The 57,671-nt window shown below is 52.1% G+C and carries 50 protein-coding genes, 1 other RNA gene and 1 pseudogene (2 of these 52 running past the window's edge); 28 read left to right on the top strand and 24 right to left on the bottom strand.

Going from position 1 to position 57,671, the window contains the following annotated elements; translation table 11 throughout:
* The 3 genes in view from SK33_RS06035 to SK33_RS06025 are tightly spaced (at most 12 nt apart) and all read left to right on the top strand, a layout consistent with a single transcriptional unit that may run on beyond the window.
* A protein-coding gene (locus SK33_RS06035; protein ID WP_003839843.1) for a YfiR family protein crosses the window boundary here: on the top strand, positions 1 to 197 show its 3' portion. Its footprint begins 322 nt before the window's first position; 197 of the gene's 519 nt are visible here — the last part of the coding sequence; its start codon lies off the left edge, out of view; its stop codon occupies positions 195 to 197.
* On the top strand, positions 190 to 1,416 hold the full coding sequence (dgcN, locus tag SK33_RS06030) for a diguanylate cyclase DgcN (RefSeq protein ID WP_048218424.1): 1,227 nt from the start codon (positions 190 to 192) through the stop codon (positions 1,414 to 1,416). Before SK33_RS06035 ends, dgcN begins: the two co-directional genes overlap by 8 nt.
* Before the next feature lie 12 nt (positions 1,417 to 1,428).
* Positions 1,429 to 1,911, top strand: a complete 483-nt coding sequence (locus tag SK33_RS06025) for an OmpA family protein (protein WP_044713232.1) — start codon at positions 1,429 to 1,431, stop codon at positions 1,909 to 1,911.
* Positions 1,912 to 2,042: 131 nt separating this feature from the next.
* Here the strand turns inward: SK33_RS06025 and rplS are convergent, their stop codons facing one another.
* The 5 genes from rplS to ffh all read right to left on the bottom strand — a co-directional run bounded on the left by rplS (position 2,043) and on the right by ffh (position 5,672).
* Positions 2,043 to 2,390, bottom strand: coding sequence for a 50S ribosomal protein L19 (gene rplS / locus SK33_RS06020; protein WP_002914145.1), 348 nt, complete (start codon positions 2,388 to 2,390; stop codon positions 2,043 to 2,045).
* Between the two features lie 39 nt (positions 2,391 to 2,429).
* On the bottom strand, positions 2,430 to 3,197 hold the full coding sequence (gene trmD, locus SK33_RS06015; protein WP_003031232.1) for a tRNA (guanosine(37)-N1)-methyltransferase TrmD: 768 nt from the start codon (positions 3,195 to 3,197) through the stop codon (positions 2,430 to 2,432).
* Between the two features lie 44 nt (positions 3,198 to 3,241).
* Positions 3,242 to 3,790 carry a ribosome maturation factor RimM gene (gene rimM, locus SK33_RS06010; RefSeq protein WP_003031230.1) on the bottom strand — a complete coding sequence of 183 codons (549 nt, stop codon included), beginning with the start codon at positions 3,788 to 3,790 and terminating at the stop codon, positions 3,242 to 3,244.
* A gap of 18 nt (positions 3,791 to 3,808) precedes the next feature.
* Complete coding sequence (rpsP, locus tag SK33_RS06005) at positions 3,809 to 4,057, bottom strand: 30S ribosomal protein S16 (RefSeq protein ID WP_003031228.1); 249 nt, start codon at positions 4,055 to 4,057, stop codon at positions 3,809 to 3,811.
* A gap of 253 nt (positions 4,058 to 4,310) precedes the next feature.
* A complete protein-coding gene (ffh, locus tag SK33_RS06000) occupies positions 4,311 to 5,672 on the bottom strand; it encodes a signal recognition particle protein (protein ID WP_003031226.1) in 1,362 nt (453 codons plus the stop codon).
* A 165-nt stretch (positions 5,673 to 5,837) separates the two neighbouring features.
* Here ffh and SK33_RS05995 point away from each other — a divergent pair, with 165 nt between their 5' ends.
* Positions 5,838 to 6,629, top strand: a complete 792-nt coding sequence (locus SK33_RS05995) for a cytochrome C assembly family protein (protein WP_003031224.1) — start codon at positions 5,838 to 5,840, stop codon at positions 6,627 to 6,629.
* 18 nt (positions 6,630 to 6,647) lie between these two features.
* Positions 6,648 to 7,937, top strand: a complete 1,290-nt coding sequence (locus SK33_RS05990; RefSeq protein ID WP_048218425.1) for an HlyC/CorC family transporter — start codon at positions 6,648 to 6,650, stop codon at positions 7,935 to 7,937.
* Between the two features lie 49 nt (positions 7,938 to 7,986).
* Here SK33_RS05990 and grpE read toward each other — a convergent pair whose 3' ends face one another.
* On the bottom strand, positions 7,987 to 8,580 hold the full coding sequence (grpE, locus tag SK33_RS05985) for a nucleotide exchange factor GrpE (protein WP_003031221.1): 594 nt from the start codon (positions 8,578 to 8,580) through the stop codon (positions 7,987 to 7,989).
* A gap of 122 nt (positions 8,581 to 8,702) precedes the next feature.
* On the opposite strand from grpE, the gene nadK reads away from it, so the two are divergent.
* The 3 genes from nadK (at position 8,703) to bamE (ending at position 11,822) form a co-directional block, all read left to right on the top strand.
* A complete protein-coding gene (gene nadK / locus SK33_RS05980; RefSeq protein WP_003031220.1) occupies positions 8,703 to 9,581 on the top strand; it encodes an NAD(+) kinase in 879 nt (292 codons plus the stop codon).
* 85 nt (positions 9,582 to 9,666) lie between these two features.
* Complete coding sequence (gene recN / locus SK33_RS05975) at positions 9,667 to 11,328, top strand: DNA repair protein RecN (RefSeq protein ID WP_003845854.1); 1,662 nt, start codon at positions 9,667 to 9,669, stop codon at positions 11,326 to 11,328.
* A gap of 149 nt (positions 11,329 to 11,477) precedes the next feature.
* On the top strand, positions 11,478 to 11,822 hold the full coding sequence (gene bamE, locus SK33_RS05970; RefSeq protein ID WP_003031218.1) for an outer membrane protein assembly factor BamE: 345 nt from the start codon (positions 11,478 to 11,480) through the stop codon (positions 11,820 to 11,822).
* Positions 11,823 to 11,872: 50 nt separating this feature from the next.
* Here bamE and SK33_RS05965 read toward each other — a convergent pair whose 3' ends face one another.
* Positions 11,873 to 12,169 (bottom strand): RnfH family protein, encoded by a 297-nt coding sequence (locus SK33_RS05965; RefSeq protein ID WP_008785525.1) that lies wholly within the window; start codon positions 12,167 to 12,169, stop codon positions 11,873 to 11,875.
* Positions 12,153 to 12,596 carry a type II toxin-antitoxin system toxin RatA gene (gene ratA, locus SK33_RS05960; protein ID WP_003031213.1) on the bottom strand — a complete coding sequence of 148 codons (444 nt, stop codon included), beginning with the start codon at positions 12,594 to 12,596 and terminating at the stop codon, positions 12,153 to 12,155. The genes SK33_RS05965 and ratA overlap by 17 nt, the downstream gene beginning before the upstream one ends.
* 154 nt (positions 12,597 to 12,750) lie before the next feature.
* Here ratA and smpB point away from each other — a divergent pair, with 154 nt between their 5' ends.
* The 8 genes and pseudogenes from smpB to SK33_RS05920 all read left to right on the top strand — a co-directional run bounded on the left by smpB (position 12,751) and on the right by SK33_RS05920 (position 32,385).
* Positions 12,751 to 13,233 carry an SsrA-binding protein SmpB gene (gene smpB / locus SK33_RS05955; RefSeq protein ID WP_003031211.1) on the top strand — a complete coding sequence of 161 codons (483 nt, stop codon included), beginning with the start codon at positions 12,751 to 12,753 and terminating at the stop codon, positions 13,231 to 13,233.
* A gap of 582 nt (positions 13,234 to 13,815) precedes the next feature.
* Positions 13,816 to 25,023, top strand: a complete 11,208-nt coding sequence (locus tag SK33_RS05950; RefSeq protein ID WP_048218426.1) for a BapA/Bap/LapF family large adhesin — start codon at positions 13,816 to 13,818, stop codon at positions 25,021 to 25,023.
* A 100-nt stretch (positions 25,024 to 25,123) separates the two neighbouring features.
* The gene (locus tag SK33_RS05945; protein WP_048218427.1) at positions 25,124 to 26,533 is read left to right on the top strand and encodes a TolC family outer membrane protein; all 1,410 of its coding nucleotides are present in this window, start codon (positions 25,124 to 25,126) and stop codon (positions 26,531 to 26,533) included.
* The gene (locus SK33_RS05940) at positions 26,530 to 28,716 is read left to right on the top strand and encodes a type I secretion system permease/ATPase (protein WP_048218428.1); all 2,187 of its coding nucleotides are present in this window, start codon (positions 26,530 to 26,532) and stop codon (positions 28,714 to 28,716) included. The genes SK33_RS05945 and SK33_RS05940 overlap by 4 nt, the downstream gene beginning before the upstream one ends.
* A gap of 7 nt (positions 28,717 to 28,723) precedes the next feature.
* A pseudogene (locus SK33_RS05935) lies at positions 28,724 to 29,886 on the top strand (HlyD family efflux transporter periplasmic adaptor subunit).
* Between the two features lie 72 nt (positions 29,887 to 29,958).
* Positions 29,959 to 30,322, top strand: a transfer-messenger RNA (tmRNA) gene (gene ssrA, locus SK33_RS05930).
* A 166-nt stretch (positions 30,323 to 30,488) separates the two neighbouring features.
* Positions 30,489 to 31,736 (top strand): integrase domain-containing protein, encoded by a 1,248-nt coding sequence (locus SK33_RS05925; RefSeq protein ID WP_048218429.1) that lies wholly within the window; start codon positions 30,489 to 30,491, stop codon positions 31,734 to 31,736.
* Between the two features lies 1 nt (position 31,737).
* Positions 31,738 to 32,385: a hypothetical protein gene (locus SK33_RS05920; protein ID WP_048218430.1), complete on the top strand. Its 648-nt coding sequence runs from the start codon at positions 31,738 to 31,740 to the stop codon at positions 32,383 to 32,385.
* Positions 32,386 to 32,443: 58 nt separating this feature from the next.
* Here SK33_RS05920 and SK33_RS05915 read toward each other — a convergent pair whose 3' ends face one another.
* Positions 32,444 to 33,877, bottom strand: coding sequence for a hypothetical protein (locus SK33_RS05915; protein ID WP_162771965.1), 1,434 nt, complete (start codon positions 33,875 to 33,877; stop codon positions 32,444 to 32,446).
* A 95-nt stretch (positions 33,878 to 33,972) separates the two neighbouring features.
* Here SK33_RS05915 and SK33_RS05910 point away from each other — a divergent pair, with 95 nt between their 5' ends.
* The gene (locus SK33_RS05910; RefSeq protein ID WP_000019445.1) at positions 33,973 to 34,953 is read left to right on the top strand and encodes an IS5-like element ISKpn26 family transposase; all 981 of its coding nucleotides are present in this window, start codon (positions 33,973 to 33,975) and stop codon (positions 34,951 to 34,953) included.
* Positions 34,935 to 35,162, top strand: coding sequence for a hypothetical protein (locus tag SK33_RS26630; RefSeq protein ID WP_326928974.1), 228 nt, complete (start codon positions 34,935 to 34,937; stop codon positions 35,160 to 35,162). Before SK33_RS05910 ends, SK33_RS26630 begins: the two co-directional genes overlap by 19 nt.
* On the opposite strand, the gene SK33_RS05905 is transcribed toward SK33_RS26630, so the two are convergent.
* Genes SK33_RS05905 through SK33_RS05890 form a run of 4 tightly spaced genes read right to left on the bottom strand, consistent with a single transcriptional unit; the run spans position 35,054 to position 36,936 of the window.
* Positions 35,054 to 35,536: an ATP-binding protein gene (locus SK33_RS05905; RefSeq protein WP_162771966.1), complete on the bottom strand. Its 483-nt coding sequence runs from the start codon at positions 35,534 to 35,536 to the stop codon at positions 35,054 to 35,056. The two genes, SK33_RS26630 and SK33_RS05905, sit on opposite strands and share 109 nt — an antisense overlap.
* Entirely contained in the window at positions 35,529 to 36,050 is a 522-nt protein-coding gene (locus SK33_RS05900) for an ABC-three component system middle component 5 (RefSeq protein WP_048218912.1), read from the bottom strand. Before SK33_RS05900 ends, SK33_RS05905 begins: the two co-directional genes overlap by 8 nt.
* The gene (locus tag SK33_RS05895) at positions 36,044 to 36,586 is read right to left on the bottom strand and encodes an ABC-three component system protein (RefSeq protein WP_048218432.1); all 543 of its coding nucleotides are present in this window, start codon (positions 36,584 to 36,586) and stop codon (positions 36,044 to 36,046) included. The genes SK33_RS05900 and SK33_RS05895 overlap by 7 nt, the downstream gene beginning before the upstream one ends.
* Positions 36,583 to 36,936 carry a hypothetical protein gene (locus SK33_RS05890; RefSeq protein WP_048218433.1) on the bottom strand — a complete coding sequence of 118 codons (354 nt, stop codon included), beginning with the start codon at positions 36,934 to 36,936 and terminating at the stop codon, positions 36,583 to 36,585. Before SK33_RS05890 ends, SK33_RS05895 begins: the two co-directional genes overlap by 4 nt.
* A gap of 506 nt (positions 36,937 to 37,442) precedes the next feature.
* Between SK33_RS05890 and SK33_RS05885 the strand changes: the two genes are divergently transcribed.
* A complete protein-coding gene (locus tag SK33_RS05885) occupies positions 37,443 to 37,658 on the top strand; it encodes an AlpA family transcriptional regulator (protein ID WP_032723754.1) in 216 nt (71 codons plus the stop codon).
* 35 nt (positions 37,659 to 37,693) lie between these two features.
* Entirely contained in the window at positions 37,694 to 39,763 is a 2,070-nt protein-coding gene (locus SK33_RS05880) for a DUF927 domain-containing protein (RefSeq protein ID WP_048218434.1), read from the top strand.
* Positions 39,764 to 40,129: 366 nt separating this feature from the next.
* On the opposite strand, the gene SK33_RS05875 is transcribed toward SK33_RS05880, so the two are convergent.
* On the bottom strand, positions 40,130 to 40,546 hold the full coding sequence (locus tag SK33_RS05875; protein WP_048218436.1) for a helix-turn-helix domain-containing protein: 417 nt from the start codon (positions 40,544 to 40,546) through the stop codon (positions 40,130 to 40,132).
* 371 nt (positions 40,547 to 40,917) lie between these two features.
* Here SK33_RS05875 and srlA point away from each other — a divergent pair, with 371 nt between their 5' ends.
* From srlA to SK33_RS05855, 4 genes are read left to right on the top strand one after another with little or no spacing between them, the layout of a single operon-like run.
* Complete coding sequence (srlA, locus tag SK33_RS05870; RefSeq protein ID WP_048218438.1) at positions 40,918 to 41,439, top strand: PTS glucitol/sorbitol transporter subunit IIC; 522 nt, start codon at positions 40,918 to 40,920, stop codon at positions 41,437 to 41,439.
* The gene (locus tag SK33_RS05865) at positions 41,436 to 41,810 is read left to right on the top strand and encodes a PTS glucitol/sorbitol transporter subunit IIA (protein ID WP_048218439.1); all 375 of its coding nucleotides are present in this window, start codon (positions 41,436 to 41,438) and stop codon (positions 41,808 to 41,810) included. Before srlA ends, SK33_RS05865 begins: the two co-directional genes overlap by 4 nt.
* Positions 41,807 to 42,781: a PTS glucitol/sorbitol transporter subunit IIB gene (gene srlE / locus SK33_RS05860; protein WP_048218441.1), complete on the top strand. Its 975-nt coding sequence runs from the start codon at positions 41,807 to 41,809 to the stop codon at positions 42,779 to 42,781. Before SK33_RS05865 ends, srlE begins: the two co-directional genes overlap by 4 nt.
* Positions 42,782 to 42,791: 10 nt before the next feature.
* Positions 42,792 to 43,814, top strand: a complete 1,023-nt coding sequence (locus tag SK33_RS05855) for a Gfo/Idh/MocA family protein (RefSeq protein WP_048218442.1) — start codon at positions 42,792 to 42,794, stop codon at positions 43,812 to 43,814.
* Positions 43,815 to 43,948: 134 nt separating this feature from the next.
* Here the strand turns inward: SK33_RS05855 and SK33_RS05850 are convergent, their stop codons facing one another.
* From SK33_RS05850 to ptsG, 8 genes are all read right to left on the bottom strand, one after another.
* Entirely contained in the window at positions 43,949 to 44,461 is a 513-nt protein-coding gene (locus SK33_RS05850) for a hypothetical protein (RefSeq protein ID WP_326928980.1), read from the bottom strand.
* Positions 44,379 to 44,579 carry a hypothetical protein gene (locus SK33_RS26625; RefSeq protein ID WP_326928973.1) on the bottom strand — a complete coding sequence of 67 codons (201 nt, stop codon included), beginning with the start codon at positions 44,577 to 44,579 and terminating at the stop codon, positions 44,379 to 44,381. The genes SK33_RS05850 and SK33_RS26625 overlap by 83 nt, the downstream gene beginning before the upstream one ends.
* The gene (locus SK33_RS05845; RefSeq protein ID WP_000019445.1) at positions 44,561 to 45,541 is read right to left on the bottom strand and encodes an IS5-like element ISKpn26 family transposase; all 981 of its coding nucleotides are present in this window, start codon (positions 45,539 to 45,541) and stop codon (positions 44,561 to 44,563) included. Before SK33_RS05845 ends, SK33_RS26625 begins: the two co-directional genes overlap by 19 nt.
* Positions 45,542 to 45,586: 45 nt before the next feature.
* Positions 45,587 to 45,898 (bottom strand): HipA family kinase, encoded by a 312-nt coding sequence (locus tag SK33_RS05840; protein WP_162771967.1) that lies wholly within the window; start codon positions 45,896 to 45,898, stop codon positions 45,587 to 45,589.
* 263 nt (positions 45,899 to 46,161) lie between these two features.
* Positions 46,162 to 46,797: a 3-hexulose-6-phosphate synthase gene (gene hxlA / locus SK33_RS05835; RefSeq protein ID WP_048218444.1), complete on the bottom strand. Its 636-nt coding sequence runs from the start codon at positions 46,795 to 46,797 to the stop codon at positions 46,162 to 46,164.
* A 23-nt stretch (positions 46,798 to 46,820) separates the two neighbouring features.
* Positions 46,821 to 47,384: a 6-phospho-3-hexuloisomerase gene (hxlB, locus tag SK33_RS05830; protein ID WP_048218913.1), complete on the bottom strand. Its 564-nt coding sequence runs from the start codon at positions 47,382 to 47,384 to the stop codon at positions 46,821 to 46,823.
* A complete protein-coding gene (locus SK33_RS05825; RefSeq protein ID WP_048218445.1) occupies positions 47,384 to 48,226 on the bottom strand; it encodes a glucose-6-phosphate isomerase family protein in 843 nt (280 codons plus the stop codon). Before SK33_RS05825 ends, hxlB begins: the two co-directional genes overlap by 1 nt.
* Positions 48,223 to 49,749 carry a glucose-specific PTS transporter subunit IIBC gene (gene ptsG, locus SK33_RS05820; RefSeq protein ID WP_048218446.1) on the bottom strand — a complete coding sequence of 509 codons (1,527 nt, stop codon included), beginning with the start codon at positions 49,747 to 49,749 and terminating at the stop codon, positions 48,223 to 48,225. The genes SK33_RS05825 and ptsG overlap by 4 nt, the downstream gene beginning before the upstream one ends.
* A gap of 222 nt (positions 49,750 to 49,971) precedes the next feature.
* Here ptsG and SK33_RS05815 point away from each other — a divergent pair, with 222 nt between their 5' ends.
* From SK33_RS05815 to SK33_RS05805, 3 genes are all read left to right on the top strand, one after another.
* A complete protein-coding gene (locus tag SK33_RS05815) occupies positions 49,972 to 51,651 on the top strand; it encodes an SgrR family transcriptional regulator (RefSeq protein WP_048218447.1) in 1,680 nt (559 codons plus the stop codon).
* 579 nt (positions 51,652 to 52,230) lie between these two features.
* Complete coding sequence (locus SK33_RS05810) at positions 52,231 to 54,387, top strand: AAA family ATPase (RefSeq protein ID WP_048218448.1); 2,157 nt, start codon at positions 52,231 to 52,233, stop codon at positions 54,385 to 54,387.
* Positions 54,384 to 55,691 (top strand): McrC family protein, encoded by a 1,308-nt coding sequence (locus SK33_RS05805; protein WP_048218449.1) that lies wholly within the window; start codon positions 54,384 to 54,386, stop codon positions 55,689 to 55,691. The genes SK33_RS05810 and SK33_RS05805 overlap by 4 nt, the downstream gene beginning before the upstream one ends.
* A gap of 277 nt (positions 55,692 to 55,968) precedes the next feature.
* Here the strand turns inward: SK33_RS05805 and SK33_RS05800 are convergent, their stop codons facing one another.
* Positions 55,969 to 56,919, bottom strand: coding sequence for an Abi family protein (locus SK33_RS05800; protein ID WP_048218450.1), 951 nt, complete (start codon positions 56,917 to 56,919; stop codon positions 55,969 to 55,971).
* A gap of 169 nt (positions 56,920 to 57,088) precedes the next feature.
* Complete coding sequence (locus SK33_RS05795) at positions 57,089 to 57,466, bottom strand: hypothetical protein (protein WP_048218451.1); 378 nt, start codon at positions 57,464 to 57,466, stop codon at positions 57,089 to 57,091.
* 151 nt (positions 57,467 to 57,617) lie between these two features.
* Between SK33_RS05795 and SK33_RS05790 the strand changes: the two genes are divergently transcribed.
* Positions 57,618 to 57,671: the beginning of a hypothetical protein gene (locus SK33_RS05790; RefSeq protein WP_048218452.1), read on the top strand. 360 nt of this gene lie beyond the right edge of the window; 54 of the gene's 414 nt are visible here — the first part of the coding sequence; it begins with the start codon at positions 57,618 to 57,620; its stop codon lies off the right edge, out of view.

Here is a 57,671-nt window from a genome sequence, read left to right as displayed (position 1 = left end):
TAAAGAATAAATATCCGACTAAGGCATTGCTATTAATTGCAGAACAAAATCCCGAATGCGTTATTGGCAGCGCCTTTTGCCTCATAATTAAAGATGAAGATGTGAGATTTTCCGTAAATATGGATTCCCTTTCACGCAGCGGCGTAAGGGTCAGTCCTGACGTATTGATGCTTGCACGGAATAATAAGCATGGATAAGGGCCATTTTCCTGTAACACGCCCAACGTTTAAACGGACATTACGGCGTATCAGCATAATCAGTGTCCTGGTGACGATGACGTTGATCTGGCTGCTGCTCAGCATTTCTTCCGTGCTGGCATTAAGACAGTATGCGCAAAAGAATCTGGATCTGACTGCCGCTACCATGACCCGTACGCTTGAAGCTGCACTCGTCTTTTCTGATGCCGTCGCGGCAACGGAAACTCTGGCGGCATTGGGTCAGCAAGGGCAATTTTCCGTTGCGGAAGTTCGTAATAAACACCAGAAGGTGATCGCCACCTGGCGCTATAACGCGCAAGACACCACGGAGAAGATCAGCGGACTGATCAGCCACTGGCTGTTCCCACAACCGGTCACTCAGCCTATTTTGCATAATGGCAACGTCATCGGCGAAGTACGATTGACTGCACGCGATAGCGTTATCAGCCGTTTCATCTATTTGTCGCTGGCCGTTCTTACCGGGTGCATTTTGTTGGCATCAGGCATAGCATTAATGCTCACCCGCTATTTACACAATGGCGTCGTGGAAGCCCTGCAAAATATAACCGAGGTGGTACATGATGTACGTACCAACCGTAACTTTTCGCGACGCGTTTCCGAGGAACGCATTGAGGAGTTTCATCTTTTTGCCCAGGACTTTAATAGTCTGCTGGACGAGATGGAGGAGTGGCAACTTCGGCTGCAGGCAAAGAACGCTCAACTTTTGCGTACCGCGCTACATGATCCTCTGACGGGCCTGGCAAATCGCGCCGCTTTTCGTAGCAGTATTAACACGCTGATGAATGACGATGCCGCCCACAGCAGCTCCGCTTTGTTATTCCTTGATGGTGATAATTTTAAATTTATCAATGATACCTGGGGCCACGCTGCGGGGGATCGGGTTCTGATTGAAGTCGCTAAAAGGCTGTCCGAATTTGGCGGTAATCGACATTCGCCATACAGACTTGGCGGCGACGAGTTCGCGATGGTGCTGTATAGCGTTCATTCTGAATATGAGGTTCAGCGGATCTGCGCGGCACTGTCACAAGAGTTTAACCGACCTTTTGACCTGCATAATGGTCATCTGGCAAGCATGACACTCAGCATTGGGTTTGCGCTGACGTGGGAACATGCCTCTGCCGAAAAATTACAAGAACTTGCCGATCAAAATATGTATCAGGCTAAACATTTGCGTTCTGAACGCATTATTAATAAATAAGGAATTACACACATGCTAAAACGTTTATTATCCCCGTTTCTTCTGCTTTTACTGATTCTGGCAGGCTGTCAGGCACCTCAGGGGAAATTTACCCCAGAGCAAATTGCAGCCATGAAATCATACGGATTTACTGAAGCATCAGGAGACTGGTCTCTGGGCCTGTCTGATAACATCCTGTTTGATAAAAACGACTACAAGCTCCGCCCCGAAAGCGAAAAGCAGATCCAGGAGATGGCTTCTAAACTGGCTGCTACCGGGCTTAACCATGCGCGCCTGGACGGTCATACTGATAACTACGGTGAAGACAGCTATAACGAAGCTCTGTCGCTCAAACGCGCGAATGTGGTTGCCGATGCCTGGGCGCAGGGCGCTAATATTCCCCGCACCAACCTGACGACTCAGGGACTCGGGAAGAAATATCCCATTGCCAGCAACCAGACATCAAAAGGTCGTGCTGAAAATCGTCGCGTGGCGGTAGTGATCACGACGCCATAATTATCCCCCAACTGGCTGCGCGCCGCGCAGTCATTCCATTGCCATAAAGAACAACAGAGCAAACGTCGGGATAAAAAAAGGGCCAGCCTTTCGGCCAGCCCTTTTCTAACAGGATGTCGCTTGCGCGAATCTTAGTTAAGACGCTCTTTGATACGAGCAGACTTACCAGTGCGCTCACGCAGGTAGTACAGTTTAGCTTTACGAACAGCACCACGACGTTTAACAGCAATGCTGTCAACTACCGGAGAGTGAGTCTGGAAGACACGCTCAACGCCTTCGCCGTTGGAAATTTTACGAACAGTGAATGCAGAGTGCAGACCGCGGTTACGAATAGCGATAACCACGCCCTCGAATGCCTGCAGACGTTTTTTGGAACCTTCAACAACCCATACTTTCACTTCCACGGTATCACCCGGACGGAAGGAAGGTACGTCCTGCTTCATCTGTTCTTGTTCAAGTTGCTTAATAATGTTGCTCATAATTTAATCTCTTATCCTGGGTAAACTGATATTGGGGGCTTACGCCTGCCCATCATGTTTATGTTGCTGTTGTGCGTGTTCCTTTTTGAACTCCGCCAGCAACCTTGCTTGCTCTTCAGTCAGAGCCAGGTTTTCCAGAAGTTCAGGTCTTCTAAGCCAGGTCCGGCCCAGCGACTGTTTCAAACGCCAGCGACGTATCTCAGCGTGGTTTCCTGACAGTAACACTGCCGGTACTTCCATCTGCTCTAACACTTCAGGTCGGGTATAGTGCGGGCAATCCAGCAATCCATCAGCAAACGAATCTTCGATTGCTGAAGCTTCATGACCCAAAACTCCCGGAATAAATCGGGAAACGGAGTCGATCAGCGTCATTGCCGGTAACTCACCACCGCTGAGTACGTAATCGCCGATTGACCATTCTTCATCAATTTCGGTTTGAATCACGCGCTCATCTATTCCTTCATAGCGACCACATACCAGAATCAGCTTTTGATTCGTGGCCAGTTCGCTAACGCCCGCTTGATCAAGCTTGCGTCCCTGAGGTGACAAATAAATCACCTTTGCGCCTTCACCAGCCGCAGCTTTTGCTGCATGAATGGCGTCCCGTAAAGGTTGCACCATCATTAACATCCCCGGTCCGCCGCCGTACGGACGATCGTCCACGGTACGGTGCCGGTCATGAGTAAAGTCACGAGGACTCCAACTCTGGATGTTCAGCAGGCCATTTTTTACTGCCCGGCCAGTTACCCCGTAATCGGTAATTGCGCGGAACATTTCTGGAAACAGGCTAACGATACCTATAAACACAAGCCAATCCCCATAACGCCGACTTTTACCGTTTATCCGGTGGTTTAAAAACCAGGATCCCAATCTACTTCGATAGTACGAGTAGCGAGATCGACTTTCTTGATAACCTGCCCATCGAGGAACGGCACAAGACGTTCCTTGATACCAAACGCATCTTTCAGGTTTGCCTTGATGACGATGACGTCATTCGAACCGGTTTCCATCATATCGACGACTTTACCGAGATCGTAGCCTTCAGTGGTCACTACCTGGCAGCCCATAAGGTCTTTCCAGTAGTAGGAACCATCTTCCAGCGCTGGCAACTGCGAGGAATCCACGACAATTTCGCAATTAGTCAGTAGATTCGCCGAATCACGATCGTCAACGCCTTTCAGCTTGATGATCAGATCCTGATTGTGGTGCTTCCAGCTTTCCAGCTGTACTTGCTGCCACTGACCCGCCTTCTGGATAAACCAGGGCTGATAGTCAAAAATGCTTTCGGCGTCTTCAGTGGAAGAAAACACTCTGAGCCAACCACGGATACCGTAAGAAGACCCCATTTTCCCCAAAACGATGGGTTCTACAGGAGCCTGTGCGGCGAGTTGCTTGCTCATCATGACCACCGTGACAGATTAAGCTGCTTTGTTTGCTGCTTTGATCAGCGTAGCTACGCGATCAGAAATAGTCGCGCCCTGGCCAACCCAGTGAGCGATGCGATCCAGATCCAGGCGAGTGCCTTCTTCTTTTTCGCTAGCGATTGGGTTAAAGAAGCCAACGCGCTCGATGAAGCGACCGTTGCGTGCATTACGGCTGTCGGTAACAACAACCTGGTAGAACGGACGCTTTTTAGCGCCGTGACGAGCTAAACGAATAGTAACCATAACATCCTCTTGTGTGAATAAAACACCCAGGCCCCATCGAGGAACGGAGCCCGGGTGTCATATTAAAAGCCCGAAAATTTTACTGATTTCTGGAAAAAAAGCAATCAACATGTGATGAAGCTTTATACCAGGGCGTTACCGTTGCAGCCAGTTTGGCGTCGGCGCGCGCGCAGAAAGCGGAGCGTACACGCAGTACGTGAGCATTTCGAGCACACTCCGGCGTCAAAATGGCAAATAAGGTAGCCCGATATATTTATCTACCGGGGAAGCCGGGCGGCATCATCCCCTTCATACCACGCATCATCTTCGCCATACCGCCCTTCTTCATTTTCTTCATCATGCGCTGCATGTCGTCGAACTGTTTCAGAAGGCGGTTTACGTCCTGTACCTGCATACCGCAACCGGCAGCGATACGGCGTTTACGGGAACCTTTGATAATTTCCGGCTTAGCGCGTTCTTTCATCGTCATCGAATTGATGATGGCTTCCATACGCACCAGAACTTTATCGTCCATCTGCGATTTCACATTGTCAGGGATCTGACCCATGCCCGGCAGCTTGCCCATCAGGCTTGCCATACCGCCCATGTTTTTCATCTGGTTGAGCTGTTCAAGGAAATCATTGAGATCGAAGCCATCGCCTTTTTTCAGCTTGCTGGCTAATTTTTCTGCCTGCGCGCGGTCAACCTTGCTTTCGATATCTTCGATCAGCGACAGCACGTCGCCCATGCCGAGAATACGCGAAGCAATCCTGTCCGGGTGGAACGGCTCCAGCGCTTCGGTTTTCTCGCCGACGCCGAGGAATTTAATTGGCTTACCGGTAATATGACGAATAGAAAGCGCCGCACCGCCACGGGCATCACCATCAACTTTTGTCAGTACTACGCCGGTTAACGGTAGCGCTTCGTTAAAGGCTTTTGCGGTATTCGCGGCATCCTGACCGGTCATGGCGTCGACCACAAACAGCGTTTCTACCGGTTTGATAGAAGCGTGGACCTGTTTGATTTCGTCCATCATCGCTTCGTCAACGTGCAGACGACCGGCGGTATCCACCAGCAGCACGTCATAGAATTTGAGTTTGGCTTCTTTCAGCGCGGCGTTAACGATATCGACCGGCTTCTGGCCAACATCCGACGGGAAGAAGTCCACGCCGACCTGCTCGGCCAGAGTTTCCAACTGTTTGATCGCCGCCGGGCGATAAACGTCCGCGGAGACCACCAGCACTTTTTTCTTGTGCTTCTCGCGCAGGAATTTACCCAGCTTACCGACGCTGGTCGTTTTACCCGCACCCTGCAGGCCCGCCATAAGCACCACGGCTGGCGGCTGTGCAGCCAGATTCAGGGTCTGGTTTTCTTCGCCCATTGCCGCAACCAGTTCGTTACGGACAATCTTGACGAATTCCTGACCCGGCGTCAGGCTTTTGTTAACTTCATGACCAACCGCTTTCTCTTTTACGCGATTGATAAACTCACGCACTACCGGCAGCGCTACGTCAGCCTCCAGCAGCGCCATGCGCACTTCGCGCAGCGTCTCTTTAACGTTGTCTTCAGTAAGGCGTCCACGGCCACTGATATTGCGCAGCGTGCGCGACAAACGATCGGTTAAATTATCAAACATTGTCTCTCGCCTGGGGTGGAAACGGTCGGTCGCGACAGCGACACATCAACAGAAATTTGTCGCAGTATAACATGAAGCCGCCTTTGTTGTTATGCAACGGTTGGAGCAGCGGTCACGTAACGCTATACTGCTTTTCTTTATCACTGGCCAACTGTCGACACCTATATGCCCGTTTTTGCTCTGCTCGCCCTTGTCGCCTACTCAGTCAGCCTCGCGCTGATTATTCCCGCTCTGCTGCAAAAAAACAGCGGCTGGCGGCGTATGGCTATTCTCTCTGCGGTTGTCGCGCTGGTAAGCCATGCTATCGCCCTGGAAGCGCGTATTCTGCCCGGCGGTGAAAGCGGACAAAACCTGAGTCTGTTGAACGTCGGCTCGCTGGTGAGCCTGATGATCTGTACGGTAATGACCATTGTCGCTTCCCGCAATCGAGGCTGGCTATTGCTGCCCATTGTCTACGCCTTTGCGCTGATAAACCTGGCCTTCGCCACGTTTATGCCTAACGAGTTCATCACCCATCTCGAAGCTACGCCGGGCATGATGATCCATATCGGGCTTTCGCTTTTCGCTTACGCCACGCTGATTATCGCCGCACTCTATGCGCTACAGCTTGCATGGATTGACTACCAACTGAAAAACAAAAAACTGGCTTTCAGCAATGAGATGCCGCCGTTGATGAGTATTGAGCGGAAAATGTTTCATATCACCCAAATTGGCGTGGTTCTGCTGACACTCACCCTGTGCACAGGCCTGTTTTACATGCATAACCTGTTCAGTACCGAGAACATTGATAAAGCCGTTCTCTCTATCGTGGCATGGTTTGTCTATATCGTTCTGTTGTGGGGGCATTACCATGAAGGTTGGCGCGGACGTCGCGTCGTATGGTTTAACGTCGCAGGCGCAGGCATTCTGACACTGGCCTATTTCGGCAGTCGTATCCTGCAGCAGTTCGTGAGTTAAATCTTTAAGGAATCCTACGTGGAACACATCTCCACCACCACGCTCATTGTCACGCTCCTCATCATGGTGGTCATTTCCGCCTATTTTTCCGGTTCTGAAACCGGAATGATGACACTGAATCGCTATCGTCTACGTCATCGGGCCAAGCAGGGAAATCGACAGGCAAAACGCGTTGAAAAGTTACTTCGCAAGCCGGATCGCCTGATAAGCCTGGTGCTCATCGGCAATAATCTGGTGAATATTCTGGCCTCCGCGCTCGGTACTATTGTCGGTATGCGCCTGTATGGCGATGCGGGCGTCGCCATTGCCACTGGGGTACTGACGTTTGTGGTACTGGTTTTTGCCGAAGTACTGCCAAAGACGATTGCCGCACTATATCCTGAAAAAGTCGCCTATCCGAGCAGTGTCCTGCTGGCTCCCCTGCAAATTCTGATGATGCCGTTGGTATGGCTACTCAACACCATCACGCGGCTGCTGATGCGCATGATGGGCATCAAAACGGATATCGTAGTGAGCGGTTCGCTGAGTAAAGATGAACTGCGAACGCTGGTGAATGAATCGCGCTCGCAAATCTCACGCCGTAACCAGGATATGCTGCTGTCAGTGCTGGATCTGGAAAAAGTCAGCGTCGATGACATCATGATCCCGCGTAATGAAATTATCGGCATTGATATCAACGATGACTGGAAATCAATCGTGCGTCAGCTTTCGCACTCTCCGCACGGTCGTATTGTGCTGTATCGTGACTCGCTGGACGACGCTATCAGTATGCTACGCGTACGTGAAGCCTGGCGATTGATGGCCGAGAAAAAAGAGTTCACCAAAGAGACCATGTTACGCGCCGCCGACGAAATTTATTACGTTCCGGAAGGCACGCCACTCAGCACCCAGCTCATTAAATTTCAGCGTAATAAGAAGAAAGTGGGCCTGGTCGTCAATGAATATGGTGATATTCAGGGACTGGTTACGGTCGAGGATATCCTGGAAGAGATTGTTGGTGACTTCACGACCTCAATGTCACCGACGCTTGCCGAAGAAGTCACGCCGCAGAATGACGGTTCGGTTATCATTGACGGTAGCGCCAACGTTCGTGAAATCAATAAGGCGTTTAACTGGCACCTGCCGGAAGATGATGCACGTACCGTGAACGGTATTATTCTTGAAGCGCTGGAAGAGATCCCGGTTGCCGGAACACGTGTGCGTATTGGGCAGTACGATATCGATATTCTCGACGTGCAGGACAATATGATTAAACAGGTGCAGGTGTTGCCCGTCAAACCGCTGCGGGAAAGCGTATCGGACCACTGAGAGTAATCCAGACCGGGTAGCGCATCAGCATTACCCGGTCTGAGGCTGATTAGCCTTTGGCTTTCGCCACAGAGACCATCGCCGCACGGATGGTACGTCCGTTCAGGGTATAGCCTTTCTGCATAACCATCAGCACATTACCGGCAGCAACGTCGTCAGACTCTACCATGGCAATCGCCTGATGCACGTTCGGGTCCATCGGCACGTCGATATCCGCAACCACTTGTACGCCAAACTTCGCCACAACATCCAGCATTGACTTACGGGTCAGCTCAATACCTTCAACCATCGCCGCCATAGCGTCATTGTCTTTGTCCGCAACTTCCAGCGCACGGTCCAGGCTATCCAGCACCGGCAGCAGCTCGTTGACGAATTTTTCCAGTGCAAACTTATGCGCTTTTTCTACGTCCAGTTCGGTACGACGACGCAGGTTTTCCATTTCCGCTTTGATACGCAACACGCTGTCGCGCTCGCGAGTTTCGGCTTCAGCAAGCTGAGCTTCCAGATTCGCAATTTTTTCATCGCGCGGATCCACCTGTTCAGCAGAAGCGTCTGATTCAACCGCCTCAACTTCTTCGTGCTGATCCATGATAATTTCTTCCGGGGCTTGCCCCTCAGGCGTTTTCTGTTCTTTACTACTCATGAATTTCTCCGCGTTTTTTTCGCATTCATCTCGCTAACCTGGATTATTATGGGGATAAGATTCAGGGTTTCAAGGGAAGTACTCACATTGTCACTAATCTTCGTTACAAGGACCTCGAGAAAATGAACAAACATTTCAAGTGTATTGGCATTGTGGGGCATCCACGTCACCCCACTGCACTGACCACACATGAAATGCTCTACCGTTGGCTGTGCGCCAAAGGTTATGAGGTTATCGTTGAGCAACAAATCGCCCACGAGCTGCAGCTGAAAAATGTGAAAACCGGTACGCTCGCAGAGATTGGCCAGCAGGCAGACCTCGCCGTGGTTGTCGGTGGCGACGGCAATATGCTGGGCGCCGCACGCACCCTGGCACGTTATGACATCAAGGTTATTGGCATTAACCGCGGCAACCTCGGTTTCCTGACCGACCTTGACCCAGACAATGCGCAACAACAGTTAGCTGACGTGCTGGAAGGCCACTACATCAGCGAAAAGCGCTTTTTACTCGAAGCCCAGGTATGCCAACTGGACTGCCAGAAGCGTATTAGCACTGCGATCAATGAAGTCGTGTTGCACCCCGGAAAAGTGGCGCACATGATTGAATTTGAAGTCTATATCGATGAAATTTTTGCCTTCTCCCAGCGTTCGGACGGCTTGATTATTTCCACTCCGACCGGCTCTACCGCCTACTCACTCTCTGCCGGAGGCCCGATACTGACGCCTTCGCTGGATGCCATTACGCTAGTCCCGATGTTCCCGCATACGCTCTCCGCACGACCGCTGGTGATCAACAGTAGCAGCACCATTCGCCTGCGCTTCTCTCATCGCCGTAACGATCTGGAAATCAGCTGTGACAGCCAGATCGCCCTGCCTATACAGGAAGGTGAAGACGTATTAATTCGTCGCTGTGATTATCATCTGAACCTGATACACCCAAAAGATTACAGCTATTTCAACACATTAAGCACTAAGCTAGGCTGGTCAAAAAAATTATTCTAATTTAACGCCAACCTCTTTACTGTATAAAAAACCAGTTTATACTGTATGTAATTACAGTTATGGTTTTTCATACAGGAAAACAGCTATGTTGGCACAACTGACCATCAGCAATTTTGCTATCGTTCGTGAACTTGAGATCGATTTCCAGAACGGAATGACCGTTATTACCGGTGAAACCGGTGCGGGTAAGTCCATTGCCATTGATGCTCTCGGTTTGTGCCTGGGCGGACGCGCAGACGCCGACATGGTACGTGCAGGCGCCACGCGAGCCGACCTCTGCGCCCGCTTCGCCTTAAAAGACACCCCCGCGGCCCTGCGCTGGCTGGAAGAAAACCAGCTTGAGGAAGGCCGTGAGTGTTTGCTACGTCGCGTTATCAGCAGCGACGGACGTTCACGTGGCTTCATTAACGGCACTGCCGTACCGCTGTCACAGCTGCGCGAGTTGGGCCAGTTGCTTATTCAAATCCACGGTCAGCATGCGCATCAGCTCCTGACAAAATCAGAACACCAAAAATCCCTGCTTGATGGCTACGCCAATGAAGCGTCCCTGACTCAGGAAATGGCTGTGCGCTACCAACTGTGGCACCAAAGCTGCCGTGACCTGGCACATCATCAACAACAGAGTCAGGAACGCGCAGCCCGGGCAGAGCTATTGCAATACCAGTTAAAAGAACTGAACGAATTCAACCCGCAGCCAGGTGAATTTGAGCAAATTGATGAAGAGTACAAGCGTCTGGCTAACAGCGGGCAATTGCTCACCACCAGCCAACAGGCACTGGCTATCATGGCAGACGGCGAAGACGTTAATCTGCAAAGCCAGCTGTACACGGCAAAACAGTTGGTTAGTGAACTGGCAGGGATGGACGGTAAGCTCTCCGGTATTCTGGACATGCTGGAAGAGGCCACTATCCAGCTCAGCGAAGCCAGCGACGAGCTGCGCCACTATTGCGATCGTCTGGATTTAGACCCTAACCGTTTGTTCGAACTTGAGCAGCGTATTTCCAAACAAATCTCATTGGCGCGAAAGCATCATGTTGCCCCTGAAGCGCTGCCACAGTTCTATCAGTCATTGCTGGATGAACAACAGCAGTTAGACGATCAGGCCGACTCTCTCGAAACCTTAACCCTGGCGGTGAACAATCACCACCAGCAGGCACTGGAAACGGCAAAAATGCTGCACCAACAGCGCCAGCATTATGCTCAGGAACTGGGACAACTTATTACAGAGAGCATGCATACTCTCTCAATGCCGCACGGTGTCTTTTGCATTGATGTGAAATTTGAGGAACATCATTTGAGCTCAGACGGTGCTGATCGCGTAGAGTTTAAAGTGACCACTAACCCAGGCCAGCCGTTGCAGCCGATTGCGAAAGTCGCTTCCGGTGGGGAACTGTCGCGCATTGCGCTGGCTATTCAGGTTATTACCGCACGTAAAATGGAAACACCGGCGCTGATTTTCGATGAAGTAGATGTCGGCATCAGCGGCCCGACCGCTGCAGTGGTGGGAAAAATGCTGCGTCAGTTGGGCGAGTCAACCCAGGTAATGTGTGTGACTCACCTGCCGCAGGTTGCTGGCTGTGGTCATCAACATTTCTATGTCAGCAAAGAAACTGACGGCGCGATGACCGAAACACACATGCAACCACTTGATAAACGCGCTCGTCTGCAGGAATTAGCCCGCTTACTCGGAGGTAGCGAAGTAACGCGCAATACCCTCGCAAATGCAAAAGAACTGCTGGCGGCATAAACTTTTTTACCTTGTTAAGGTCTGAGTTCAACATAAAATCGCCGACCGACCCGACAGCAAAAGGTTTTAAAGTGGTGAAAGGTCTATTATCATCGGCATATTACATATGAGCCGCGTACTGCTCGGGCCCGAAAAGGAATCAAATCACTATGCGCTGTAAAACGCTGACTGCTGCTGCAGCAGTACTACTGATGTTGACTGCAGGCTGTTCCACTCTGGAGCGAGTGGTTTACCGCCCTGACATCAACCAGGGAAATTATCTGACACCTACCGATGTCGCCAAAGTGCGCACGGGTATGACGCAACAGCAGGTTGCTTATGCTCTGGGTACACCAATGATGTCCGATCCTTTTGGCACTAACACCTGGTTTTATGTGTTCCGTCAGCAACCTGGTCATGAAGGCGTAACCCAGCAAACACTGACGCTGACTTTTAACAGCAGCGGCGTTTTGACCAACATTGATAATAAACCTACGTTGACCGACAACAAGTAGGATTAACAGATCAAAAAAAGGTGCTCAATGAGCACCTTTTTTATTGTCTGCTATTTTTTAGCGGATTTCTCTGCTCGCTGTCTGCGCAGCTCTTTCGGATCAGCAATCAGTGGCCGGTATATTTCCACCCGATCGCCGTCTTGCAGAACATCAGCAAGCTTTACCGGACGGCTGTATATCCCGACTTTATTTTTGCTGAGATCGATATCGGTACGTAATTCCAGCAGCCCGGAAGCGCGGATAGCCTCTTCCACCGTAGCACCCTGTTGCAGCGTTACACGCTGTAGATACTGTTTCTCGGGCAGCGCATACGCCACTTCAACGACAATTTTAGCCGACGCTGACACTGTAAACCTCTTTCGCGCGAACCGTGAAGGCCTGCACCATGTTTGAAGCCAGTTCTTTAAAGATACGACCAAACGCCAGCTCGATTAACTTATTGGTAAACTCAAAATCGAGATGAAATTCAATACGACATGCTTCATGACTCAGTGGCGTAAACTTCCATCCGCCAATGAGTTTCTTGAACGGGCCGTCGACCAGATGCATCAGGATGCTCTGGTTACTGGTCAATTGATTGCGCGTGGTGAACGTTTTGCTAATCCCTGCTTTCGAGACATCCACAGCCGCGGTCATCTGTCCCGGAGTTGACTCCAGCACACGGCTACCGGTGCAACCCGGTAAAAACTGGGGATAGGATTTAACATCATTCACTAGCTGATACATCTGTTCCGCACTGTAAGGTACTAAAGCGGTCCGGCTAATCTGAGGCATAACAATTTCCATCAATATCAATCACACAAATAATACCATTTATCCCCCGCTAAAAAAAACGCTATAGCCTAACTCGTGCTAAGATAGCGCCTTGCGCCCCGCTGGATGAAATGGGGTGTTTTTCGATTCCAGATTACCTATACTGAGCGGCATTATGACGAAGAAAAAAGCACACAAACCTGGCTCAGCCACAATCGCGCTTAACAAGCGCGCACGACACGAATACTTTATTGAAGAAGAGTTCGAAGCAGGACTCGCTCTGCAAGGTTGGGAAGTCAAATCTCTGCGCGCAGGTAAAGCTAACATCGGCGATAGCTATGTCATCCTTAAAGATGGCGAAGCGTTCCTGTTTGGCGCCAACTTCACGCCAATGGCTGTTGCCTCAACGCATGTGGTATGTGATCCCACCCGTACCCGTAAGCTGTTGTTAAACCAGCGTGAACTCGACTCCCTGTATGGTCGTATGAATCGTGACGGTTATACCGTCGTTGCGCTTTCACTGTACTGGAAAAATGCCTGGTGCAAAGTGAAAATTGGCGTCGCAAAAGGTAAGAAACAGCACGACAAGCGCTCCGATGTGAAAGAACGCGAATGGCAGTTAGATAAAGCGCGTATTATGAAAAATGCTGGTCGCTAAACGCTACTCCTCTGTGACCAGTCTCTCACCCTGAGACTGGTTCTTATTTTTTAGTTATTGAAACCCACCCAATACATTCATCAAATTTATGGTTTATTTGTGCTGAATCGTTCAGGTATGAAATAAACTCCCATGGCATTACCGTAGCGACCCATAGTCTAATAAAATAAAACTTCAAGACCATATTGCCTATATTTAGGTTTATTTTATAACACTATTATTACTGTTGTTTATTATATCCCCCTCATTTCAATTTAAATAAAAAACATTAAAATACAATAAGTTAACCAAAAACAAATCATTAAATACGCACCGAAAAGTATCCTTTTCAATTAGCCAAATATATTTTTAATATGGATAAGTTGCAGAATACTTTCTTTCTGACTATATCATCTAATACGAAAGAACTATTCAGTCGGCAGGTCCCGAACGTATTTACTAAGTAAACGAACATCTGCATGATCTAATCAATGTAATTACATGTGTAAATTCATCTTTATGATGAACGGGGCCCCTGTCTGCTCATTTTCCCAGCGCGCTGTTGCGGATTAATACTCCCGACATGCCATCAGGAGTGAACATATGCGTCTACTCGCCGTTGTATCAAAATTAACTGGCGTTTCCACAAATGTTGAATCCTCTGAAGTTACGCTCAGTTCGCCTTCTATCGTGAAACTGTCGGTGTCGCGTGAGGAGGTAAGTCAACTAACACGCGTTAATCAGGATCTGGTTGTCACACTCCGCTCGGGTGAAACCATCACCATTAAAAACTTCTACGTCGGAAAAGGTGATGCGCAAAACCAGCTTGTTCTGGAAGACAGCAATGGCGCGCTGTGGTGGGTTCAGGATACTGATGGAGCGTTCCACTTCCAGCATTTAGACGATCTCACTCCGTTAATGACTGCCGAGGGAAGCCATGAAGGCGGCGCCGTCTGGCCGTGGGTTCTTGGCGGGATCGCGGTTGCTGGCGGAATTGGCCTTGCCGCAGGTGGCGGCGGTGGAGGTGGCGGCGGTGGGAGCGATAACAACGCCGGAAGCGGTAATGGCAACGGTAACGGCGATGGTGGTGGAAACGGTAATGGCGATGGCGATGGCGATGGTGGCGATCCGCCAACGACAACACCTAACGCACCAGATGTGCCGGTTATTACCAGTGTAATCGATGACCAGGAGCTGATTACTGGTCCTGTTAATCAGCAGGAATCCACCAACGATAATACGCCCACTCTCCAGGGTACCGGCCCCGCAAATGCTACATTGCATATTTTTGATAACGGCGTAGAAATCGGCCAGGTCGCTATCGATGCCAACGGCAACTGGTCGTTTACGCCATCCTCTCCACTCGCAGACGGTACCCACAAGTTTACCGTCAGTGCATCAGACGGTACAGGTAGCAGCGGCATGTCAGACAGTTGGGAGATTATTGTCGATACGCTTGCCCCCGACGCCCCTGTGGTCACAGAAGTAACTGACGATTCCGGTTCCATTAAAGGCTTGATCGGTATTAACGGCGTAACCGACGATGCCACGCCAACGCTCACAGGCACTGGCGAAGCTGGTTCTTACATCAGCATTTCTGATAACGGCATTCTGATTGGTATGGTCCAGGTGGATGACAATGGCAACTGGACGTTTACACCGGACACACCGCTTAGCGACGGTGTTCACAATCTGACGCTGACGCAAACTGACGATGCGGGTAACGTGAGCGCGGAAACGAGCGTACCTACATTCACCGTCGATACTACCCCGCCTGAAGGCGCGGTCATTTCCTCCGTTAATCTGGAAGGCACTGAGGTAACCGGTAGTGCTGAGGCTGGAAGCCTGGTGATGATCATCGGTAGCAATAATCAGGTTCTGGGTTCAATAACGGTCGGCCAAACCGGCAATTTCGTCATCGCGATTTCACCTTCACAGACGCACGGTGAAGCGCTAATCGCGAAGATTCAGGACCAGGCCGGTAACATCGGGCCAGATACCCCATTCAATGCGACGAACTCGGGCTATCCTGGCGTACCGGTTATCGTCAGCGTGATGGATGACTTCTCCCCATCAACCGGGCCATTGAGCAACAATCAGGCCACCAACGATAATACCCCCACGCTCTCTGGCACTGCCGATGCCAACAGCACAGTGACTATTTACGACAACGGCACAATTATCATCAGCGTACTGGCTGACAGTAACGGTAACTGGACATGGACTTCCAGCTCCCCGTTATCAGATGAGCTACACGCCTTCACCGCCACCGCGACAAACCAGTCAGGTACAGGAGGCATGTCACCAGCGTTCAATATCAACATCGACACCCAGCCACCGTCGCCACCTGATGATCTCAACGTATCTGCAGATGGGACTGTCGTCACCGGAACGACCGAGCCAGGCAATACCGTAGTTATCACCAGCATTAGCGGAACTCAGATCGGCAGCGGAGTCGCCGGGCCGGATGGCTCATTTACCATCACCATTAACCCACCACAGACCAATGGCGAAACCATTGAAGCCATCGCAACCGATCCGGCAGGAAACCCAAGCCTGCCAGAAACTGCGCTTGCACCAGACATTACCGCGCCACAGCCCCCGACAAACCTGCTAGTTAATGGCACTGGGGACCAGGTCACCGGCAAGGCCGAACCCAACAGTACGATCAATATTCTGGATCCGGATGGCAATATCATTGGAACAGCAACTGCCGATACAAATGGGGATTTCACCGCAACGCTGGTTCCGCCACAAACCAACGGCGAGACCCTTACGGCAAATGCGACCGACACCGCAGGCAACAAGGGCGACGACGCCTCTGTCAACGCACCGGACACCACCGCACCTGATGCGCCGACAGGCGTCACAGTTGCAGGAAATGGTGGAGCGGTTAGCGGTCACGCCGAAGCCGGAAGTACCGTCACCGTCAAAGACAGCAACGGGGCTCCTATTGGCGTGGGTCAGGCTGACAGCGGCGGCAATTTCACCGTCCAGATCACCCCGTCGAAAATCAACAATGAAACAGTAAACGTCACCGCAACGGACAGCACTGGTAACGAAAGCCTGCCAACTTCGGCTGTTGCCCCGGATCTCACCGCGCCAAACCAACCCGTTATCATTGCCGTTACTGATGACGTCGCCGATATCACAGGCCCCATCAATAACAATGGGTTAACCAACGACGATAAACCGAAAATTGAGGGCAAAGCTGAGGTCGGCTCTCAGGTCAAAATTTACGATAACGGAACTCTGCTTACGACCATTACCGCTGATATCAACGGTAACTGGAACTATACGCCCACCTCAGCATTGGGCCAGGGGGCACATGTATTTACAGTGACGGCAACCGATGCCGCTAATAACACCAGCGCCGCCGCCAGTTGGAAAATCATTGTCGACAGCATCGCCCCCAGCGTACCGGTTATTACGCTTATCTACGATGACGTTGGCAGCATCACTGGCAACGTCGCGAACAACGGATTCACCAACGACAAAACGCCAACAATCTCAGGAACCGGTGAACCCGGTTCGCTGGTGACGCTGTATGATAATGGTCTGCAAATGGCAGTCTTTTTTATCGACAGAACAGGCACCTGGAGCCATAACGTTACAACCGATGAGGCCCTCGCCGAAGGCACTCACCGTTTTACGGTGACCGCAACGGATGCCGCCGGGAACGTCGTCACTTCCCCCAATCCTGTCATCGTGACCGTTGATACCCAGGCACCCGCAGCGCCCGTTATTGTGAGCGCCACGGACGACGTCGGGAATGCACCAACCGATCTGCCCACCGGTAGCCGTTCAAACGATACCCTGCCGCTGCTGAAGGGGACCGGGATCGTCGACTCCACCATCACTATCTATGATGGCGCCACACCAATAGGCACCACCACGGTCCTGGCCGGGGGCACCTGGAGCTTCCAGGTCACTCAACCGCTGAGTGAAGGTCCACATGCGCTGTCGGCTATCGCAACCGACGCGGCGGGTAACGCCAGCAGCGCCGGGAACTTCACGCTGACCATCGATACCACCCCACCCGCCGCCCCTGTCATCTCATCGGCGGAAGGCCTGGTTGGCAGCAGCACACAAACGCTGATTAACGGTGGCAGCACGAAAAGCGCCGAACCCACACTGTCGGGAACCGGTGAACCGGGTGCGACTATTACTATTTATGATAACAGCGCCCCGATTGGCAGCGCCCTCGTACAGCCAAATGGGACCTGGACATTTATCCCAGACACTCCGCTTCTGGATGGCCCGCACAAATTCACCGCCACGGCGACTGACGTAGCAGGTAACGTGGGGATCCCATCCGCTGGCTTTACGCTGACGGTGGATAATCTACCACCAGTGAAACCCGAACCACCAACCATCACTGACGACGCCAATCCGATCACGGGGATCGTCACTAACGGTATCACCAACGATACCACGCCAACCTTTAGCGGCACGGGAAGCGCCGGCGATCTGATTACCATTTATCTTAGCGGTACTCCACCATTGCAAGGTACGGCAACGGTTGGCGCAGACGGCACCTGGAGCTTTACGCCACCCGCCCCTGTCGCCCCAGGCAGTTACCAGATAACCGTCACCGCAACCGATCCGGCTGGCAACGTTAGCCAGCCATCAGTGGCGACTAACCTGGAAATCGACACTACGCCATCTGCTCCTCCGGTTATTATCGCCGCCAATGATAACGTCGGCGGTTTCCAGGGCGACCTCGCCCCCAACGCGGTAACCGACGACACAACCCCGACTATTCGCGGAACCGGCACAGACGGCGATACCATCACCCTGTACAATGGCAGTACGGTGATCGGCACCACTACGGTCGTTGGCGGCGTCTGGAGTATTACTCCCGGAACGGCGCTGGCAAACGGCAGCTACACGCTGACCGCCACCGCCACCGATCCGGCAGGTAATACCAGCGGCAGCTCAAACAGCGTCTCGTTTACGGTTAACACCACAACGCTGACCCAGCCGCAGGTAACGGATATTCAGGATAACGTCGGGATCATTACCGGCTCACTGACCAACAACAGCGTGACGGACGATACCACCCCGACGATAAGCGGGACCGGCACGCCGGGCAGTACCGTGCTCATTTATGAGGGTGGCAATCCTGTTGCAATTGCCACGGCCACCGTTGCCGCGAACGGCACCTGGAGTGTGGATGTTCCTCTGACACCAAATGCCACCCATACGCTAACGTTCGGTGCCAAAGATGCCGCGGGTAACGTGCTGGCGGCAGGCAATCCGGTGATATTGAAGATTGATACGCTGCCTCCCGGCGACCCAATTGTTACTAGCGTTAACCCTGATGGCACACAGGTTAGTGGTACGGCCGAAGAAGGCAGCACCGTCATTATTCGCAGCGGAACAACGGTTCTCGGTCAGGGGATCGCAGACAGTTCAGGAAATTACGTCATCACGATTTCACCAGCGCAAACGGCTGGTCAGGCACTGAATGCCATCGCCCAGGATCCCGCGGGTAACCAGAGCAATCCCACCCCGTTTACCGCTGCCACCTCCAGCGTTCCGCACCCGCCAACTCTTGAGATCGTTGATGACGTAGCCCCCGGCATGGGCGAAATCGGCAGCGGAAAAACCACCAACGACACTTTACCGCGGTTGCAAGGAACCGCCACGGCTGGGGCTACAGTGACTATCTATCAAAATGGCGCGTCTATCGCCACGGTCACCGCCGATGCGGTTTCCGGCGCCTGGAGTTATCAGTTGCTCACCCCGCTAACTAACGGCACAACCTATAACTTCGCAGTGTCACAAACCGTCAACTCAATACCCAGCGGGCAGTCACCCAATTATGCCATTACCATCGACACCACCGCGCCGCTGGCACCGCTCATCACCAGCATTATCGATGACGTTTCGCCCGGCAGTGGGCCGCTGGATAAAGGGCAAATGACCAATGACTCACGCCCGACCTTAAACGGAACCGGCGAAGCGGGAGCAACCATCACCCTCTACGATAACGGTATCGCTTATGCCACAACCACGGTAAACAGCAGCGGATTCTGGAGCTTTACTCCGACAAACGCACTGGGAGAAGGCAATCACCTCTTTACCGCTCGCGCAACCGATGCTGCTGGCAACCAAGGCGATGCCTCCGCTGATTTTCTGATCATTGTTGATACTTTAATTCCGAATGCCCCCACCATTGTCACAGTCACAGACAACGTTGGCACCATTCAAAACCTGACATCCGGACAGTCAACCAACGATAACACCCCGACGCTTGCTGGCGTCACTGAAGCGGACTCTGTGGTCACTATTCGCGATAATGGCGCGGTGATCGGCACGACGATCAGCGACGGAAGTGGCAACTGGAGCTTTACGCCAGCTCCTGCGCTCAGTGAAGGCAGCCACTCGCTGACTGCAACCGTCACGGATGGCGCAGGTAACATCAGCCCTGCGACACCACCGTTCACACTGGTCGTCGATACGCTACCGCCCGCTGCCCCGGTCATCACCTCAGTCATTGACGATCAGCCAGGCAATACATCGCTGGCAAACGGGCAACTGACCAACGACGCGCAGCCTACGCTGAACGGCACAGGGGAAGTGGGTGCCATCATCACCATTAAAGATAAAGGTGTCGACATCGGTACTGCGCAAGTAGATGGCTCAGGCAACTGGACCTTTACACCGGGAAGCGCACTGGGCCAGGGTCAGCATGTCTTTACTGCGGTGGCTACTGACCAGGCCGGTAACACCGGGGGAGCCTCTTCATCCTTTACCCTCGAACTGGATTCTATTGCTCCCGTAGCGCCGGTCATCAGTACGGTGCAAGACAACACGGCTCCCACCACCGGGCCGATCGGTAACGGTCAGACGACGAACGAAACCCGCCCGGCACTGAGCGGCAGCGGTGAAGTTGGCGCAACCATCACCGTTCTGAGTGACGGCTTGCCGATTGGCACCACCACCGTCGGCGCTGGCGGCACCTGGAGTTTTACCCCAACGGATGCGCTGGATAACGGTACGCATACGCTGACCGTCACCGCCACCGACAGCGCGGGCAATACCAGCCCTGCCTCCAACGGCTTTACGCTCACGGTTGATACCGTATCGCCGAACGCACCGCTCATCACTCAGGTCACCGATGATGTCGGCCCGCTGACCGGTAATCTGAATAACGGTCAGGCCACGAACGATACGCTCCCGACGCTTAGCGGTACGGCTGAAGCCAATTCCACGGTGAGAATTTACGATAACGGATCGTTTATCGGTTCAATCACAGCGGATGGTACAGGCGCCTGGAGCTTCACGCCGGGAACAGCGCTGAGCAACGGCAACCACACGCTGACGGTGACAGCAACCGACGCAGCCGGAAACGTTAGCTCAACGTCCGCTGGATTTAACATCGTTGTTGATACTGTTGCCCCGCTTGCGCCAACGATTATCCAGGCTTTTGATGACGTGGTGCCGGGAACCGGAACGCTGTCGAACGGCGCTTACACCAATGATACTCGCCCCGTACTGAACGGCTCGGCGGAAGCCGGTGCCCGGGTAGCCATCTACGATAATGGCACGCTGCTGGCGACGGTGACAGCGGCAATAGATGGCACCTGGGAATATCTGCCCGCCACGTTGGGCAACGGCCAGCATGTCTTTACCGCCATTGCCACGGATGCCGCCGGGAACGTCAGCCCCACCTCAAGCGAATTTATTATCAACGTTGACACGATCGCGCCGTCAGCGCCGCTCCTGACCTCGGTGGTGGATGACGTCGCAGGCGGTGTGTTCAACGCGGGGCTTAGCAACGGGCAACTGACTAACGATGCCCGACCAACGCTCAACGGTACCGCCGAAGCGGGCAGCACCGTCAGCATCTATGACAGCAGCACCCTGTTGGGTACCACACTGGTGCAAAGCAATAACAGTTGGTCGTTTACCCCAACCACGCCGCTGGCAAATGGATCGCACACCTTTACCGTCACCGCCACCGATGCGGCGGGCAACACCAGCGGCGCAACGGCAGGCTTTAGCGTAGTGGTCGACACCACGGCGCCGGCGCAGCCTTCGATCAGCAGCATTATTGACGATGTCGGACCAAACACCGGGGTGATTGGCAATAATCAGCCAACCAACGACGCACGCCCAACGTTAAACGGCACCACGGAAGCCAACGCTCGGGTCGATATTTATGATAACGGCACCTTTGTAACCAGCGTAACGGCGGACGGCAGCGGCAGCTGGAATTACACGCCACCTACGGCGTTGGGTCAGGGGACGCATTCCTTCACCATCACAGCAACAGACACCGCAGGTAATACCAGCGGGCTATCGTCTGCCTCCGCAATTGTGGTCGATACCGTCGCACCGAGTATTCCAACCGGTCTGGCGGTCAACGCCAACGGCACCACGTTGACCGGCGTTGCCGAAGCGAACAGTACGGTGATCATCACCTCCAGCAGCGGAACCGTACTTGGTACCGCAACAGCCAACGCCTCCGGTAATTTCACCTTCACGCTGAGCCCACCGCAAATCAGTGGGCAAACGCTGCTGGTCAGCGCACAGGATGCCGCAGGCAACATCGGCACAGCGGGTAACGTGCTGGCACCGTTTACTGGCGTACCGCCTGCGCCGGTTATTGCCAGCGTATTTGACGACGTGGGCACAATTACAGGTCTGGTCGCGGCAGGTAAAACCACCAATGATACCCGTCCAGCCCTTAGCGGAACGGCGCAGGCTAACGCCATCATCAATCTGTACAACAACGGCGTACTCATGGGTAGTACGACCGCAGATAGTAACGGGCTCTGGAACTTTACCCCATCCGGCGCGCTCAGCGAAGGTAACCACGCGTTTACCGCCACGGCAACAAACGCCAACGGGGTAAGCGGGGTGTCCGGTTCGTTCAGCGTGATTGTGGATACCACGCCGCCGACCGCACCAACGATACTGATCAGCGCCGATGGCGGTACCATCAGCGGCGTCGCCGAAGCGGGAAGCACGGTTACCATCTCTCTGCCCGGCGGCACCAGCGTGACGGCAATCGCCAACAGCAGCGGTGTCTACAGCGTCAACCTGCCGGTTCGCCAGATTGAGGGGCAGTCGCTGTCCGCCACGGCGACCGATGCGGCGGGAAATACCTCATTGCCAACAAGCGCTATCGCGCCGGTATTGCCGCTGCTGGCTGAAGACAATGTCACCAGTCTGCCTCTACAAACCGATGTCACCGTCAGCACCGAGCATCAAAGCGATTATGGTTTCCTGTTGGTCAATGCGCTGGGAAATGTCGCCAACGTGCTGGGGAACGATACAGCAAGCGTCAATTTCAGCATCGCTTCTGGCGGCAGCGGATCCATTACAATCAATGCCGCAGCGACCGGCGTGGTGCTGTCGCTGTTAAACACGCTTGAAGTCGTCATCCAGCGCTTTGACACCGGGCTGAATGCCTGGGTAACGGTGGTGGATACCGGGAAACCAGACTTTGCCAGCCTGCTCACCTTGGGCGCCTCGGGCGTAACGCTCAATTACAGCGGACTGACTGGCGGGGATTACCGCGTGGTCAGCTACAACACCAACCTACTGGCGACAGGGGCATACACCAGCCTTGATGTCTCGGTGGTAAAAGCCAGCGCAGGGACCATCACCGGTGGTACTACCGAGTCTGGCAATATCATCACCGATACCGATCCCGCCAATGGGCAGGATAACGCCCCTTCCGGCACGCTGGTCACCACCATCACTGACGGTAACGGCAACGTGGTGAACATCCCGGCGGGCGGCATTGATGTGCAGGGTAAATACGGCACCCTGCATATCAATCAGAATGGTAGCTACACCTATACTCTGACCAATACGTCAATCTCAGTGTATGGACGTTCCGAAAGCTTTACCTACACGCTAACGCATGGCAGCGATCACTCCTCGGCAAAACTGGTGGTCACGCTGGGTCAGGCCCCAACCACCAGCACGGTAACTGCGGCAGACGATGTGGCTGCGCTGACTTACGGGACGCAGGTCATCGCAGTCGACAACCATCCATCACAACAAACCGGCTTCACGCTCGCCAGCGTTGGTTTGGGACAATTGTGGGATGTTAGCCTGGTCAACGGTTTGACCAACCCGATTAAATTCAACGTTGATGACGGCGCGACGCGAACGATCACGGTTCAGGCCAACGTACTTGGCGTAACGCTGGGCGGCTTTGATCTCTATGTCTACCGCTTCAACGAGTCTATTCAGCAGTATGAGCAGTACCGGGTACAGCCGAACTGGGTAACCGCCCTGCTGGGCGGCAGTTCATCGGCGTATACCATTACGCTGCCGGGCGGTGACTATCTGTTCCTGCTTAACGCTTCCGGCGGCCTGACGCTGTTGACCAGCTATACCCTGAATATTCAGGCCGATCACACCTACGCCGTCGACAGTCTGAGTGCAGCAACCAATGGGAATCTGCTGGCCAACGACTCGGCTCCGGCTAATACCGTTATCACCGAAGTTAACGGTGTCACCGTTAACACAACGGGCACTACCACCATTAACGGACAGTACGGCACGCTGACTATTGATGCGAAAGGGAACTACACCTACACGCTGAGAAGCGGACTGGGCGCAGACGGTATCAATACGCCTGACAGCTTCGTGTATAAGGTCAAAGCACCAAACGGCGATATCGGTAGCGCGTCGCTGAACATTACGGCAACCCCACAGGCGCTGGATGCCGTAAACGACATCAGCAGCCAGATGGCGGTCACCACCCAGGCCGATACATCCAGGTCGTTTATCGACAACAGCGTTGGGAACGCCAGCTGGAGCGCCCAACTCCTTTCACCCACCTCACAAAATGGTACTGGCGTCATTGAAGTCGCGACGGGAACGGCGGTGCAAAACGCCATACTGCATTTTAACGTCGCTTCAGGTCTGACGCTGGGCGGACTGACCGTCACCTGGGCGCTGTATGACAGCAACAACGTCAAGATTGCCGGTAACTCATTCAATGGCGGATTGCTGATTGGCGGCAATATTGATATTGCCCTCAGCGGGGTAGTACTGCACCCCGGCAACTATCGCCTCGACTATACCGGCAGCGTCGGGGCTCTGGGGCTGGGGAATATCACCATCACCCCCAGCGTGAAAGGCACGATAATCGACCTGCAAAACTTCGAGACTTCCACAGCGAATAGCGTCACCGGCAATATTTATGACGGAGACCATATTGCCAGCGTGCATACCTTGCTAACGGTGAATGGCACGGGCGGCAGCGCCGCCACGCTGGATCCGCTGAGCAGCACGACCAGCGCCATCATTAACGGGTTGTACGGCAAACTGACCATTGGCATTGATGGTCATTACACCTATGCCCTCAACAGCGATGTCTCGCTCTCCACCATCGTCACCAAAGAGACATTTACCTACACCCTTAACGACCTGAATGGCCATACCGATACCGCTACGCTGACCATCAATATGAATCCGCAAGTGGTGAGTACCGTCGATGCCGATCGCCTGACTGGCAGCGCCTACGGCGATACGCTGATTTATCACCTGCTCAATGCCAACGACGCTACCGGCGGTAACGGAACAGCGGACACCTGGACCAACTTCTCGCTGGCCCAGGGTGACAAAATCGATATCGGTGACCTGCTGGTGGGCTGGAACGGGCAGAACGCGACGCTCGGCAACTACCTCACCGTTACCACCAGCGGTAACAACACGGTTATTGCCATCGACCGTGACGGTACGGGCAACACTTATCACTCAACCAATCTCATCACGCTGGAGAACGTACACACCACGCTCGACGAGCTGGTGCAACAAAATCACATTGTGCCCTGAAGTGAACATATAGCGTTAAAGCGCCATAACTACAGCCCCGGATGCGATGACATCCGGGGCAATAACAGTCGTCGCTGCCGTATTTTGTAAGGGATAATCTATGAGAAATGTCGCGCCTGTTGCCTTACTGCTGGCATTAACGCTCTGTACCCTGCGGGTGAATGCCGAAGATGAACCGCAAATTATTACGCCGGAAGGACTGGCCACTAGCCAGATGCTTCCCTCGCTGGACGGCGCGGTTGCCGATCTGCCGCTAAGTGCCGCCGCTCCCGGTAGCCTGACGCTCAACGACGCGGTGAGTCGTGCCGTGAGCTGGCATCCTTCTATTCGTGAATCCATCGGCAAACTGCTCTCGCAAAACGAGCAAATCGACGTGGCGAAGTCAAAATATTACCCGCAGGTTTCTGCCGGAATGAACAACGGTTACAGCAATACCTACACCGACCACGGCTTTAGCCCGGCGCTGGTGATTTCGGTATCGCAAATGCTGTACGACTTCGGCAAAGTGGCAAGCCAGGTCCGCGCCGAGACCGCCGGAGCCGCGCAACAGCAGGCGAATGTGTTACTCAGTATTGATACCATCGCCCACGCCACCGCCAACGCAATAGTCCAGGTACAGACGTGGCAGCAAATGGTGGACGCCGCCGAAGAGCAGCTCATCGCCTTAAACGGCATTGGTCGACTGACCCGTCAACGTAATGATGAAGGGGCAACCTCGCTGTCAGACGTGGTGCAAACCGATGCGCGTATCGAGTCTGCACGTTCTCAGTTGGCGCAGTATCAGGCCAATCTCGACAGCAGCAAGGCAACGCTGATGAGCTTCCTCGGCTGGAACTCGCTTAACAGCATCAGCAATGAATTCCCGGTCAAACTGGACAGCAGCTGTGATGTGGTCAAACCGGACGATAAACTGGTTCCCGCGGTCCTGGCGGCATGGGCGCAGGCGAATGTAGCGCAGGCAAATCTCGACTACGCCAACGCGCAGATGACGCCCACCATCTCTCTGGAACCGTCGGTTCAGCACTATCTCAACGACAAATACCCCAGCCATGAGGTACTCGACAAAACCCAGTATTCTGCATGGGTAAAAGTTGAGATGCCGCTATATCAGGGAGGCGGACTCACCGCCAGACGCAACGCCGCCAGCCATGCGGTAGAATCTGCACAATATTCCATCCAGCGCACCCGACTCGAAGTACGGCAGAAATTACTGGAGTCCCGCAGCCAGGCGATGAGCCTCGCCACCGCCCTGCAGATTCTGCGTCGCCAACAGCGGCTGAGCGAACAAACGCGCGAGCTTTATCAACAGCAATATCTGGACCTTGGCTCGCGCCCGCTGCTCGACGTGCTTAACGCCGAGCAAGAGGTGTATCAGGCCCGTTTTGCTGAACTCCAGACTCAAAACCAGCTGCGCCAGCTCCAGTTGAACTGTCTCTATAACACCGGCTCGCTTCGCCAGGCGTTCGCCTTAAATAATCGCAGCATTCAATCGGTGGAGATCAAGCTATGAGCAACCTCGATTCACATGCGGATGATGTAATTGGCGAACACGCCCTGAGCCAGTGGGCGCAGGCGATGACGCATATTGCCAATCACTATCGCGTGGCCTGTTCTCCTGGCGCAATCCAGGCCAACGCCCCATGGTTTGCGGGAAAAAGCCGGGCCACGGCCCTGTCGCAACTGGCGCGTCAGGCGGGACTGTCATTTCATGCGCTGAATACCGCCGCGCAGGCGTTCGGTCAATGGCGCCTGCCAGTGGTGGCGGAACTGCGCGACGGCCAACTGATGGTAATAGAACATTTCAACGGCGAAGATACGTTAGATGTTTTCATCATCGCCGAAGAGGGCCAGCGTAACAGGTTAACGATTGCAGAACTTCTGCCGGAGATCGTGAGCATTACCGCGCTGCGCCCGCTGTCGGCGCTGAAGGACAGTCGGGTAGACCGCTATATTTCTCGCTTCAAGCCCGACTGGATGCGCGAACTGGTGTTAAAGGACATCCGCCCTTACCTGCCGGTCATGATTGCCGCCTTTCTGATTAACGTCCTGTCGCTCGCCGGGATTATCTTTTCCATGCAGGTCTATGACCGGGTGATCCCCGCCCAGTCTTATCCAACGCTGTATGTTCTCTCTACCGGTGTTCTGGTGGCGGTGCTGTTTGGCTTTTTGCTGCGCGAAGCGCGTACCCACATAATGGATCTGCTCGGCAAACGCGCCGATATGCGCATTTCCGATCGCGTGTTTAGCCACGCATTGCGGCTGCGCAACAGCGCCGTCCCCCGCTCGACGGGGAGCTTTATTTCTCAACTGCGCGAGCTGGAACAAGTTCGCGAGATGATCACCTCCTCAACCATGTCGACCATTGTCGATCTGCCGTTTTTCTTTCTGTTTATCGTGGTGCTGGCCTGTATTGCCCCACCATTGGCGTGGATAGCCCCCGTCGCGGCACTGTTGATGATACTGCCTGGCTTGCTGTTACAGAAGAAGCTGGCGGTGCTCGCCAACCAGGCTGCCCATGAATCCACCCTGCGCAACGCGGTGCTGGTCGAAAGCGTCCAGGGGCTGGAAGACATCAAGCTGATGCAGGCGGAAAACCGCTTTTTACAGCAGTGGAACAGCTATATCCGTATTACCGGAGAGTCAGGGCTACGCACGCGTAAGCTGACTCAAGGACTGATTGGCTGGGGCATGTCGGTACAAAGCCTGGTCTACGCCGCCATCATTATGTTCGGTGCGCCGATGGTCATTGAAGGCACGATGACCACCGGCGCCGTGGTGGCGGCTTCAATGCTCGGTTCCAGAATGATTGCCCCGATGGCTAATCTGTGCGGCGTGCTGGCCCGCTGGCAACAGGTCAAGGCGGCGAAGATGGGATTAGACAACATCATGCAGCTTCCCACCGAAACGCAGTATGACGAAGACAGGGTGCATCAGGAGATTTTTCACGGCCATTATCTGTTTGAGAACGCACACTTTCGCTACCACAGTGATGATCAGCGCGTTCCACTGCGGATCACGCGTCTGGAGGTCATGCCCGGCGAACGGGTGGCGATCCTCGGGCGTAACGGTGCCGGAAAATCAACGCTGCTACAGGCCATGGCCGGCGGCGTGGAGATTATCCAGGGCGATGTCCGGCTCGATAACCTGAGTCTGGCGCAAATCGATATGGCCGATTTACGCCGCAACATCGGTTTTCTCAGCCAGAATGCGCGACTGTTTTTCGGCACCCTACGCGAGAACCTGACCCTCGGCGCACCGCACGCCAGCGACGCGCAGATCTTCGAAGCGCTGGAGGTCAGCGGCGCGGCTGCTTTCGTTAAACAGCTCGCCAAAGGGCTGGCGCATCCCATTATGGAAGGCGGCAACGGTTTGTCCGGTGGACAACGGCAGTCGATCCTGCTGGCTAGAATGCTGCTGCGATCGCCCAATATCGTGCTGCTCGATGAACCCAGCGCCTCGCTGGATGAACATACCGAGCGGGAATTTATTCAGCGCCTCAACCAGTGGTTGGGTAACCGCACATTGATTGTCGCCACCCATCGCGTACCGGTTCTGGAACTGGTCGAGCGTGTGGTGGTGTTGAAAGAAGGTCAACTGGTCATGGATGCCCCGAAAGCGCAGGCGTTGAATGCGAGCCGGGCACCTGCCCCAACTCACGGTCGGGAGTGGAAAAATGAAAACCAATCCGCATGATGCCGCCATGGACGACCTCGATATCCGCCGCGAGCACCGTTTTTCCGGGGCCAGCCGCATTATTCTGCTCAGCACGCTGCTGTTTGCCGTCCTGGGTATCTGGGCATATTTCGGCAAGCTGGATGAAGTCTCAACCGGCAGCGGGAAAGTGATCCCCAGCTCGCGAGAGCAAGTCTTGCAATCACTGGATGGCGGTATTCTCGCCGAACTGACGGTCCGCGAGGGAGATAAAGTCCAGGCTAATCAAATTATTGCTCGCCTCGACCCCACCCGTTCAGAGTCCAACGTTGGGGAGAGCGCCGCCCGTTATCGCGCCTCACTGGCCTCCAGCGCAAGGCTCAATGCCGAAGTTAACGATCTACCGCTGGTCTTTCCCGATTCGCTGCGCGCCTGGCCGGATCTCATCGCCTCCGAAACTCGCCTGTATAAAAGCCGCCGCGCACAGCTTGCGGATTCAATGGCGGAACTGCAGGATGCGCTGGTTTCGGTAAATAAAGAATTGGCCATTACTCAGCGACTGGAGAAAAGCGGTGCCGCCAGCCACGTAGAAGTGCTGCGCCTGCAACGCCAAAAAAGCGATCTGGGATTAAAAATCACCGACCTGCGCTCGCAATATTTCGTGCAGGCGCGGGAAGCGCTGTCAAAAGCCAACGCCGAAGTGGATATGCTGGCGGCTATTTTAAAAGGACGCGAGGATTCCGTCACCCGCCTGACCGTACGCGCGCCGATGCGTGGTATTGTGAAAAATATCCAGGTCACACCATTGGCGGCGTTATTCCGCCCAACGGCGAGATGATGGAGATTGTGCCGCTGGACGATCATCTGCTGATCGAAACCCGCCTGTCGCCGCGTGATATCGCGTTCATCCATCCCGGCCAGCGGGCGCTGGTGAAAATAACCGCCTATGACTACGCCATTTACGGCGGTCTGGAAGGCGTAGTTGAAACCATCTCACCGGACACCATTCAGGATAAAGTGAAACCGGAAATCTTCTATTACCGCGTGTTTATCCGCACCCATCAGGACTTCTTACAGAACAAACTGGGACGCCATTTCTCCATCGTACCGGGCATGATTGCCACAGTGGATATAAAAACAGGTGAAAAAACCATCGTCGACTATTTAATCAAACCGTTTAATCGCGCAAAAGAAGCGCTGCGTGAGCGCTAAATCCTTGAGGATTAGGGGTTGCGGGGGCTGGTCACGCGTGTCACAAGTCTGTTATACTTGTCCTAACACATTGGGGCTGATTCTGGATTCGACGGGATTCGCGAAACCCAAGGTGCATGCCGAGGGGCGGTTGGCCTCGTAAAAAGCCGCAAAAAAATAGTCGCAAACGACGAAAACTACGCTTTAGCAGCTTAATAACCTGCTCTGAGCCCTCTCTCCCTAGCTTCCGCTCTTAAGACGGGGATCAAAGAGAGGTCAAACCCAAAAGAGATCGCGTGGATGCCCTGCCTGGGGTTGAAGCGTTAAATCTAATCAGGCTAGTCTGGTAGTGGCGTGTCTGTCCGCAGGTGCCAGGCGAATGTAAAGACTGACTAAGCATGTAGTACCGAGGATGTAGGAATTTCGGACGCGGGTTCAACTCCCGCCAGCTCCACCAAACATTCATTCATGATGCATCATGAACCTTAAAAAAGCCTGTAACTTCAACGAGTTGCAGGCTTTTTTGTTGCATGTGTGGTCATGATCTCTGTATGAATCTTGAGCATTATGTATCTTGTTTTGTACCGCGTTGCCTGAACGCTAAAAAAACAAGGTGCAAAAACATGCCTAAGGTATTGAAATCACTAACCAATACCGAGATCGCTGCCGCCAAACCGCAGAAGACCGAGTATATGCTGCGCGATGGCGACGGACTGGCGTTGTTGATTAAGCCATCCGGCAGAAAGATCTGGTACTTCGAATACACTCCCCCGGCGCTGAAAAAACGAACCAAAATCAGCATTGGCCCCTATCCGGTAGTCACCCTCGCCATGGCGCGAGATTTCAGGTTGCAATACCGGCGTTTACTCGTGCAGGGCATCGACCCACAGGCCCATCTGGAGCAGGTTGCAGAGGAGCAACGACTCCAGAATGAATGCACGCTGGAAAAAGTTGCGGAACAGTGGCTCAAAGAGAAGAAACGGACCAGCGATCTTAGCGAAGATCACGCCAAAGATGTCTGGCGCTCGCTGGAGATGCACGTCTTCCCCTCTCTGGGTAGTACGCCCGTCACTGAGATCCGCCCGAAGATGCTCAAGGAACACCTTACACCGCTGGAAGAACAGGGCATCCTCGAAACACTGCGGCGAGTTATCTCACGGCTCAATGAAATCTTCCGTTTTGCCATTTCCGAAGAGCTCATCGAGTTCAATCCGGCTGACAACCTGGTCGCCCGCTTCAAGAAACCGAAAAAGCAGAACATGCCCGCCCTCCACCCCAGCGAACTGGGCAGGCTAATGCTGGCGCTACAGAACGCTTCTATCCGCAAGGAAACCCGCTGCCTTATCGAATGGGAGCTACTGACCTGGGTTCGCCCCGGCGAAGCCGTTAGCGCCCGCTGGTGCGACATCGATATGAAAAAAGCGGAATGGCGTATCCCTGACACCTTTATGAAGATGAACCGTTCGCACACGGTGCCGCTCAGCAAACAGGCGCTGCGCGTTCTTAAGGTTATGGAACCCGTCAGCCGCCATCGTCCGTGGGTTTTCCCCAGCATCCGCAAACCGCTGGAGCATATGCACCAGCAGACCGCTAACGCCGCGCTTATCCGTATGGGGTTTGGCGGTGAACTGGTCGCCCACGGCATGCGCAGCATCGCCAGAACGGCGGGCGCAGGTCATTTTCCCCGTGAAGTCCTGGAGTCTGCGCTGGCGCACCAGAAAGAGGATGAGATCGAAGCGGCCTACAACCGGAGCGACTATCTGGAACAAAGGCGACCGCTGATGCAGTGGTGGGGAAACTACGTTGATGCGGCCCGACGGCAAGCATTGCTCGGCGAAGAAGAACCGCTGCGGATCGTGGAAGGAGAATAATGTGACCAGCCCCATTCGTCAGAATCTGTTTGAACGGGAATGTGATATGCCGCTGCTGGAAGCGCGGCATCTCGCCCTTCTGCTTCTCGGCCTCGATGCTTCCCAACCAGCAAACGCCCTGCCGGAAGAACACCAGGAAAATTACCGTATCCTGCACGACGCCATCAGCCGCACCATCAAAGCAACGGGCATGGTCAGCGCCCCGGCGAACAAGCGCATGTTCTATGCCGATGAGATGTTCGCTCTGGCCTGGCGGCTTATTGATGACGAACTTACGCCGCCAGAAATTAAGGCCCGCAGCCTGAAGGCGGTGATGAAACTGTCGTGTAACAGCCGTGGTCGCAAATGGCTGAAGACGCTCGGCGACGACGCACTACCGGATCCCACTGCTTCAGCACAACCTACTCTGCGTGGAATGCATAAGCGCGACAAGGCTCGGGCGAATACTGCCCGACTCTGCTGGTTGCTGGTTCAGCTTCTGGTTGAGGAGACTGACGGACGGTATGGGACGTCTGATAAACCGGCTTCGGATCGGATACTTCGCAAGCTGAAAACGATGGCACAGGAGCGGGAATTACCGTCTGATGGGCTTGGACGAGGGACCTTTTATGAGGTGTTGAAGATGGGAAGGTGGGAAGAAACTAAGTGATTTAAATAAGGAAATCTTTACTTAATATAAAGATTTCCGGATTTAAACGAAAAGCAATTTACAGATTAAGTGTATGATCACCCTTAGGATAATAAGGCCCAACACAAAACGCTGTATTGTTCAATTCAGGAGATATCATTGATGTTGTGAATATAAGTTGATAATTGTCGTGTAGCTTTTGACATTCACTAATAATAACATGCTGGAAGTTATGACTTCGCGCTTCTACCATTCCTTTATCTTCGATGTTATCCATGATCATAAAATTAGGTAGACGAGTTTCAGGATCGTCAACGCAGTGTAAGAAAATAGCAAGTCTTATACTATTCTTAAAGATAACCATTGAACTAGCAGAAAACTTACTCATACCATCTAGGTACATTCTATCTCTAGCGAAATCAATTATAACATCCCCAGGACTATCAAATGCTGGTTCATTGCCATCATCAGATATAAGTAAACGTTTAGTAATATTTTCTATATCTGAATAAACAGACACTTGTCTCTCGGCTTGTGCCTTGTCCAAGGTATCTAATTTTTCCTTAATTTCAAGAATCCTTCTTTGAGCCTGTTGTTTTTCAAGCAACAAAGAATTTATTTTAGCGATCCCGCTTCTATTTTCCTCAAGTGAAAGAATTGCGCCTTCAATAAACCCTATGTTTTTCCCAATTTCGACAATCAAACTTTCTTTTTCAGATGGGATAACGGAAAACGTCTTAAGATTCCTAGCAATTTCGTTTATTTTAAGATTTGTTTTTTCTAGGGAAATTTTTAATTCTGTAACTTCAACCTCAAGATTCTTTATTACCTGATTACTTTCTTTTGCTTGGAAATTTAGATTATTTAATTGTTTTACATAAGCATCATCCGAAGAGTTTTTGTTATGTTTGCTTTTACATAGCCCACAGCTATGTTTATCACTATTGCTCTCAATAAGACTCAAGCAGGAAGGACAGTATTTAAACTCAATGCTACCAAGAGAAAAATTTACAGCTTTAGAATGAAGTAAAGCATCTTTTCTTGATTCGAGGGAAATCAAAAATAATTTAGTATCATTTATTTCTTTTGTTAAAGAAAGAATATCCTCTTCAATTTTAAGTCGTTGCGCAACTAATTCCATGTTTTCGCTTTGCAACTTAGATAAAATTGTCTGTTCTTCTTTATTTAGATTGGTATTTCCACTAGAAAGTAATGACTCCATTTTTTCATTAAGAGCATCAAGCTCCATTGAATAATTATCAATCCTCTCATTCAACGAATTCTCATTAACTCTTACATTATCACCACCAATTATTTTAAAAATAGCATTGGCTTCAGAGTTATATTTTTCGAAGCGTTTAGTTTCTGATAACAACTCCTGTCTTAAATTGTGAGCTTCTAAATCATCAATGCCAAGAAGATATTCGCCAATAGCACGCCTTAAATTTGGGTTATCAAAATTCTTTTCTTCTTTTAATAACTTTGTCGTTGCTGATAATTGATCAATATACATAAGTCGCATTATCTGATGAAGTGTTAGGGAAGGTGCGAACAAGTTCCTGATATGAGATCATCATATTCATCCGGAGCGCATCCCAGAGGGACATCATGAGCCATCAACTCACCTTCGCCGATAGTGAATTCAGCACTAAGCGCCGTCAGACCCGAAAAGAGATTTTCCTCTCCCGCATGGAGCAGATTCTGCCATGGCAGAATATGACCGCTGTCATCGAGCCGTTTTATCCCAAGGCGGGCAATGGCCGACGGCCCTATCCGCTGGAGACCATGCTGCGTATTCACTGCATGCAGCATTGGTACAACCTGAGCGACGGTGCCATGGAAGATGCCCTGTACGAAATCGCCTCCATGCGCCTGTTTGCCCGATTATCCCTGGATAGCGCCCTGCCGGATCGCACCACCATCATGAATTTCCGCCACCTGCTCGAGCAGCATCAACTGGCACGTCAATTGTTCAAGACCATCAATCGCTGGCTGGCCGAAGCAGGCGTCATGATGACCCAAGGCACTTTGGTGGATGCCACCATCATTGAGGCCCCCAGCTCTACCAAGAACAAAGAGCAGCAACGCGATCCGGAGATGCATCAGACCAAGAAAGGCAATCAGTGGCACTTTGGCATGAAGGCCCACATTGGTGTCGATGCCAAGAGTGGCCTGACCCACAGCCTAGTCACCACCGCGGCCAACGAGCATGACCTCAATCAGCTGGGTAATCTGCTTCATGGAGAGGAGCAATTTGTCTCAGCCGATGCCGGCTACCAAGGAGCGCCACAGCGCGAGGAGCTGGCCGAGGTGGATGTGGACTGGCTGATCGCCGAGCGTCCCGGCAAGGTAAAAACCTTGAAGCAGCATCCGCGCAAGAACAAAACGGCCATCAACATCGAATACATGAAAGCCAGCATCCGTGCCAGGGTGGAGCACCCGTTTCGCATCATCAAGCGGCAGTTCGGCTTCGTGAAAGCCAGATACAAAGGGCTGCTGAAAAACGATAACCAACTGGCGATGTTATTCACCCTGGCCAACCTGTTTCGGGTGGACCAAATGATACGTCAGTGGGAGAGATCTCAGTAAAAACCGGAAATAACGCCAGAAATGGTGGAAAAAATAGCCTAAATAGGCTGATTCGATGTGTTTGCGGGAAAAAAATCGGCCCAGATCCGCGAAATTTTAATCAGCGAGTCAGCTTGGGAAGAAATGACCTGCTTATTCGCACCTTCCTTAGATTACGCTCATCATCAGTTTTATGCCTTGGCAGCCCTAGTAACTCAAAAATTTGCTGAGAGAAACTATGCAACGTATCGCTTCTTCGATAAGGATAGCTTGTCCATTGAGCACCACATTTAATTGCTGAATCAATTGTACCTTCATGTAAGTGCATTTTTGAAAGGCCGTTTTCAACAATATTTCTTTTTAAAGTGACCCTGATTCCATTAAGTAAAACTTGTGCGAAAACATTGTCACAATAAGATTGATGCTGAGTCCAATCAGTTATAACGGATCCTAAAGCATATGAAAGTAGATCTACAATGGTTGATTTACCTGTACCATTCCAACCTCTTATGATGTTTACACCCTTATGAAAATACTGATCATAAACGAATTTTTCATTTCTTGATACCGCGAATCGTTCTACAAGTAAATGGGGTTTAACCATTTTTTTCGACCTCATCATATCTATACTCCATGAGTCCCGTTCTTTTTTTAAGGCCATTTGCCCCATAAAATTCTATTTTTTGGAACTCTTTAGAAACCAGAATAAACCATTTATTTTTTTTGATTGCTGCTTCATTTAATGATGCTACTAATTGATCTGGCAAATTTGTTTCTGTTCTCTTAATCATACCGTTCTCAAAACTTTTCATATCAATTAATTGTTTTGATAAGAGATGATAAAATGCAATCGACTGTATTCTTCTTAACTCAACAAATATTCTATTAGGGTTTTGTATATTCTCATATGGCTCACATATTTTTTGTATTTCTTTTTTATAGATTCTCAACTCACTTGGGAATGGTTTTATAGATTTTAAGAGACTAGGAAAAAGCACATAAAAATCCATAAGCCTAAATAGCTCAATATCTATTTCACAATGATTTTGCTCTTGCAATAAAAGCAACGTTCTAAAAACACAATGATTTGCGTCAAATATGGGATGATATATTAACACTTTACCTCCCATGATACATGACATAGGCCAGTTAGAAAATAGAGCATTCCTGATACTAACTCAGTAGTTACTAAACTATCAAAACGGACAATAGCTTTATGCACTGGTTGTATTATTTCTATATTAATAAGTCGATCGACTTCTATTTTACTCTGACCACTTATTATTGCAGGATATATACACTGATGCCAGCTTGAGCAAATAGCTGATAAGACTTGAATATAAACCGTTTGTTCGACCAATGACATCTGATCTTTTGCAACTCTTCTAGCAAACTTACTCTTTAATCTGGTAGCTCTTTCCACTAAGTCAGAACGGTCACCACGTAAAAGTTTAGCTTCCAGACCAATGATAGCTCTGCCCGGATAATCATCGAGATATTCAGCCAAATCTTCCATAATTGATATTAACTCATCATGTCCTAAACAAGATTTTTTAACTTGATCAATAGTAGATTCTAAACTCGATAACGTGTAAAAATTGTTGTCACCGTCATGCGATGCTCCATCTTGATATCGCACTTGAGAGATATTCATGAGAAATTATTATCTCCTTTGTGTTTGGCATTATCACGGTATACAACAGTCTGATTTTTTATAGACGTCGGCGATAATCGTTCAGATTCATCATCTTCCACAGATTTATTTTTAGGTTGAGCATGATCCTTTTCACCATTATCAAAAGGCTTTGTTGTTTTAAAGGTTGAATATAAAAAGAATACAGTCAGAAGAATCAAAATAATTATAATAAGAACGAAAACCCGCTCTATCCCTAATAGATGAGTTAATTTTTCATCAAATATTTTATCAATTAAACAATAAAAGATATAAAGTACAAGTCCAGGAAGGCCAACTATCTTTATAGATTTGCTCCAAAAGTCACTCATCGAGTTCCCTAACCATGAATTAGCACATTGAAAGTATTGATAATTTATCACTACAAAAGCATAAAATCCATCAAAAAGCAAAAAATGAAATTGCTTAATTATCCAATAATTTCAATTGGTTAGTTTTTTTTGAGTTGATTGATTTTGATTCTGAGTGCTAAAAACGTAACTCTCATTAGACCCTTCGAATCGCTTCGTACATTGTGAGTTCAATGTAGTTTTCTTGCTCCTAGCCGATAGCAAGATGGCATCAGAGATCATGATGTTTTCGTTGCCGTGCGTTACCGTCCATTAAACTCCCCCTATCCTTACCACTTATCATTAGATAAAAAAACAAACACATTTTTTCATGCAGTTAACGTAAATGCATAAAATATAGCAACAATTGTATTATTACCGGACTCCTTACCTTCTACCCGGACTCTACTTTTTCACCCGGACCTATACCTCCCCTCCCCGTTCCGCGCTATAACCGCTCCGACACTCTGTTCCCGTGAGGTGCAATCATGAAAACCCGTGCTGACAGCAGCGATGCTTTTCCCGAAAGCGGCAACGTGCGTATGCGGCAGGTGGTCCAGTTTCTGGCGATGAGCGAATCCTCGGTTTACCGCCTGATTAAAAACACCGACTTTCCCCGCCCCGTCCACCTCTCTTCCCGACTGGTGGTCTTCGATGCCGCTGAAATCCGCCAGTGGCAACAGCGCCGCACAGCCATCCGTTAATCCACGCTCAGGGATGAGCCAACCGATACCCCATCATGAAACGCGCCCCCTTTCTCTGTAAGCAGTTTCCGGACCGCACACTCGAAGTGGTGATCCTTGCCGGAAGCCTGGCATGGGAGACCTCACGCGCCTGGCGAAAAGATCCTGAACGGGAAGACAATATTCCTCCGGTGGTGCTCGGCCCGGATGAACTGGTCGATCTGGACAACCTGACCATTATCAGGCCCGACACGCTCTACGTCCGGGTACTTCGCTCCGGCGATATTGGCGAAGAGGACCTGCTCAAAATCGCCGTAAAACTGGCGCACGCGGGTGTACAGATGGCCCGGCTGATGACTCCCGACGGTGAGTTGCTGGAAAACTGGACCGGGCAGCTTATACGCCTGCGGCAGGAAAAGCCTTCCGATATCCTGCCGGATCACTTCCGCCTCGATGAAGAGGCGCTGTGGTTTGACAGGCTCACCGAACGGCGCGACGGGGAAAGCGACGTCCAGCCCCAGCGCATCTGTTCCCCGCTGCGCGTCACCGCCATCACCTGCGACAGCCATGACGGCAGCTATGGCCGACTGCTGGAATGGCACACCACCACCGGGCAGTTGCAGCGCTGGGCCATGCCGATGGCAATGCTCAGCGGCAACGGCGAGGAGCTGCGGCGCATTCTGCTGGAAAACGGCCTGACCTACATCTCCACCCGCCCCGCCCTGCGCAGCCTGTTATGCGAATACATCTCGCGGTCACTCCCCGGACGCAGGGTCACCTGCGTGGAGAAAACCGGCTGGCACAGCGGCGTGTATGTGCTGCCGGATGAGGTTATCGGTCCCGGTGGCGACAATGTCATCCTTCAGGGCAGCCACTATCTGTCCGGCGGCTTTGCCCAGGCCGGTACGCTGGCAGAGTGGCAGGAGCAGGTCGCCGCGCTCTGTGCCGGCAACTCGCGGCTGGTCTTTGCCGTCTGCTGTGCGCTGGCTGCCCCGCTGCTGCACCTGACCGGAACGGGTGGCGGAGGCTTTCACCTGCGCGGTGAGTCCACCGACGGCAAAACCACGGTGATGAAGGTGGCCGCCTCCGTCTGTGGTGGCACCGATTACTGGCACTCCTGGCGGGCCACCGGGAATGCGCTGGAGGGAATTGCCAGCCGACACAATGATGCCCTGCTGCCGCTCGATGAACTGCACGAAGTGGACCCGCGTGAAGCCGGGATGATTGCCTATATGCTGGCGAACGGCCAGGGCAAGGGGCGTGCACGTACCGATGGCGAAATGCGTAACCGCAGGCACTGGACGCTGCTGCTGTTCTCCACCGGGGAATTGTCGCTGGCGGAACATACCGAACGCGCCGGAGAGCGCCTCTACGCAGGGATGGACGTGCGCATGGTACAAATCCCCAGCGACACCGGACAGCATGGTGCGTTTGAGCAGTTGCACGGGTTTGCCAGCGGCCAGCAGTTCGCCGATGCCCTCTGCGACCGGGTGGCCCGCTTTCACGGCACCGCCTTTCGTGCCTGGCTGACCTTCCTCACCTGCGACCTGGACGCCAGCACCGCCCTGGCAAGAGAGTTACTTCGCCGCTACCAGACCGCCCTGATGCCTGAGAACGCCGGAAACCAGGTACAGCGTATCGTGGCCCGATTTGCCCTGCTGGCGGTGGCCGGAGAGATGGCGACGCTGCACGGCGTCACGGGCTGGCAGGAAGGCGCGGCGTATGAGGCGGTGCAGATCTGCCTGCACGCCTGGCTGAACGAGCGCGGGCATATCGCCAACCAGGAGGATGAAGGCGTGCTGGCGCAGATCAAGCGGTTCATCACCGCGCACCAGTACAGCCGCTTTGCCTCGTGGGATGGCCCGGACCGCCCGCTGAATATGGTGGGCTTTCGCCGGGTGGAAAAAGATCCGCTGACGGGTGAAGAACACACACTGTTTCACATCCTGCCGGAGGGCTGGCGGGAAATGTGCCGGGGATTCAGCCCGGCAAAAGCAGCCAGGTTATGCCAGGAAGCTGGTTGCCTGCTGCCCGGCAGTGACGGGAAATACCAGTCGCAGGTTCGCCTGCCGGAGATCGGCAAAGCCAGGGTCTACCGCCTTACCTCCCGCATCCTCAGTATCTGAGTGCAGTCTCGCGTATCTTAAAAAAAGGTGGTACAGGGTGGGACAAGTGGTACACGCAGAGCTGGCGCGGGTTTCAGCGTCCCACCTTACAGAATATTGTTTAAAAAAAGTGGTACAGGGTGGGACAACCGTTGTTGAGACTGTCCCACTTTTCAGACTGACATTTTTCAAGTGGTACAGCGCAAAGCCACGGCTGGCGCGGTTGTACCACTTGTCCCACCTGTACCACCTCAAAAACAGAAGAACTGAAAATGGCGAAAAGGGGCTGAAACGGCAAAGGCTGAAAGGAAGGGAGAATAAGGGGAACGGGCCTGCCCTTAAAGGGCAAAAGCCATGAGAGATACAGACTGATAGTGATCGATAGTTCTATTGCTCAGTATTATTGTCGCCGTCAATATTATGGTCGATCTGACGCGCCACACTTGCCAGAACGCGTTTCAGTACCCGCCCTCGCTGTACAGGGGCCATGTATTTGAACAGGTTATTGAGTAGCTCAAGATCCTTTTCAATTTCTGACATCCCGTCCTTTGGACAGGCAAACTCTTCATCATCACCTAAAAACCATCCCGCTTTGATGCCCATACCAGCAGCTATCTTCCGAAGTTGCATGATTCCGGGAACGGATTCTCCCTTCAGATAGCTTCGAATGGTTGAATTGGGAATACCGGTTTTATCTACCAGAGAACTGACTGTGTCTTCAGATAACGACATCGCTTCGGCAAGGCGAGTGCCAAACTGAAAATTGTTATCTTGATCAAAAAATTGATTATCTTTTTTAGACATTAGACGCCACTAATCAGTAATCAATTGATTTTGTTGAATTCAATAAAAATAAATTCACAATATGTTGTGAAAAACAGATCTTTAAACTCACAAAATCATGTGATAACTTATCTGTACAAATTGCAGACTATCACCCTCTGCAAACCCAACTGCTGAGCATCGCATACTCAGGGCTGAATTGCCACGCATGCGCTCGTCCTGAAAACCGCTCAGTTCACAAAAACACGCCACAAGCGGGGATAACAAAGAAAGCAGTATGAATCACAGCTGTTTATCGCCATTACCGGAGCCCCAGACGCTTACGCCTGTCATGCCTTAACCTCTGTCCGATAAGTCTGTGTGCTCCGGGCCTTTTACCCGGAGGACTCCTTATGTGGACAGTCAGCCTCGCTGAGGCGTTTATTCATGTATTCCAGACCGCAGGCAAAATCTTCCTCGACATGATGACCGGACTTATCCCGATGCTCATCTGCCTGTTGCTGGCCATCAACTTCCTGATGAAGCTGGTCGGCACCGTACGGATGGAGAAAGTCGCCGCCCTGCTCGGTCGCTCACGCATTCTCACCTACGGCGTACTGCCGGTACTCGGCTGGTTCTTTATGAGCAGCCCCGGCGCGCTGACGCTCGGGAAACTCTTACCTGAGAAGAGCAAGCCCGGCTATGAGGATGCGCTCGGCACTACCGCCCATCCGCTCACCAGCCTGTTTCCCCACGTGGTGCCGTCGGAGCTGTTCGTCTGGCTCGGCGTCGCCGCCGGGATTAAGGCGCTCGGCCTGCCCGTCACCTCGCTGGCGCTGCGCTATATCGCTGCCGCCATGCTGATTGGCCTGATACGTGGAATTATCACCGAGTACCTGTTCCTGCGGCTCAGCAAGCGGGGGAATGCGCCATGATGATTTACTGCGCAAGTATCGTCGCCATCGGGTTGTTTGTCGCTGACGGCCTGACCGACAAAATGCTCATCACCTTCGACAGCAACGGGCCGAAGGACTGTCTGGATTACTCGCTGTCACTGGAGCCGACCATGCGGGAAGAAAATCTGTTCATTCTGCCGGGCGATACCCTGTTACTGGCCGGATACAGCTACCTCATTACGGCTGTGGGTAAAGAGGCACAGCAGTCGCTGTTTGAGCTTGGCCATCTGACGATGAAATTTGACGGCAGCCTGAATGCCTTCCATCCCGGCGTGGTCCATCTCTCCGGCCCAGTGCCATTGCTCTCAGCCCTGCACGGAGAACTGATGATTGCGGAGGGACGCCCATGAATACGGTGCTTATTCCTCCCGGTCCCGGCGGCTACGGTAAAGGACTGTGGCTACCCATAGGGAGTGGCAAAAAGGTGCTGTCACTGACCGGACGCGAGATTCATCCGGTGGCGATAGAAATCGGCGCGCTCACCGAATCAGAAATCGTCAACGGCTTCGCTGATATCCCGCCGGATAACGACATCCTGTGCGTGGTGATTAACTGCGCCGGGTCCCTGCGCTGCGGCCTGTATCCGCAGAAGGGCATCCCGACCATCAACGTGCTGCCCACCTGGCGCGCCGGGCCGCTGGCGCAGTTTATTAACGAGGATAACTACGTCTCCGGCGTCACGATGGAGCAGCTGGTTCTGGTGGATACCGCCGACGTACCGGACAGCGAGCCAGAGGCCATGCCTGAGCCACGGGTCATCACCACGCCGCCACCTCCACATGGCGCGGAAAAACTGGTGCGCATGGTCGAGCGTACCGGTACCGCCGTCGGCCACGTTATCGCCCTGTTGTTCGCCGCCAGCCGCGAGGCGGTGGACGTGTCGCTGCGCAACGTTATTCCGTTTATGGCCTTTGTGTCGCTGCTGATTGCCCTGGTGCAGGAGACCGCACTCGGCAGCCTGATTGCCCACGCCCTGACGCCGCTGGCGAACTCGCTGTGGGGGCTGGTGCTGCTGTCGCTCATCTGCGGCATTCCGTTCCTCTCCCCGGTGCTCGGGCCGGGTGCAGCCATCTCTCAGGTGATTGGCGTGATGATTGGTACCCAGATTGGCGCGGGTGCCATCTCTCCGGCCTTCGCCCTGCCCGCGCTGTTTGCCATCAACGTGCAGGTCGGCTGCGACTTCGTGCCTGTTGGCCTTTCGATGCAGGAGGCAAAGCCGGAGACCATCGCAAAAGGTGTACCCGCGTTTCTGCTGTCGAGACAACTGACCGGACCGCTGGCCGTCATCATCGGCTGGCTGTTTTCCCTGGGCTTATTCTGAGGACTCACTAATGAACAAAATCAGAGCCGCCGTGGTGGGCGCAGGTATCTACGGCAAACACCATATGAACGCGTACCGCCACAACCCGGACACGGTGCTGGTCGCCATCTGCGAAACAGATGAGGAACGCTGTGATGATCTTGCCATGGCGTACGGGATCCAGGGCTACACACGACTGGATCGGTTACTACAGCAGGAGGCTATTGATATCGTCTCGGTGGCGACACCTGACCCGTACCACACCGAATCCATCCTCACCGCCCTGCGCTACGGCAAACATGTGCTTGGGGAGAAACCGCTCGCCACCTCGGTACGCGAATGTGAGCTTATCGTGGAGACGGCGCGGCAGCGGGACCTGCTGGTCGGCGTCGATTTCCACAAGCGCTGGGACCCGGCGGTGATGCGTATTAAGGCCGAACTGGAGAAGCCGGAAGCCGGGCGCATCCTGCACGGCCATATCAGCATGGACGATGTCATCAGCGTGCCAACGGAATGGCTGGACTGGGCGGGCGCAAGCTCCCCGGTGTGGTTCCTCGGCTCCCACTGCTTTGACCTGGTGCGCCATCTCTCCGGCCAGGAAGTGGTGTCGGTGTATGCCGTCGGGCAGAAGCGGCTGATGGTTGAATGCGGCCTCGACACCTTCGACAGCGTGCAGAGCCTGCTGACAATGGCCGACGGCAGTTCGTGGGTGGTGGAAAACTCGTGGGTGCTGCCGGAGGGCTTTCCGAAGGACAACGACGGGCGTATCGATATCCTCTGCGAGGCAACGTATATCCGCAGTTCCTCACAGCACCGGGGACTGGAAATCACCACGCCGGGCATGACGCTCACGCCCAACAGCTATTTCATCAACTACCGCAACGGCGTTGCCAGTGGTTTTGGTATCGACCCGATCAATGATTTTGTGCGCGCGGTCAGGAACAGGTCACCGTACCCGGTAACCGCAGTGGACGGGCTGGCTGTGAGCCGGATTTGCGAGGCGGTGCATCGCAGCCTGGTGAGTGGGAAGCCTGAACGCACGATAATGCCATAACTTCAAGGGCTGTACCTTTCTGTTACGTCAGATTGGTAAAGCCCTTAGTCCTGCAAGCCAGATAAAGCGCAGGAATTATTAGAAAGCATGGTTAGCTTTGAGCAAGAAGCGGATGTTTCGCTTAGTTATTCATATTATTGGTGATTTAATTCCCACTCAATATATGATTTCATCATAGGAATAAAATTCTCACAAGATGATGAAAATACCTCAACAAATTTTAATTTGTAACTTTCCGGAACATGCCAATCTTGAGGGATGCTATCTGCGATGGATTGATAAAACTCAACAGGTATTTCACAAATTTTATCCATCCATGACTTATACTCTTCTGCAGAATGCAAAATTCCGCGATGATATGGCGATGATTCAATAAACAATTTATTATCCGTCCATATAAGACCATCTTCTCCCCACGTCTCACAATTATCATCTTCAAAGGCGATTCCAGCATCCATGAATAGCAATTCGCCATTTAACAATTTGCAAGTATCATTTTTTACATCACCTATTGATAGCCAATTATCAAATATTGATTTGCCATAGAGATTTTTCATTTGGTTATTACTGAATTGATAACCTACAGGCAACTCTTCTAGGGAAGGTGCGAATAAGCAGGTCATTTCTTCCCAAGCTGACTCGCTGATTAAAATTTCGCGGATCTGGGCCGATTTTTTTCCCGCAAACACATCGAATCAGCCTATTTAGGCTATTTTTTCCACCATTTCTGGCGTTATTTCCGGTTTTTACTGAGATCTCTCCCACTGACGTATCATTTGGTCCACCCGAAACAGGTTGGCCAGGGTGAATAACATCGCCAGTTGGTTATCGTTTTTCAGCAGCCCCTTGTATCTGGCTTTCACGAAGCCGAACTGCCGCTTGATGATGCGAAACGGGTGCTCCACCCTGGCACGGATGCTGGCTTTCATGTATTCGATGTTGATGGCCGTTTTGTTCTTGCGCGGATGCTGCTTCAAGGTTTTTACCTTGCCGGGACGCTCGGCGATCAGCCAGTCCACATCCACCTCGGCCAGCTCCTCGCGCTGTGGCGCTCCTTGGTAGCCGGCATCGGCTGAGACAAATTGCTCCTCTCCATGAAGCAGATTACCCAGCTGATTGAGGTCATGCTCGTTGGCCGCGGTGGTGACCAGGCTGTGGGTCAGGCCACTCTTGGCATCGACACCAATGTGGGCCTTCATGCCAAAGTGCCACTGATTGCCTTTCTTGGTCTGATGCATCTCCGGATCGCGTTGCTGCTCTTTGTTCTTGGTAGAGCTGGGTGCCTCAATGATGGTGGCATCCACCAAAGTACCTTGGGTCATCATGACGCCTGCTTCGGCCAGCCAGCGATTGATGGTCTTGAACAATTGACGGGCCAGTTGATGCTGCTCGAGCAGGTGGCGGAAATTCATGATGGTGGTGCGATCCGGCAGGGCGCTATCCAGGGATAATCGGGCAAACAGGCGCATGGAGGCGATTTCGTACAGGGCATCTTCCATGGCACCGTCGCTCAGGTTGTACCAATGCTGCATGCAGTGAATACGCAGCATGGTCTCCAGCGGATAGGGCCGTCGGCCATTGCCCGCCTTGGGATAAAACGGCTCGATGACAGCGGTCATATTCTGCCATGGCAGAATCTGCTCCATGCGGGAGAGGAAAATCTCTTTTCGGGTCTGACGGCGCTTAGTGCTGAATTCACTATCGGCGAAGGTGAGTTGATGGCTCATGATGTCCCTCTGGGATGCGCTCCGGATGAATATGATGATCTCATATCAGGAACTTGTTCGCACCTTCCCTAGATTATGTATGAACTCATATGCAATAAAATGAGAAGTTGATACATTTAGTTCACTCTTTACACTTTCAGAAAACTGAACTACATGGCCTTTTGGCCAAGGCAAACCTATTTTTTCGGCTAATTTAAAAGCTACTAATTCATTAAACAACGCATTTGTTTCATGACCGGACTTGCTGAAATATGTTTTTACAAACCAATCATTGCCTAGCTCATCAACACCAATAAAAGGATTGGAGTGATTTGTGGATTTTTCCAATTTATCTTTAATGGAATCAATTATAATCACGGTGACCTTCAATAAAAATAATAAAATATGGCGTGAAGTATAATTGTATAACTAAAAGGAGCACAAACATTTTCGAAGGACTCCCGAGCTATTAATTTTGCCACGTGAGTTACCTCTGATGAAGAGTTTACTCACTTAACCGCATGTCCACTATCGGTAGGTAAGATCACTAAACATGTATCAACCAGACTGAAGGCACAATCTTATGATTATTCGGACATCTGGCACACAGTCGCGCCAGATGTCGCTCTGTCCGTCTAACCTCAGTGATGCTGCAACAATACCTGTGAAATCTTTCTCGCTTCACCTGCCGGATCCGCCGAATGCGTAATCGCCGACCCCACAATCACCACATCCGGGCCTAACAGCGCATAGTCCTTCACCGTCTGGCTGCTGATGCCGCCTGCTACGGCAATCCGCGATTTCCTGCGCGCCTTCAGCATCGTGACCAAATCATCAATCGGTTTACGCCCCGCTGCCTGCTGATCGGTACCGGTGTGTACCGCCAGCAGATCGGCACCGGCGGCCTCCAGCAAAATAACTTTGGCAGTAAGATCATCGACAGAAATCATATCCACCACCACCTGTTTTCCCGTCTCTTTTGCCGCCCGGATACACGCCTGGATCGTTAAAACATCCGTCACGCCCAGAACCGTAACGTAGTCTGCGCCAGCATCAAATAACAGCCGGGACTCGAAATATCCCCCATCCATAATTTTCGCATCCGCCAGTACTTCCTTGTGTGGATATTTTTCTTTAATGGCTTTAATCGCCTTCACGCCTTCCCGAATAAGAAAAGGCGTGCCCACTTCAATAATATCAACGTCATCAACCACCTTATCGATAAACACCAGCGCTTCAGGCAGGGTTAACTCGTCCAGGGCAAGCTGTAATTTCATGTTGGTTTCCTTGTGTCGAATGACTATTCGAGGTTGGCGTGCAGCGCAAAGCCTTTGGTTAAGTGATATCCCGTCGACTGGGCCAGATTCACAATCATGGCGTCACCCAGCACCATGACAGCCTCTTCAAACAGGCTGCCGCCGGGCAGAATGCCTTTCACGTTATCCGGTCCATCCGGCAATTTGTCGGTATAGGCCGGGATCCTGACCACCACATCCGCCAGTTTTCCCAGCGTGGACTCGGGGAAAATGGTCAGCAAGGCCACGGTGCCACCCAGTTGCTTCGCTTTCGCTGCCACATTCACCAGCGAAGCCGTTTCGCCCGATGCGCTGGCCAGCAGCAGCAGGTCGCCTTTTTGCAGCGCAGGCGTCACCACATCGCCGACAACATGCACCTTCAGGCCGATATGCATCAGGCGCATCGCAAAAGCTTTCATCATTAACAGCGAACGCCCTGCACCAAAAACAAATATCGCGTTCGCGTCAGCAATGGCCTGCTCCAGACGCGCCAGCGCAGCGCCATCAATCCGCGACATCGCCTGATTCAAGTCGCTACAGGCGACGCCTGCAACAGATTGCGTTTCCATCATGCGTCCTCCTGACTGAGCGGGAATAAATCATCCTGATACTCGAGCATCCCCATGATTTCCCGGACATAGTTATCGACATGTCCCAGAAAGTGAAAACGTTCCGGCGCGGCGCGGTAGCGCTGGTAAAGCGGCGTATCGAAGGTGATGCCAAGATGCGGGTTCTCTTTGACGGTGGCGAATTTGATGCGCGGAATATGCGGGTAGTAGTGATTTTTGCGCACGCATAGCTGCCCGTTCTCCTCCACGATGTAGCAGGCCATACCGTGGTAAAACTGCACCGTGTCGTAGTGAACCGCGCAGGGTTTATACGCGAGGTTGCTGAACACCAGCGGCCCGTCGCCAATATTGATGGAGCAGTGACCGTAATTCGGCGGCACGATAATGCTTTGCCCCTCCTTCACGATGGCCACGATAAGATCGTCCACCAGCAGGTCTTTTGGCGCGACGGCAAAATCCGGCGACTTTTGCAGGATATATGCCGCCGTGCCCTTAATCACCTCATATACTTCCGGATGGGTGTTGCGCCGCGTGTCGTTATAGCCATGATAATGGCCGCTGGTTTTCTTGCGCTCCTTACCGATCGTTCCCGGCATGATGATGGTGATGTCGTACTGGTACTGGTCAGCAGCAAGCCGTTCCTGATCCTCCGCAAAGCTGAGCCCGCGATAGACATCGTAAGCCGGTTCATCACGCTGCGCTTCGGTGAACTCCGGTAAGACCACCGCCATCTGCCCGGCGCTTTTGCGGCCAAAGCCGAGATAGTTCAGCGGGGGTTTTAGCGCCATCACACCGTCGTCATTGAGATACAGCGGTAAGCCGCTGTGGTGTAGCTGTTTCATTTTGCCTCCTGTGTATACGCGTTAGCTGCGCGGATCGCCTCTTTCAGCCGATCGGATTTCATACCAAATACGCTCTGGATATTGTTCCCAACTTCGACGACGCCCGCCGCGCCAAGCTGTTTCAGAAGCGCCTTGTCCACCAGCGTCTTATCCGTCACGTCAATGCGCAGACGTGACATGCAGGCCTCAATGCTGGTCATATTCCCCAGCCCGCCATAGGCCAGAATGATGCCGCTCACCAGGTCGTTCTGTTCGTTTTCCTGAGTTACTGCGGTTTCTTCGACTTCACGCCCCGGCGTCAGCAAATTCCAGCGGCGGATGGCAAAGGTAAACAGGACGTAGTACAGCGCCCCCATCACCAGCCCGACCGGGAACACCATGTACCAGTGTGGGGCCCGCGGCAGAACGCCAAAGAACAGATAGTCGATAAGCCCGCCGGAGAAAGAGAGCCCGATATGCACGCTGAACCACTCCATCAGCAGGAACACCAGCCCCGCCAGGACGGCGTGAATGCCATACAGCACGGGCGCAACAAACAGGAAGGAGAACTCAATCGGCTCGGTGATACCGCAGACAATGGAGGTGATCGCGCCAGAGAGCATAATGCCCTTCACGCGCGCTTTGTTTTCCGGGCTGGCGCAGCGGTAGATCGCCAGCGCAATCGCCGGAATACAGAACATCTTGATTGGCGTCAGCCCGGCCATAAAGGTTCCGGCGGTAATCGGCACCTGGTCTTTCAACTGGGCAAAAAAGATAAGCTGGTCGCCATGCACCACCTGCCCGGCCTTGTTTACGTACTCGCCAAACTGCAGCCAGAACGTCGGCCACCAGACATGGTTAAGACCAAACGGGATCAGCAGCCGCTCGACAAAACCGAACAGGAAGGCGGACACGCCCGGCCCCTGCACCGTCATGGTATTCGACAGGCCATTAATCAGATGCTGGACCGGCGGCCAGACTACCGCCATCACCAGCCCGACAAACAGCGCGGCGAAGGAGGTCACTATCGGCACAAAACGCTTGCCGGAAAAGAACTCCAGCCAGGATGGAAGCTGGATGCGGTAATACCGTTTGTATAGCCAGGCGGCAATAATCCCGATGATGATGCCGCCAAACACGCCGGTCTGGAGCGAAGGGATGCCCAGCACCATCGTGTAGTCACGCACCTGCGCCACCGACTCGGACGTGATCCCCAGAAACTGGCCGATGGTCACGTTCATAATCAAAAACCCAGCAATCGCCGACAGCCCGGCAATCCCCTGATCGTCACTAAGCCCTACCGCCACGCCGACCGCAAACAGCAGCGGCAGGTTAGCGAAAATCGCGCTGCCCGCTTCCGCCATCAGCTTCAGCACGTGAACCAGCCAGTCAGCGCCGAGAAACGGCAGGCTGGCGACAATATTGGGATCCTGAAAGCTGACGCCGAAGGCCAGCAAAATACCGGCGGCAGGCAGCATGGCAATGGGGATCATGAGCGATCGCCCGATGCTTTGTAACATTTGCAGAAGGTTGAATCTTTTCATCTCGATCTCCTGAGCGCGTCTTTATGACAGGGATTCGCACAACAGCAGGTTCTGCTCCGAACACCTTCAGTATCCGAACCGGAGATGATTAAAAAAACAGCAACCGACGACGAAAGTTATTTCCGGTTTTCGCTTAAAACCGGAAAATTTATGAGGGCAATCACGCCGGAAACCGTCAGAAAGGGATAAAAGAGGAAATCGCGTTCGGTGGGAGGCCATCATATGAGTATCTTCGAGGCGCATTTTCGCAGGCTGCACGCCCGCTACGGCGCAGGTCAGACGCACGAATTACAGATGCAGGAGATCGCCGCCATCTTCGGCTGTTCAGTGCGTAATTGCCGGATTGCGCTGAAAAAGATGCATCAGGAAAAATGGCTCGACTGGCAGCCTCAGCGCGGACGTAGCAAGCGCTCACGGCTCCACCTGTTAACCTCGCCGGAAAAGCTGTTCAGCCAGAACGTCAATAAGCTGCTGGAGAAGCAGGATTACGGCAACGTGCTGCGGTTTATCGGCAACGACAAGTATCTGCTGGATCGCCTGAGCCTGTGGCGCTTTGGGGTACAGGATAAAAGCAGCGAAACGCGGGTACGCATCCCCTACTATCGCAATCTGGATCCGCTTAATCCGCTCGTTCCCCTACGGCGGACCGAACGCCATCTCCTGCGCCAGTGCCTGAGCGGGCTGACGCGCTATGACGCCGTTCAGGGCAGGATCGTTCCCGATATCGCCCACTACTGGACCCACAACGACGACTTTACCCGCTGGGAGTTCTGGCTGAAATCTACCGCGCGCTTTGCCGATGGCTGCGAGTTGAATGCCAGCGCCGTGGAGCGCTGCCTGCTCGCCGCCAGCCAGAGCCCGCAGTTCGCGCCGCTTTTCAGCTCAATCAAAGCCATCACCGCTGACGCCCCCTGGCATCTGGTGATTGAAACGCATCACCCGGTCAGGCGGCTCGACTGCCTGCTCGCCACCCAGCCGACGATGCTGTTCGATTACCAGCGCGGACACATCCGCTGTACCGGCGCTTTCCATCTGCGGGAGCACAGCGACAACTTTATGGTCCTGCGGCGCAATCAACACTGGCACCAGGCGCGGCCCGGACTGGATGAGATCACCATTTTCACCTGGGCTCCGGAGCATATCAGCATGAGCTTTATTCCCCTGCTGCGGGGCGAAGAGGCGCAGGATGACCGCCCGCTTAACGAGCGTAGTCTGGAACAGGGATGCTGTTTTGTTCTGCTCGACTGTGAAGGAGCCTTTGCGGATGAGGCCGGAAGGCGGTTTATCAATTACCTGCTGCAACCTGTCGAACTCCTCAGCCAGACGCAGCTTCCCGACGAATACGCACGCATCCTCTCCGTTGCTCAGGGTATGCTGCCGCAGTGGAACCACCGCCCGGTGGATTTTGGCGGGATCACTGCGCCGTTTAACCTGCGTCAGCCGGTTATCATCAGCACCTTTCAGCAGCCGGAACTGGTGGAGCTTGCCGGGGCGATTCGCATCCTGCTTGAGCGCTGGCATATTCGCGCCGAAATACGGATCGACGCATTTGACCGCTTTAACAGCCAGCCGCGCCCCCCTGCGGATATCTGGCTCAGCAACTTTATGCTTGATACCCTTTCGGTTCCGGCGTTTCTGGAATGGCTGGCGTCCACCGCGCTGTTTACGCGCTTGCCTGAAGCCCAGCGACAAAACCTGAACGCCCTGCTGCCGACGATTCTGAACAGCGACGATGAGCAGGCGTTCGCCACCATTGCCGCCTTTTTCCATGAGATGACCCACCAGCGATATGTCATTCCTTTGCTGCATCACTGGATGGAATTTGCGACCGAGAAGTCATTTACCTGGCGGGATTTAAATACGCTGGGATGGCCGGATTTTAGCCAACTTTGGCTCGAATAATGCTACGCCCGCAAAAGCTCGCTAAAGGGCCTTTAAAGGCCTTTAAGGGTAAGGGAGAGAAGTGCGGGATTTGGGGTGGGGGAACGTTTGGCCATCTGTATGGGCGATACCATCAAATCCATCCGCAGCACCCTTTACGGTCTACCGATACCTACATTCAGAACGTCCGGTAGACGAAGCTAAAATGCCCATTCTCAATGCCTATACCTTCAGCTGCTACATAGTTTTGGACATGACGATTTATTAAAAGGCTCATAAAGGTTCAAATCATTACATAATAACTATTATTGTTTCTTATCAATAAATTATGGAAAAACATACCTTGACCGAGGCATCCATAGTGCTATGTTTACGGTAAACGACACAGCGCTTGGGCTGCACTCCTGAGGGATCATGACATTCGAGGATGATGCCTGTCTGCTATGTCAGGTTGGTCAAACCCTTCGCCCCGCAAGCGAGACAATCAGCAAGGAAGATTAATAGTATTGGCAATCTGTAGCGAAGAGTTGCAGTACTGCCCCTTCCATCATCCACAATGATAGCTATCAGTAAGTTAACGAAAATGAGAGGGCATCGGAAATGCTCGAAGTTGAATTTCAGGAATGGTTGAAGAGCAGAGGCGCCAAAACGCAAGCAGGCCTCAATTCCCGTATTTATGCTGTCAAAACTATAGAAAAAAATCTCGCAGCACTTGGTTCTCCTCATGCAGATCTGGATGCAGCCTACCAGGCGGATGGATTTGCGCAATTGCGGCAGCGGATCAAAGAGATTCGCCGTGATGCCAAAGATAACGGCGATGACTATCGGTTGCTAATGCCTGAATCAGAGCAACCGCTTAACCGATTGTCCAACTGGAATAGCTGGCTCGGACAATATGGACATTTTCTGAGCGGTGATGACTCTCAGGCCGACGAAATTCGGGATTATGTCCTTGAAAACTACATCACCCCAGCCAGAGAGCGAGGTGACGCAAGTGTCACCCTGGTAGTTGGTCCTCTGAATACTGAAATGGGTCTCGACAAGGGATGGCCGAACATCTGTCAGGCTCTTGATGGTCAAAAATTTCAGGAACTAGCGGATGTTCCCCCTCCGGTGACGGAAGGGCCTAAAAAGAGCACAACCCGGAAATATACGTTCATCCTTACGGAAGGAAGCGAACTGGTGGCCCAGACTAAACCAACTCCGACTAACCTTATTTTTTACGGTCCTCCAGGTACCGGAAAGACCTATCACACGGCGAGGGAAGCCGTAGCGCTCTGCGATGGCAAAGATGCCTATCCGAACTCAAAAGATGGGCGTGCGGCCCTGATGGCGCGCTATAACGAACTGATGGCAGAAAAGAGGATCTCTTTCGTCACATTCCACCAGAGCTATGACTACGAAACCTTCGTTGAGGGCCTTCGTCCAGAAATCGGTGAAGATGAGTCTTCGTCTGCTGGATTCAGACTCATGCCTACGCCGGGGCTCTTCAGAGAAATTTGTGCCCTTGCCGATCAGGCCAGAACACAACCCCGTGCACAGACAGATGCCTCGGCACTGCAACTATCCCAAAAACGCTTCTGGAAAATGGGGCAAGGGACAATTGGCACCGAAGACGATGTGTATGAAGATGCCCGCGACAATGGGTATATCGCTCTGGGTTGGGGTGGGACCATAGACTGGAGCGCGGATAGATTCTCATCGTTCAACGCGATTCATGATGAATGGATCAAGCAAAATCCAGGGAATCTGACGCCTAGTAACTGGACGCAAACCTATCCCTTCCGTTGCGAAATGAAGCCTGGTGATATCGTGATTGTCCCTTACGGGAACACTGCGTTTCGCGCTATCGCTGAAATAACTGGTGATTACTATTTCGTTCCTGAAGCCGAAGGTTACTATGCCCACCGCCGCCCAGTTCGCTGGCTACTGACCCTTGATGAACCACTGCCACTCGATACAATTATCGATGGTAACTTCACCATGCGGACGCTCTATTCCATTGCCACCAGTCGTGTGAATATCCCGGCGCTAGGCAGACTGCTCTCAAGTACAGAGAACATAGATAATAGTTCCGATGTTAAAGGACAACCAGAACAATTCGTCCTCATTATTGATGAGATCAACCGGGCAAATATCTCGAAAGTGTTCGGTGAACTGATTACGTTAATTGAGCCGGATAAACGTCTTGGAATGCCTGATGCACTCACCGTAACTCTGCCTTATTCGAAAAAGAAAGATTTTGGCATCCCCGCCAACCTTCATATCATAGGCACCATGAATACCGCCGATCGATCCATCGCATTGCTCGACACAGCATTAAGGCGGCGATTCAACTTCCGGGAAATGGCTCCCGACGCGACCTTGCTAAGTGAAGTAGAGGGGATCGATCTCAAAGCCGTTCTTACCACCATCAACCAGCGTATTGAATATCTTATAGGCCGGGAATATCGCATTGGCCACGCCTTCTTTATCAATTGTGAATCCAGGGCACAAGTTGAAGATGCAGTGCGCAATAAGGTCATACCGCTGTTACAAGAGTATTTCTTCGAGGACTGGAGCCGAATCGCGACAGTGCTGGGCGATGGTTTTATGCAGGAAGAGCAGATTTTACCGCCACCAGGAATAGAGGGGGAACCATTATCAAGCTGGTCGGTACGTGCACCGTTCAGAAATGATGCCTTTGATCGACTGATAGGCAAAGCCAGAACGTTAAATGTCACCGCTCTTGAGGTGGCTGGTGAATCGAAAGAATGACGCACCTCACGGTTCGTGAATGGGGTGGTGTTTGTGTGAACACAGAAAGCGGCATAAACGCTCCTCATGCTTTTACCCGCCCTCAGGCTAACGCGTTGCTAACGGCGGCGCGCGAGCATCCGCTGGCAAATCAGCACGGTACCAATATCTTAATCGATCGCCATAACAAAATTATTGCCGGGCAAATGGTTGGGGTCATTGCCGCTCCGGGATGTAGCCTTGAGATCCTGCCCAAATTCGACGACGAGACGATAGAACCGGACGCCACAATACGCAGTCGCCTGATACGTATGCTTGATGTCGCCCTCGACCTTAAACTCGGCAATGGACAGGCTGCAACAATGGCGAGACAAGCTGAAAGCTTGCTAGAGATACTCATCCGCTTGTTCGCCGAGCGACTCTTATCTGAAGTACATCGAGGATTACCGCGCACCTATTTGGCACAGGAAGACGATTTGCCCTCATTGCGCGGAAGGCTCAATATCAAACGACAATTCACTACGCTTGCCGTCCGCCCCGACCGTCTCGCCTGTCGTTACGACGAACTGTCTGCTGATACCGCCCTGCTTCGAATTATGAAGGCGTGTGTAGTTCTGCTTCACCATTATGCCCGCGCTGCAGATACGCTCCGTCATTTGAATGAATTGCGCATCCTGTTAGCGGGTGTTAGCGACGCCCCTTTCAGTCATCTGCCGTGGTCACAGGTACGGATCGACCGAACCAATCATCGCTGGGAAGCCCTCTACAATCTGGCACGTCTTCTCCTGCGACGCGACTGGCAAGCTACACACCACGATAAACGAGCGCAGAACGGGATTACACTGTTATTCCCAATGAACGACCTGTTCGAGGCATATATAGCGGCGCTGGCGAAGCGTGCTGTACGTGGTACGGAATGGACGGTTCGTGCACAGGCAGGCAGATTATACTGTCTGATCGAGGACGTAAAAGAAGGCAAACCACGCTTCCAGACCCGACCGGATCTGCTTATCGAGCGGGACCATCAGATTGTTATGATCATAGACACTAAATGGAAGCGTATTGGTCGTCATCCCGAAGATGCCAGGCATGGCATATCGCAGGCTGATGTCTACCAGATGATGGCCTATGCACGGATTTATCACTGCCCACAAGTTATGCTTCTCTATCCACATCATGCAGGTCTGGGAACGCAACCTCTGAATGCAGGCTATAGGATTCTAGCAGGCAAGGAACAATTACAGGTGGCTAGTGTGGATCTGATTCTCGATGAGGACAAGATTGTCGGGCAGTTAATTAACCTTCTCGGCATCAACACGCAGTGAGAAGAAAAGGCGGGATCGGTGCGCCTTGAGGGTCAGCACCCTCAATGACCTTAACCATGATTTAGGCTTATACTTACATAATTATTTTCATAAGGTCTAATAGGCCAGGCTTCATCTCTTGGCATACTGGGGATATTAAGGTCTTCCCGGTCACTACCGAACGGGCCGCAAATCCAGTTCAAATCATCTGATGAAAATACCTAACCTACCTTTTCGTAAGATTACCCTCCAAAATCTTATAACCATATGTTTGCTATTCCCCTATCCGAAAAGAGAATTATTGCAACAATTTCGTATTGTAGGGTGAAACGATGCCAACAGAACCATTGACGTTGAAGTAGCAGCGATGATTTCCGGAATTTGCCGTTTGTGTTATAGCAACCAGATGTTCCAAATCAATAACGTCATACTGTTGAAATATGTGCATGTATCGATTCATTTCATTGAGATGCAATACCTGCTTAATTCTAGCCTCAATGCCGACGTCTTTTACATACTGCTGAAATTTGGGAGAGATCCAGTATAACAACTCCATCATGTTGCTGAGTTTTTCATTCAGATCGGCTATCACTGCCTCTTTGGTTCTAGCACTCCCGACATGCCAAGCGGGTTCATTGTGGGAGATTCTGTTTCTAAAGGCCCTAACTTCTTCGATTCTGCGTCGTATAGCATCACGTTGATGGAACTGAACATTTTTCGTTTCCACCACCCGAGGCAATTTTTTAAATACTTTAGTTAATTCATGTGGCCATAAAAAATTTTTATCCGAACCATTGTAAAAATGTTTATCAAGGAGGTACTCCCAAGATGAAAATTCCATCTGAGAAATGATTTGGTCAATGGTAGGGATCGGCGCAGTTATGCCTTTATCTTCAAGTATTTTCTTGGCCGTTCGTTTCGCATTTTTTCCGTTATCTTTAAATTTCTTGACTTGTTCAGCATTAATCAATTGGCCCTGAAGGTTGGTTTCTTGAGTACAGGGAATTAACTCAAACCAATATTTATCTGCAGCCTGATATTTTGTAAGAGCAACATGATTAATCGCATTTCGAAGAGATACTTCAATGAGTTGCAATAATGGATAAAAAGCCCCGACGATCGCCAGATTCCAACAATATGAGCCAAATAACTGGGCATCTGTTTGAGTGGCAAGAGATGTTCTGTAACTGGTGAGCCTAGCTAAGCTAAGCAGACGAGAGGGTTCTGAGTAATCGTAATGTTCAGGCATACAGTGCTCTTACTTTTAATTTTCGCTTATTATTTCAGATGTGTATTGAGATTGACAATAGTCGTTAGCCAGCGTATCCTACGCAGGTGTAGCTAGTTGACGGTTCTTCTCCCACCTTAGTAGTGGTGCTAGTTCCCCGACATAAAGCGAAAGGATACCGGCCCCGGGTTCATACATATGAATTCGGGGTTTTGCTTTTACAATCCTCCTTACTAGTAAGCCATTTCCTACACTTAGGTGGCTTGAGCAGTCTTTTTACAGCTCCTTGCTTGAATCCCTGTTTAGTTAGACACTCCGATGATTCTGTCCAGTAGCAGCAAATCACGCCCACCTGCTGCGCTGCCAGTTGCATAATCCTGCATTGATGCGTGGTTGCAGGCGCAAAGGTGCAGGTATACCCGCTATCTCTCGTCATTCCTGCGATTAGCTGAAAAGAAAGCTTATTCAGCCCATCAGCGATGACTCTGTCGCCTCTCATGTAGAACACGTGATGTTTTACCGGCAGTTTTTGCGATAGCTTTTTAAACTTCTTTTTTTCATTAGGCATAGCTCTAATCCCTTGTCTTATTGAATAATCTCAGTAAATTGTCTGAAAGGAAACGGCATGTTTTTTCGAGAATGCGTCCTCAACTGACGCAAGAAAGATTACTCTTTGGCGACTTAAAAAAAAGCCGAAAAAATTAATAAGCGGAGTTTTGATGAAGAGATCAAACAAGGAAAAGCTGGAAATCACAAACAGCGACTCTCTCCGT

The organism is Citrobacter sp. MGH103, assembly GCF_001034475.2.
Classification (GTDB): Bacteria; Pseudomonadota; Gammaproteobacteria; order Enterobacterales; family Enterobacteriaceae; genus Citrobacter; species Citrobacter freundii.
Note: the sequence above shows the minus strand (reverse complement) of the source record. Positions and strands in the feature narration are given on the sequence as shown.

What these genes read in the sequence shown, in the direction of transcription:
- dgcN (WP_048218424.1), top strand. Translation starts at nt 190, where the DNA reads ATGGATAAGGGCCATTTTCCTGTAACACGCCCAACGTTTAAACGGACA.
- SK33_RS06025 (WP_044713232.1), top strand. Translation starts at nt 1,429, where the DNA reads ATGCTAAAACGTTTATTATCCCCGTTTCTTCTGCTTTTACTGATTCTG.
- rplS (WP_002914145.1), bottom strand. Translation starts at nt 2,390, where the DNA reads ATGAGCAACATTATTAAGCAACTTGAACAAGAACAGATGAAGCAGGAC.
- rimM (WP_003031230.1), bottom strand. Translation starts at nt 3,790, where the DNA reads ATGAGCAAGCAACTCGCCGCACAGGCTCCTGTAGAACCCATCGTTTTG.
- rpsP (WP_003031228.1), bottom strand. Translation starts at nt 4,057, where the DNA reads ATGGTTACTATTCGTTTAGCTCGTCACGGCGCTAAAAAGCGTCCGTTC.
- ffh (WP_003031226.1), bottom strand. Translation starts at nt 5,672, where the DNA reads ATGTTTGATAATTTAACCGATCGTTTGTCGCGCACGCTGCGCAATATC.
- SK33_RS05995 (WP_003031224.1), top strand. Translation starts at nt 5,838, where the DNA reads ATGCCCGTTTTTGCTCTGCTCGCCCTTGTCGCCTACTCAGTCAGCCTC.
- grpE (WP_003031221.1), bottom strand. Translation starts at nt 8,580, where the DNA reads ATGAGTAGTAAAGAACAGAAAACGCCTGAGGGGCAAGCCCCGGAAGAA.
- nadK (WP_003031220.1), top strand. Translation starts at nt 8,703, where the DNA reads ATGAACAAACATTTCAAGTGTATTGGCATTGTGGGGCATCCACGTCAC.
- recN (WP_003845854.1), top strand. Translation starts at nt 9,667, where the DNA reads ATGTTGGCACAACTGACCATCAGCAATTTTGCTATCGTTCGTGAACTT.
- bamE (WP_003031218.1), top strand. Translation starts at nt 11,478, where the DNA reads ATGCGCTGTAAAACGCTGACTGCTGCTGCAGCAGTACTACTGATGTTG.
- ratA (WP_003031213.1), bottom strand. Translation starts at nt 12,596, where the DNA reads ATGCCTCAGATTAGCCGGACCGCTTTAGTACCTTACAGTGCGGAACAG.
- smpB (WP_003031211.1), top strand. Translation starts at nt 12,751, where the DNA reads ATGACGAAGAAAAAAGCACACAAACCTGGCTCAGCCACAATCGCGCTT.
- SK33_RS05950 (WP_048218426.1), top strand. Translation starts at nt 13,816, where the DNA reads ATGCGTCTACTCGCCGTTGTATCAAAATTAACTGGCGTTTCCACAAAT.
- SK33_RS05945 (WP_048218427.1), top strand. Translation starts at nt 25,124, where the DNA reads ATGAGAAATGTCGCGCCTGTTGCCTTACTGCTGGCATTAACGCTCTGT.
- SK33_RS05940 (WP_048218428.1), top strand. Translation starts at nt 26,530, where the DNA reads ATGAGCAACCTCGATTCACATGCGGATGATGTAATTGGCGAACACGCC.
- SK33_RS05925 (WP_048218429.1), top strand. Translation starts at nt 30,489, where the DNA reads ATGCCTAAGGTATTGAAATCACTAACCAATACCGAGATCGCTGCCGCC.
- SK33_RS05915 (WP_162771965.1), bottom strand. Translation starts at nt 33,877, where the DNA reads ATGTATATTGATCAATTATCAGCAACGACAAAGTTATTAAAAGAAGAA.
- SK33_RS05910 (WP_000019445.1), top strand. Translation starts at nt 33,973, where the DNA reads ATGAGCCATCAACTCACCTTCGCCGATAGTGAATTCAGCACTAAGCGC.
- SK33_RS05905 (WP_162771966.1), bottom strand. Translation starts at nt 35,536, where the DNA reads ATGGTTAAACCCCATTTACTTGTAGAACGATTCGCGGTATCAAGAAAT.
- SK33_RS05895 (WP_048218432.1), bottom strand. Translation starts at nt 36,586, where the DNA reads ATGAATATCTCTCAAGTGCGATATCAAGATGGAGCATCGCATGACGGT.
- SK33_RS05890 (WP_048218433.1), bottom strand. Translation starts at nt 36,936, where the DNA reads ATGAGTGACTTTTGGAGCAAATCTATAAAGATAGTTGGCCTTCCTGGA.
- SK33_RS05885 (WP_032723754.1), top strand. Translation starts at nt 37,443, where the DNA reads ATGAAAACCCGTGCTGACAGCAGCGATGCTTTTCCCGAAAGCGGCAAC.
- SK33_RS05880 (WP_048218434.1), top strand. Translation starts at nt 37,694, where the DNA reads ATGAAACGCGCCCCCTTTCTCTGTAAGCAGTTTCCGGACCGCACACTC.
- SK33_RS05875 (WP_048218436.1), bottom strand. Translation starts at nt 40,546, where the DNA reads ATGTCTAAAAAAGATAATCAATTTTTTGATCAAGATAACAATTTTCAG.
- srlA (WP_048218438.1), top strand. Translation starts at nt 40,918, where the DNA reads ATGTGGACAGTCAGCCTCGCTGAGGCGTTTATTCATGTATTCCAGACC.
- SK33_RS05865 (WP_048218439.1), top strand. Translation starts at nt 41,436, where the DNA reads ATGATGATTTACTGCGCAAGTATCGTCGCCATCGGGTTGTTTGTCGCT.
- srlE (WP_048218441.1), top strand. Translation starts at nt 41,807, where the DNA reads ATGAATACGGTGCTTATTCCTCCCGGTCCCGGCGGCTACGGTAAAGGA.
- SK33_RS05855 (WP_048218442.1), top strand. Translation starts at nt 42,792, where the DNA reads ATGAACAAAATCAGAGCCGCCGTGGTGGGCGCAGGTATCTACGGCAAA.
- SK33_RS05845 (WP_000019445.1), bottom strand. Translation starts at nt 45,541, where the DNA reads ATGAGCCATCAACTCACCTTCGCCGATAGTGAATTCAGCACTAAGCGC.
- hxlA (WP_048218444.1), bottom strand. Translation starts at nt 46,797, where the DNA reads ATGAAATTACAGCTTGCCCTGGACGAGTTAACCCTGCCTGAAGCGCTG.
- hxlB (WP_048218913.1), bottom strand. Translation starts at nt 47,384, where the DNA reads ATGGAAACGCAATCTGTTGCAGGCGTCGCCTGTAGCGACTTGAATCAG.
- SK33_RS05825 (WP_048218445.1), bottom strand. Translation starts at nt 48,226, where the DNA reads ATGAAACAGCTACACCACAGCGGCTTACCGCTGTATCTCAATGACGAC.
- ptsG (WP_048218446.1), bottom strand. Translation starts at nt 49,749, where the DNA reads ATGAAAAGATTCAACCTTCTGCAAATGTTACAAAGCATCGGGCGATCG.
- SK33_RS05815 (WP_048218447.1), top strand. Translation starts at nt 49,972, where the DNA reads ATGAGTATCTTCGAGGCGCATTTTCGCAGGCTGCACGCCCGCTACGGC.
- SK33_RS05810 (WP_048218448.1), top strand. Translation starts at nt 52,231, where the DNA reads ATGCTCGAAGTTGAATTTCAGGAATGGTTGAAGAGCAGAGGCGCCAAA.
- SK33_RS05805 (WP_048218449.1), top strand. Translation starts at nt 54,384, where the DNA reads ATGACGCACCTCACGGTTCGTGAATGGGGTGGTGTTTGTGTGAACACA.
- SK33_RS05800 (WP_048218450.1), bottom strand. Translation starts at nt 56,919, where the DNA reads ATGCCTGAACATTACGATTACTCAGAACCCTCTCGTCTGCTTAGCTTA.
- SK33_RS05795 (WP_048218451.1), bottom strand. Translation starts at nt 57,466, where the DNA reads ATGCCTAATGAAAAAAAGAAGTTTAAAAAGCTATCGCAAAAACTGCCG.